General features: G+C 59.4%; 59 protein-coding genes, 1 pseudogene and 1 riboswitch (1 of these 61 cut by a window edge). Of the genes and pseudogenes, 32 read left to right on the top strand and 28 right to left on the bottom strand.

Annotated elements, in window-relative coordinates; all coding sequences use genetic code 11:
- From BTE54_RS14830 to BTE54_RS14800, 7 genes are all read left to right on the top strand, one after another.
- Positions 1–168: the 3' portion of a D-alanyl-D-alanine carboxypeptidase family protein gene (locus tag BTE54_RS14830; protein ID WP_078052973.1), read on the top strand. 1,005 nt of this gene lie to the left of the window's left edge; only the last 168 of its 1,173 coding nucleotides appear in the window; its start codon lies off the left edge, out of view; its stop codon occupies positions 166–168.
- 137 nt (positions 169–305) lie between these two features.
- Positions 306–980 (top strand): dTMP kinase, encoded by a 675-nt coding sequence (tmk, locus tag BTE54_RS14825; protein WP_065655460.1) that lies wholly within the window; start codon positions 306–308, stop codon positions 978–980.
- Positions 973–1,998 (top strand): DNA polymerase III subunit delta', encoded by a 1,026-nt coding sequence (locus tag BTE54_RS14820; RefSeq protein WP_078052972.1) that lies wholly within the window; start codon positions 973–975, stop codon positions 1,996–1,998. The genes tmk and BTE54_RS14820 overlap by 8 nt, the downstream gene beginning before the upstream one ends.
- A 303-nt stretch (positions 1,999–2,301) precedes the next feature.
- A complete protein-coding gene (gene metG / locus BTE54_RS14815) occupies positions 2,302–3,852 on the top strand; it encodes a methionine--tRNA ligase (RefSeq protein ID WP_078052971.1) in 1,551 nt (516 codons plus the stop codon).
- Between the two features lie 11 nt (positions 3,853–3,863).
- On the top strand, positions 3,864–4,646 hold the full coding sequence (locus BTE54_RS14810; RefSeq protein ID WP_078052970.1) for a TatD family hydrolase: 783 nt from the start codon (positions 3,864–3,866) through the stop codon (positions 4,644–4,646).
- A 2-nt stretch (positions 4,647–4,648) separates the two neighbouring features.
- Positions 4,649–5,473, top strand: coding sequence for an MBL fold metallo-hydrolase (locus BTE54_RS14805; RefSeq protein ID WP_078052969.1), 825 nt, complete (start codon positions 4,649–4,651; stop codon positions 5,471–5,473).
- 21 nt (positions 5,474–5,494) lie between these two features.
- Positions 5,495–7,276, top strand: a complete 1,782-nt coding sequence (locus tag BTE54_RS14800) for a chloride channel protein (RefSeq protein WP_078052968.1) — start codon at positions 5,495–5,497, stop codon at positions 7,274–7,276.
- A gap of 2 nt (positions 7,277–7,278) precedes the next feature.
- On the opposite strand, the gene BTE54_RS25425 is transcribed toward BTE54_RS14800, so the two are convergent.
- Positions 7,279–7,413 (bottom strand): hypothetical protein, encoded by a 135-nt coding sequence (locus BTE54_RS25425; protein ID WP_262927925.1) that lies wholly within the window; start codon positions 7,411–7,413, stop codon positions 7,279–7,281.
- 275 nt (positions 7,414–7,688) lie between these two features.
- Here BTE54_RS25425 and BTE54_RS14795 point away from each other — a divergent pair, with 275 nt between their 5' ends.
- The 6 genes from BTE54_RS14795 to BTE54_RS14770 all read left to right on the top strand — a co-directional run bounded on the left by BTE54_RS14795 (position 7,689) and on the right by BTE54_RS14770 (position 12,157).
- Positions 7,689–8,042 carry a metalloregulator ArsR/SmtB family transcription factor gene (locus BTE54_RS14795; RefSeq protein WP_078052967.1) on the top strand — a complete coding sequence of 118 codons (354 nt, stop codon included), beginning with the start codon at positions 7,689–7,691 and terminating at the stop codon, positions 8,040–8,042.
- Between the two features lie 83 nt (positions 8,043–8,125).
- Positions 8,126–8,653, top strand: a complete 528-nt coding sequence (locus BTE54_RS14790; RefSeq protein WP_078052966.1) for an arsenate reductase ArsC — start codon at positions 8,126–8,128, stop codon at positions 8,651–8,653.
- Positions 8,653–9,711, top strand: a complete 1,059-nt coding sequence (gene arsB, locus BTE54_RS14785) for an ACR3 family arsenite efflux transporter (protein ID WP_078052965.1) — start codon at positions 8,653–8,655, stop codon at positions 9,709–9,711. The genes BTE54_RS14790 and arsB overlap by 1 nt, the downstream gene beginning before the upstream one ends.
- Positions 9,712–9,713: 2 nt before the next feature.
- Positions 9,714–10,136 carry an arsenate reductase (glutaredoxin) gene (gene arsC, locus BTE54_RS14780; protein ID WP_065655422.1) on the top strand — a complete coding sequence of 141 codons (423 nt, stop codon included), beginning with the start codon at positions 9,714–9,716 and terminating at the stop codon, positions 10,134–10,136.
- A complete protein-coding gene (gene arsH / locus BTE54_RS14775; RefSeq protein WP_245316616.1) occupies positions 10,111–10,839 on the top strand; it encodes an arsenical resistance protein ArsH in 729 nt (242 codons plus the stop codon). The genes arsC and arsH overlap by 26 nt, the downstream gene beginning before the upstream one ends.
- A 568-nt stretch (positions 10,840–11,407) precedes the next feature.
- Positions 11,408–12,157: a DUF1062 domain-containing protein gene (locus BTE54_RS14770; RefSeq protein ID WP_198939150.1), complete on the top strand. Its 750-nt coding sequence runs from the start codon at positions 11,408–11,410 to the stop codon at positions 12,155–12,157.
- Between the two features lie 72 nt (positions 12,158–12,229).
- Here the strand turns inward: BTE54_RS14770 and BTE54_RS14765 are convergent.
- Both BTE54_RS14765 and BTE54_RS14760 read right to left on the bottom strand, forming a co-directional pair.
- Positions 12,230–12,441, bottom strand: a pseudogene (locus BTE54_RS14765) (2,4-dihydroxyhept-2-ene-1,7-dioic acid aldolase); the annotation flags it as partial.
- 28 nt (positions 12,442–12,469) lie between these two features.
- Positions 12,470–13,681: an MFS transporter gene (locus tag BTE54_RS14760; protein WP_078052962.1), complete on the bottom strand. Its 1,212-nt coding sequence runs from the start codon at positions 13,679–13,681 to the stop codon at positions 12,470–12,472.
- Between the two features lie 245 nt (positions 13,682–13,926).
- On the opposite strand from BTE54_RS14760, the gene BTE54_RS14755 reads away from it, so the two are divergent.
- Positions 13,927–14,583, top strand: coding sequence for a peroxiredoxin (locus BTE54_RS14755; protein ID WP_035217366.1), 657 nt, complete (start codon positions 13,927–13,929; stop codon positions 14,581–14,583).
- 54 nt (positions 14,584–14,637) lie between these two features.
- Here BTE54_RS14755 and BTE54_RS14750 read toward each other — a convergent pair whose 3' ends face one another.
- Positions 14,638–15,090 carry a DUF5680 domain-containing protein gene (locus BTE54_RS14750; RefSeq protein ID WP_078053100.1) on the bottom strand — a complete coding sequence of 151 codons (453 nt, stop codon included), beginning with the start codon at positions 15,088–15,090 and terminating at the stop codon, positions 14,638–14,640.
- Positions 15,091–15,257: 167 nt separating this feature from the next.
- Here BTE54_RS14750 and BTE54_RS14745 point away from each other — a divergent pair, with 167 nt between their 5' ends.
- The 3 genes from BTE54_RS14745 to fghA are packed head-to-tail and all read left to right on the top strand — an operon-like array spanning position 15,258 to position 17,260.
- A complete protein-coding gene (locus BTE54_RS14745) occupies positions 15,258–15,713 on the top strand; it encodes a YaiI/YqxD family protein (RefSeq protein WP_078052961.1) in 456 nt (151 codons plus the stop codon).
- A 25-nt stretch (positions 15,714–15,738) separates the two neighbouring features.
- The gene (locus BTE54_RS14740; protein WP_078053099.1) at positions 15,739–16,398 is read left to right on the top strand and encodes a DUF1345 domain-containing protein; all 660 of its coding nucleotides are present in this window, start codon (positions 15,739–15,741) and stop codon (positions 16,396–16,398) included.
- A gap of 28 nt (positions 16,399–16,426) precedes the next feature.
- Positions 16,427–17,260, top strand: coding sequence for an S-formylglutathione hydrolase (fghA, locus tag BTE54_RS14735; protein WP_078052960.1), 834 nt, complete (start codon positions 16,427–16,429; stop codon positions 17,258–17,260).
- A 60-nt stretch (positions 17,261–17,320) separates the two neighbouring features.
- Here fghA and BTE54_RS14730 read toward each other — a convergent pair whose 3' ends face one another.
- The 6 genes from BTE54_RS14730 to crcB all read right to left on the bottom strand — a co-directional run bounded on the left by BTE54_RS14730 (position 17,321) and on the right by crcB (position 21,440).
- Positions 17,321–17,710 (bottom strand): RidA family protein, encoded by a 390-nt coding sequence (locus tag BTE54_RS14730; RefSeq protein WP_078052959.1) that lies wholly within the window; start codon positions 17,708–17,710, stop codon positions 17,321–17,323.
- 248 nt (positions 17,711–17,958) lie between these two features.
- Positions 17,959–18,447, bottom strand: coding sequence for a hypothetical protein (locus BTE54_RS14725; protein WP_065655413.1), 489 nt, complete (start codon positions 18,445–18,447; stop codon positions 17,959–17,961).
- A 60-nt stretch (positions 18,448–18,507) separates the two neighbouring features.
- Positions 18,508–19,302 (bottom strand): ATP12 family chaperone protein, encoded by a 795-nt coding sequence (locus BTE54_RS14720; protein WP_059752907.1) that lies wholly within the window; start codon positions 19,300–19,302, stop codon positions 18,508–18,510.
- A gap of 29 nt (positions 19,303–19,331) precedes the next feature.
- A complete protein-coding gene (locus BTE54_RS14715) occupies positions 19,332–20,000 on the bottom strand; it encodes an HAD family hydrolase (protein ID WP_065655411.1) in 669 nt (222 codons plus the stop codon).
- A 6-nt stretch (positions 20,001–20,006) separates the two neighbouring features.
- Positions 20,007–20,996, bottom strand: a complete 990-nt coding sequence (locus BTE54_RS14710) for an RluA family pseudouridine synthase (protein WP_078052958.1) — start codon at positions 20,994–20,996, stop codon at positions 20,007–20,009.
- Between the two features lie 66 nt (positions 20,997–21,062).
- A complete protein-coding gene (gene crcB / locus BTE54_RS14705; RefSeq protein WP_065655410.1) occupies positions 21,063–21,440 on the bottom strand; it encodes a fluoride efflux transporter CrcB in 378 nt (125 codons plus the stop codon).
- Positions 21,441–21,643: 203 nt separating this feature from the next.
- Here crcB and BTE54_RS14700 point away from each other — a divergent pair, with 203 nt between their 5' ends.
- Positions 21,644–21,946 (top strand): hypothetical protein, encoded by a 303-nt coding sequence (locus BTE54_RS14700; protein WP_065655458.1) that lies wholly within the window; start codon positions 21,644–21,646, stop codon positions 21,944–21,946.
- Between the two features lie 236 nt (positions 21,947–22,182).
- Here the strand turns inward: BTE54_RS14700 and BTE54_RS14695 are convergent, their stop codons facing one another.
- Both BTE54_RS14695 and BTE54_RS14690 read right to left on the bottom strand, forming a co-directional pair.
- On the bottom strand, positions 22,183–23,154 hold the full coding sequence (locus BTE54_RS14695; RefSeq protein ID WP_078052957.1) for a copper chaperone PCu(A)C: 972 nt from the start codon (positions 23,152–23,154) through the stop codon (positions 22,183–22,185).
- Positions 23,155–23,241: 87 nt separating this feature from the next.
- Positions 23,242–23,622 carry a hypothetical protein gene (locus tag BTE54_RS14690; protein WP_078053098.1) on the bottom strand — a complete coding sequence of 127 codons (381 nt, stop codon included), beginning with the start codon at positions 23,620–23,622 and terminating at the stop codon, positions 23,242–23,244.
- Positions 23,623–23,795: 173 nt separating this feature from the next.
- On the opposite strand from BTE54_RS14690, the gene BTE54_RS14685 reads away from it, so the two are divergent.
- The 6 genes from BTE54_RS14685 to BTE54_RS14660 all read left to right on the top strand — a co-directional run bounded on the left by BTE54_RS14685 (position 23,796) and on the right by BTE54_RS14660 (position 30,474).
- Positions 23,796–23,981, top strand: a complete 186-nt coding sequence (locus BTE54_RS14685) for a DUF3008 family protein (protein ID WP_065655407.1) — start codon at positions 23,796–23,798, stop codon at positions 23,979–23,981.
- 124 nt (positions 23,982–24,105) lie between these two features.
- Positions 24,106–24,193: riboswitch (glycine riboswitch) on the top strand.
- 149 nt (positions 24,194–24,342) lie between these two features.
- Complete coding sequence (gcvT, locus tag BTE54_RS14680) at positions 24,343–25,482, top strand: glycine cleavage system aminomethyltransferase GcvT (protein ID WP_078052956.1); 1,140 nt, start codon at positions 24,343–24,345, stop codon at positions 25,480–25,482.
- 28 nt (positions 25,483–25,510) lie between these two features.
- Positions 25,511–25,873 (top strand): glycine cleavage system protein GcvH, encoded by a 363-nt coding sequence (gene gcvH, locus BTE54_RS14675; protein WP_065655405.1) that lies wholly within the window; start codon positions 25,511–25,513, stop codon positions 25,871–25,873.
- Positions 25,873–28,737 (top strand): aminomethyl-transferring glycine dehydrogenase, encoded by a 2,865-nt coding sequence (gcvP, locus tag BTE54_RS14670; RefSeq protein WP_065655404.1) that lies wholly within the window; start codon positions 25,873–25,875, stop codon positions 28,735–28,737. Before gcvH ends, gcvP begins: the two co-directional genes overlap by 1 nt.
- Before the next feature lie 217 nt (positions 28,738–28,954).
- Complete coding sequence (locus BTE54_RS14665; protein ID WP_078052955.1) at positions 28,955–29,512, top strand: fasciclin domain-containing protein; 558 nt, start codon at positions 28,955–28,957, stop codon at positions 29,510–29,512.
- A 158-nt stretch (positions 29,513–29,670) separates the two neighbouring features.
- On the top strand, positions 29,671–30,474 hold the full coding sequence (locus tag BTE54_RS14660) for an endonuclease/exonuclease/phosphatase family protein (protein WP_065655402.1): 804 nt from the start codon (positions 29,671–29,673) through the stop codon (positions 30,472–30,474).
- Positions 30,475–30,513: 39 nt separating this feature from the next.
- On the opposite strand, the gene BTE54_RS14655 is transcribed toward BTE54_RS14660, so the two are convergent.
- Positions 30,514–31,017 (bottom strand): hypothetical protein, encoded by a 504-nt coding sequence (locus tag BTE54_RS14655; RefSeq protein ID WP_078052954.1) that lies wholly within the window; start codon positions 31,015–31,017, stop codon positions 30,514–30,516.
- A 194-nt stretch (positions 31,018–31,211) separates the two neighbouring features.
- Between BTE54_RS14655 and BTE54_RS14650 the strand changes: the two genes are divergently transcribed.
- On the top strand, positions 31,212–32,498 hold the full coding sequence (locus BTE54_RS14650) for an MFS transporter (RefSeq protein WP_065655400.1): 1,287 nt from the start codon (positions 31,212–31,214) through the stop codon (positions 32,496–32,498).
- A gap of 58 nt (positions 32,499–32,556) precedes the next feature.
- Here BTE54_RS14650 and BTE54_RS14645 read toward each other — a convergent pair whose 3' ends face one another.
- From BTE54_RS14645 to cysG, 5 genes are all read right to left on the bottom strand, one after another.
- A complete protein-coding gene (locus tag BTE54_RS14645) occupies positions 32,557–33,369 on the bottom strand; it encodes a ferredoxin--NADP reductase (protein ID WP_035264028.1) in 813 nt (270 codons plus the stop codon).
- A gap of 146 nt (positions 33,370–33,515) precedes the next feature.
- Complete coding sequence (locus BTE54_RS14640) at positions 33,516–34,022, bottom strand: DUF934 domain-containing protein (protein WP_078052953.1); 507 nt, start codon at positions 34,020–34,022, stop codon at positions 33,516–33,518.
- Positions 34,023–34,032: 10 nt separating this feature from the next.
- The gene (locus tag BTE54_RS14635; protein ID WP_003521340.1) at positions 34,033–35,703 is read right to left on the bottom strand and encodes a nitrite/sulfite reductase; all 1,671 of its coding nucleotides are present in this window, start codon (positions 35,701–35,703) and stop codon (positions 34,033–34,035) included.
- An 8-nt stretch (positions 35,704–35,711) separates the two neighbouring features.
- Positions 35,712–36,026 (bottom strand): DUF2849 domain-containing protein, encoded by a 315-nt coding sequence (locus BTE54_RS14630; RefSeq protein WP_003521341.1) that lies wholly within the window; start codon positions 36,024–36,026, stop codon positions 35,712–35,714.
- A complete protein-coding gene (cysG, locus tag BTE54_RS14625) occupies positions 36,019–37,482 on the bottom strand; it encodes a siroheme synthase CysG (protein WP_078052952.1) in 1,464 nt (487 codons plus the stop codon). Before cysG ends, BTE54_RS14630 begins: the two co-directional genes overlap by 8 nt.
- Positions 37,483–37,745: 263 nt before the next feature.
- On the opposite strand from cysG, the gene BTE54_RS14615 reads away from it, so the two are divergent.
- Together BTE54_RS14615 and mazG are read left to right on the top strand one after the other, a co-directional pair.
- On the top strand, positions 37,746–38,333 hold the full coding sequence (locus tag BTE54_RS14615) for a nucleoside deaminase (RefSeq protein ID WP_078052951.1): 588 nt from the start codon (positions 37,746–37,748) through the stop codon (positions 38,331–38,333).
- Between the two features lie 77 nt (positions 38,334–38,410).
- On the top strand, positions 38,411–39,256 hold the full coding sequence (gene mazG, locus BTE54_RS14610) for a nucleoside triphosphate pyrophosphohydrolase (protein WP_035264017.1): 846 nt from the start codon (positions 38,411–38,413) through the stop codon (positions 39,254–39,256).
- Positions 39,257–39,415: 159 nt separating this feature from the next.
- Here the strand turns inward: mazG and hflX are convergent, their stop codons facing one another.
- The 8 genes from hflX to dusB all read right to left on the bottom strand — a co-directional run bounded on the left by hflX (position 39,416) and on the right by dusB (position 50,172).
- Positions 39,416–40,852, bottom strand: a complete 1,437-nt coding sequence (hflX, locus tag BTE54_RS14605; RefSeq protein ID WP_198939149.1) for a GTPase HflX — start codon at positions 40,850–40,852, stop codon at positions 39,416–39,418.
- Between the two features lie 92 nt (positions 40,853–40,944).
- The gene (hfq, locus tag BTE54_RS14600) at positions 40,945–41,187 is read right to left on the bottom strand and encodes an RNA chaperone Hfq (protein WP_003496145.1); all 243 of its coding nucleotides are present in this window, start codon (positions 41,185–41,187) and stop codon (positions 40,945–40,947) included.
- A 184-nt stretch (positions 41,188–41,371) separates the two neighbouring features.
- Positions 41,372–42,748, bottom strand: coding sequence for a Trk system potassium transporter TrkA (trkA, locus tag BTE54_RS14595; protein WP_078052950.1), 1,377 nt, complete (start codon positions 42,746–42,748; stop codon positions 41,372–41,374).
- 48 nt (positions 42,749–42,796) lie between these two features.
- Positions 42,797–44,161, bottom strand: coding sequence for a sigma-54 dependent transcriptional regulator (locus BTE54_RS14590; protein ID WP_003521348.1), 1,365 nt, complete (start codon positions 44,159–44,161; stop codon positions 42,797–42,799).
- On the bottom strand, positions 44,151–46,412 hold the full coding sequence (locus BTE54_RS14585; RefSeq protein ID WP_078052949.1) for a PAS domain-containing sensor histidine kinase: 2,262 nt from the start codon (positions 46,410–46,412) through the stop codon (positions 44,151–44,153). The genes BTE54_RS14590 and BTE54_RS14585 overlap by 11 nt, the downstream gene beginning before the upstream one ends.
- 150 nt (positions 46,413–46,562) lie before the next feature.
- A complete protein-coding gene (gene ntrC, locus BTE54_RS14580) occupies positions 46,563–48,014 on the bottom strand; it encodes a nitrogen regulation protein NR(I) (RefSeq protein ID WP_035217434.1) in 1,452 nt (483 codons plus the stop codon).
- Positions 48,011–49,159 (bottom strand): nitrogen regulation protein NR(II), encoded by a 1,149-nt coding sequence (locus tag BTE54_RS14575; protein ID WP_035264009.1) that lies wholly within the window; start codon positions 49,157–49,159, stop codon positions 48,011–48,013. The genes ntrC and BTE54_RS14575 overlap by 4 nt, the downstream gene beginning before the upstream one ends.
- The gene (dusB, locus tag BTE54_RS14570; RefSeq protein ID WP_078052948.1) at positions 49,156–50,172 is read right to left on the bottom strand and encodes a tRNA dihydrouridine synthase DusB; all 1,017 of its coding nucleotides are present in this window, start codon (positions 50,170–50,172) and stop codon (positions 49,156–49,158) included. Before dusB ends, BTE54_RS14575 begins: the two co-directional genes overlap by 4 nt.
- A gap of 276 nt (positions 50,173–50,448) precedes the next feature.
- On the opposite strand from dusB, the gene BTE54_RS14565 reads away from it, so the two are divergent.
- Positions 50,449–51,636 carry a bifunctional 2-C-methyl-D-erythritol 4-phosphate cytidylyltransferase/2-C-methyl-D-erythritol 2,4-cyclodiphosphate synthase gene (locus BTE54_RS14565; RefSeq protein ID WP_078052947.1) on the top strand — a complete coding sequence of 396 codons (1,188 nt, stop codon included), beginning with the start codon at positions 50,449–50,451 and terminating at the stop codon, positions 51,634–51,636.
- Positions 51,633–52,142 (top strand): CinA family protein, encoded by a 510-nt coding sequence (locus BTE54_RS14560; protein WP_078052946.1) that lies wholly within the window; start codon positions 51,633–51,635, stop codon positions 52,140–52,142. The genes BTE54_RS14565 and BTE54_RS14560 overlap by 4 nt, the downstream gene beginning before the upstream one ends.
- On the opposite strand, the gene BTE54_RS14555 is transcribed toward BTE54_RS14560, so the two are convergent.
- Positions 52,124–52,579, bottom strand: coding sequence for a type II toxin-antitoxin system RatA family toxin (locus BTE54_RS14555; protein WP_065655387.1), 456 nt, complete (start codon positions 52,577–52,579; stop codon positions 52,124–52,126). The genes BTE54_RS14560 and BTE54_RS14555 overlap by 19 nt on opposite strands.
- Before the next feature lie 9 nt (positions 52,580–52,588).
- Complete coding sequence (locus BTE54_RS14550) at positions 52,589–53,158, bottom strand: AAA family ATPase (RefSeq protein WP_078052945.1); 570 nt, start codon at positions 53,156–53,158, stop codon at positions 52,589–52,591.
- 239 nt (positions 53,159–53,397) lie between these two features.
- Here BTE54_RS14550 and BTE54_RS25110 point away from each other — a divergent pair, with 239 nt between their 5' ends.
- The 3 genes from BTE54_RS25110 (at position 53,398) to BTE54_RS14535 (ending at position 55,461) form a co-directional block, all read left to right on the top strand.
- Positions 53,398–53,574: a hypothetical protein gene (locus BTE54_RS25110; protein ID WP_003496171.1), complete on the top strand. Its 177-nt coding sequence runs from the start codon at positions 53,398–53,400 to the stop codon at positions 53,572–53,574.
- A gap of 128 nt (positions 53,575–53,702) precedes the next feature.
- Positions 53,703–54,437 (top strand): AraC family transcriptional regulator, encoded by a 735-nt coding sequence (locus BTE54_RS14540; protein WP_078052943.1) that lies wholly within the window; start codon positions 53,703–53,705, stop codon positions 54,435–54,437.
- A 94-nt stretch (positions 54,438–54,531) separates the two neighbouring features.
- Entirely contained in the window at positions 54,532–55,461 is a 930-nt protein-coding gene (locus BTE54_RS14535) for a DMT family transporter (RefSeq protein ID WP_078052942.1), read from the top strand.
- Positions 55,462–55,669 lie beyond the last annotated feature (208 nt).

The raw sequence follows: 55,669 nt of genomic DNA, 5'->3' as shown, positions 1-55,669 counted from the left end.
CTGAATGCGCCGCTGGACGTCGGGGCAAATGCCGGAACGCTTAAGATTTTTTCGGGCGAGCGCCTGTTGCGGGAAGTACCGCTTTATACGAAGGCGGCAGTCGGCAAGGGGTCGCTCACCCAGAATGCGACAGGTGCGCTTAAGGAACTGCTGCTGTTCTGGCTCTGAAAGCCTGTTGCACGGGCGGCCCTGTTCCTATGCTTTTGTTCAGCCACCGGATTTTCTGAAAAGCGCTTCACACTTTTCCGTTCGATGCTGTAAACAGGCATTTCAACATTGACGTGAATTCCTCGCAGGACGTGACATTGGCCGAAAAGACCGGATTGTTCATCAGCTTCGAAGGCGGCGAAGGCGCCGGCAAGTCGACGCAGATTCGCACGCTTGCCGAGGCGCTTCGCGGCCGTGGTTTCGAGGTGGTCGTGACGCGTGAGCCGGGCGGCTCGCCGGGCGCGGAGGCCGTTCGGCATGTTCTTCTCTCGGGTGCAGCCGAATCCTTTGGTGTGCGCATGGAAGCGATCCTGTTTGCGGCGGCACGCAACGACCATGTCGAGGAGGTCATTCGCCCGGCGCTTGCGCGCGGTGAGATCGTGCTCTGCGACCGGTTCCTCGATTCGTCCCGCGTCTATCAGGGCACGACCGGCAATCTGGAGCCGGATTTCATAGAGACGTTGCAACGCATCGCGATTGACGGTGTCGTGCCGGAACTGACGTTGATTTTCGATATTGCCGCCGAAAAGGGGCTCGCCCGCGCCAGAAAGCGCGCGGATGAAGGCGCTGCGCCGGACCGGTTCGAAAAAGAGGAAATCGAGACCCACGAGAAGCGGCGTGAGGCCTATCTCGACATCGCGCTCGCCGAGCCGCGTCGTTGCCGGATCGTCAACGCCGATCAGCCGGAAGAAAAAGTGGCGGAGGATGTCATGTCCTTTGTCGAACCCTTGCTCGAACAGTTGAAAACAGCAGCGGGCGCAGCGCATGAGTGAGGTCCAGGGCGTCCTCGACGGTGCGATTGCGCCGCAGCAGAACACGAAGCTTTTCGGGCATGAGGAAGCGGAAGCCTTCCTCGCGCAGTCTTATCGTTCTGGCAAGGGTCACCATGCCATTCTGATCGAAGGGCCGGAGGGGATTGGCAAGGCGACGCTTGCCTTCCGTTTCGCCAATCACGTGCTCAACCATCCCGATCCCTCGCTGGCGCCGGATTTTCTCACCGATCCCGATCCGCAATCTCTCGTCAGCCGGCAGATCACGGCCGGGGCCTCGCATAATCTGCTGCATCTGACCCGTCCGGTGGATGAAAAGACCGGCCGTGTGAAATCCGCCATCACCGTGGACGAGGTGCGGCGGGCAGGGCACTTCTTTTCGCAGACCTCCGGCACCGGCAACTGGCGTATCGTCATCATCGATCCCGCCGACGATCTCAATCGCAGCGCCGCGAATGCGATCCTCAAAATACTGGAGGAGCCGCCGAAACGGGCGATGTTCCTCGTTCTCTCCCATGCGCCGGGAAAATTGCTGCCGACCATCCGTTCGCGCTGCATGCCGTTGAGGCTCCTGCCGCTTTCCGATGCGGCCATGGTGCAGTCCCTCGATCATCTCGGCATCAGCCCGGAAGGCGAAAAACGCGACGCCCTGCTCGCCGCCTCCAAGGGCAGCGTGGCGCAGGCGTTGAAGCTGATGAATTACGGCGGCTCCGACATTGTCGAGGCCTTTGCGCAGGTCATGGCTTCCGAAGGGCCCGGCGTGCGCAAGCAGATGCACAAGCTTGCCGAGGTTCTGGCACAGAAGGACGGCGACATCGTTCTCGGCTTCTTCATGGAGCATGTGACGGAAGAGCTCATGAAGCGCGCACGGGCGGCGGCGATGGCGGGCGATATAGCGGCGGCGGAAAAACATGCACGGCTTTCCTCGGCGCTCTCGGAGCGCATCACCGTGGCGCAGGCCTATAATCTCGATAAGAAGCAGATGGTGCTTTCCATTCTGGAAGATATTCGCGGCGTGTGAAGGCAAGGGATCGTACGGAATGTACGATTCGACGGTGGATGAATTCTCCTCCGTCATGCCGGACTGGATCCGGCATCCAGCCACGGCGCGTCCGTGCCGTGAAGAGAGTCTTTTGCGATCAAGGACTTGATCGCCCTGGACCCCGGATCCAGTCCGGGGTGACGGAATGCGGAGCCAAGCGCTCGCCAAATCCGCTTTGTCTGCAAGCGGTCGTACAAAACTTACGCTCTGCCTTTCGCTGCTGCGAACAATGGTTTAAGAGCGGTCTATCCAAAAAACAGCCTGTAAAGTCGATAGACCGTCATGACAGACAAGACACCATTCTACATCACCACCGCGATCTCCTATCCTAACGGCAAGCCGCATATCGGCCATGCCTATGAGTTGATTGCGACGGACGCCATGGCACGCTTTCAGCGCCTGGATGGAATGGATGTGTTCTTCCTGACCGGCACCGACGAACATGGCCAGAAGATGCAGCAGACGGCGCGGGCGGAGGGTATTTCGCCGGAAGAACTGGCTGCGCGCAATTCCGACCAGTTCCGCGTAATGGGCAAGTTGCTCAACGCCTCGAACGACGATTTCATCCGCACCACGGAAGAGCGTCACCACGAGACCTCGCGCAATATCTGGAACCTGATGGCCGACAGCGGCGACATCTACAAGGACAGCTATGCCGGCTGGTATTCCGTGCGCGACGAGGCCTATTACGCCGAGGACGAGACGGAAGTGCGCGCTGACGGCGTTCGTTATGGGCCGCAGGGCACGCCGGTCGAGTGGGTGGAGGAGGAAAGCTACTTCTTCAAGCTCTCCGAATATGAGGACAAGCTGCTCAAGCTCTACGAGGAGAACCCGGAGTTCATCGGCCCGGCAGAACGTCGCAACGAAATCATCTCCTTCGTCAAATCCGGCCTCAAGGACCTGTCGATTTCCCGCACCACCTTCGACTGGGGCATCAAGGTTCCGAACGATCCGAAACACGTCATGTATGTCTGGGTCGATGCGCTGACCAACTACATAACCGCGACTGGTTACATCGAGGATAAAAACGGCCCGCGCGCCAAATATTGGCCGGCCGACGTGCATATCATCGGCAAGGACATCATCCGCTTCCACGCGGTCTATTGGCCGGCTTTCCTGATGAGCGCGAAGCTGCCGTTGCCCAAGCGGGTCTATGCGCATGGCTTCCTGCTCAACAAGGGCGAGAAGATGTCGAAGTCGCTCGGCAACGTCGTCGATCCGGCCAATCTGGTGAACCATTTCGGTCTCGATCAGGTCCGTTATTTCTTCCTGCGCGAAGTCTCCTTCGGCCAGGACGGCAGCTATAGCGAAGAGGGCATCGCCAACCGCATCAATGCCGATCTTGCCAACGGTATCGGCAATCTCGCCAGCCGTTCGCTGTCGATGATCGTCAAGAATTGCGACGGTCAGATCCCGACGCCCGGTGAGTTCACCGAAGAAGACAAGGCGATGTTGGCTTCCGCCGATGGGCTGCTTGAGATTTGCCGCGAGGAAATGGGCAAGCAGCTCATCCACCGCGCGCTTGCGGCCATCATCGCCGTCGTCTCGGAGACCGACCGCTATTTTGCCTCTCAGGAGCCGTGGGCGCTGAAGAAGACCGATCCCGAGCGCATGGGCACCGTGCTTTACGTTACGGCGGAAGTGGTGCGCCAGATCGGCATTCTCCTGCAGCCTTTCATGCCGAAATCCTGCGAGAAGCTGCTGGATCTCGTTGCGGCACCTGCCGACAAACGTGATTTTGCAGCACTCGGCGAAGCGGGTCGTCTGGTTCCGGGCACGCCGTTGGAAGCACCGAAGCCGGTCTTCCCGCGTTACGTCGCACCGGAAGCGTGAAGGCGAGACCCATGCTGATCGATACACATTGCCATCTGGATTTTCCCGATTTCGAGGCTGAGCGCGACGATATCATTGCCCGCGCCCATGCTTCTGGTGTGAGCCAGATGGTGACGATCTCGACCCGGGTGCGCCGGCTGCCCGAACTCTTGAAGATCACGGAAAAATATCCGTCGGTCTTCTGTTCGGTCGGCACGCATCCGAACAATGCCGATGAGGAACTGGATATTTCTGCCGATGAGCTCGTGCGGCTGGCGGAGAGCCATGACAAGATCGTGGCGATCGGCGAGGCGGGTCTGGATTATTTCTACGATACTCAGAAGCCGGAAGACCAGAAGACCGGCCTCATTCGCCACATCGAGGCAGCAAGACGAACGAAGCTGCCGCTTGTCATCCACAGCCGAAGCGCCGATGACGATATGGCCGCGATTTTGCGCGCCGAAAGCGACAAGGGACCATTCCCCTTCATTCTCCACTGCTTTTCCGCTGGTCCCGAGCTGGCGAAAACCGGTGTCGAGCTTGGCGGATATGTGTCCTTTTCCGGCATTCTGACCTTCCCTAAATCGCAGGACATCCGCGATATCGCCGCCTCCGTGCCGCTGGACCGGCTGCTGGTGGAAACGGATGCGCCCTATCTTGCGCCGAAGCGCTGGCGGGGAAAGCGCAACGAGCCGTCCTACGTGGTCAATACCGCTGAGGTTCTGGCCGATGTGCATGGCATTTCCTATGAGCGCATGGCCGAAATCACCACCGAAAACGCCTTCCGCTGCTTTTCCAAGATGACAAGGGTATAGGTGTGGCAATCTACCGTCGTCGCTTCACGGTTCTCGGTTGCGCGTCGTCGCCCGGCGTGCCGCGCATCAACGGCGACTGGGGCGCCTGCGACCCCGAAAACCCGAAGAACCGGCGCACGCGAACGGCCTTCATGGTGGAGCAGATCGGCCCGGATGGCGGCAGGACGACTGTTGTCATCGACACCGGTCCGGATTTTCGCGAACAGATGATCGCGGCCAAGGTGGAGGCGGTGGATGCTGTGCTTTACACCCATGCCCATGCCGACCATCTGCACGGTATCGACGATCTGCGCATCTATTTCGCCCTTCAGCAAAACCGCATTCCGATCTATGCCGATCCCATTACCATGGCGCGGATAAAGGACGGTTTCGCCTATTGCCTGGAGACCCCGCCGGGCAGCAGCTATCCGCCCATCGTCGAACCGCGGATCATCGCCGATATCGACGCGGCCTTGATCATCGATGGGGCAGGCGGGCCGATCCCGTTCAACGTGCACATGCAGCAGCATGGCGATGTGCATTCGCTGGGCTTCCGCATTGGTGACGTCGCCTATTGCACCGATGTCAGCGATTTTCCGGCAGAAAGCCTGCCGAAGCTTGCCGGTCTCGATGTCCTCGTCATCGACGCGCTGCAGCACCGGTATCACCCCAGCCATCTTTCACTGGAACAGGCGCTTGGCTGGATCGAGAGATTCGCACCCAAAAGGGCGATCTTGACCCACATGCATATTCCGCTCGATTATGAGACGGTGATGCGGGAAACGCCTGATCATGTCGAACCGGCCTATGATCAAATGCGTTTCGAGATCGAGATCGACGCAGCCTGACGCCGCCTGAAAAGGAACAGCATGTCGACCAAGCCTTTCCGTGCACCCAGTATGGCGAGCTTCTTCGACAATCTGCGCGCCAGTCGCCTGCGGGCGATGTTCCGGCGCGGCGAACTGGGACTGGTGCTCCTTGCCGTCTTCATCGGCATTGCGGCGGGCCTTCTGGTTGCGCTGATCGGCGCCTTGAGCACGGCGTTGCATCTGCTGGTTTTCGGCGTCGAGCGGCTGAGCAGCAGCGATCTTTCCGGACGGATCGTGCTTGTCGGCCCGATTATCGGCGGCATCGTGCTCGGGCTGATCATCTTCATCCTTTCGAAGACCCGCAAGAAACCCATGGTCGACCCCATCGAGGCGAATGCGCTGCATGGCGGCCGGCTGTCGCTGACGGACAGCATCATCGTCTGCGTGCAGAATATCGTCTCCAACGGTTTTGGCGCGTCCGTTGGGCTGGAGGCCGGTTACACACAGATCGCCAGCGGCGTCGCCTCGAAGATCGGCATCAAGCTGAAGCTGCGGCGAGGGGACATGCGTATCCTTGTCGGCTGCGGCGCTGCGGGCGCGATTGCTGCTGCCTTCAATGCGCCTCTGACCGGGGCGTTCTACGCCATCGAACTCATCATCGGCACCTATACAGTGGTGACGCTTGCGCCGCTCATCGTCTCGGCACTGGTGGCGACGACGGTCATAGGGATTATCGGCGGCCATGGTATCTCGATCGATATTGTCGATGCCAGCCGTGTAACACCGGCGGATTATGTGCCCGCCATCTTTCTCGGCGTCGTATGTGCGGCCATCGGCATCGTGCTGATGCAGGCGGTGTCCTTCATCGAAGAAACCGCACGCAAAAGCGCCATTCCGGGCTGGCTGCGTCCTGCCATCGGCGGCGTGGCGGTGGGCGGGCTCGCGCTGATTTCACCGCAGGTGCTGTCGAGCGGCCATGGTGCGCTGCATCTCAATATCGATGCCGAACTGACGATATACGGGGTGGCCGGGCTGTTCCTGCTGAAAGCGGCGGCGAGCGCCATTTCCATCGGCTCGAATTTCCGCGGCGGCCTGTTTTTCGCGTCGCTGTTCATGGGCTCGCTGCTCGGCAAGATTTTCGCGCTCTGCGCACCCTATATCGGCTATGGCTCGACAGCGCCTATCGTCTATGCCGTGATCGGCATGAGCGCCTTTGCCGCCGCCATTATCGGCGGTCCGCTGACGATGACGTTTCTGGCGCTGGAACTGACAGGCGACTTCCAGATCACGGCGCTGGTGCTTGCCGCCGTCATCACCACCTCGCTCGTGGTGCGCACTACCTTCGGTTACTCCTTCGCCACCTGGCGTTTTCACCTGCGGGGCGAGAGCATTCGCAGCGCCCATGATATTGGCTGGATCCGCGACCTGACGGTCGGCAGGATGATGCGCGCCGATATCCGCAAGGCCAATGTCAGCATGGGCCTCCCGGCCTTCAAGGAGAAGTTCCCGCTCGGTTCGACGCAACGGGTAATCATGACCCATGATGACGGGCGTTATGCGGGCATCGTCCTCGTGCCGGAAATTTACGCGGACCCGATGGATCGCGACCCCAGCAAGATCAGCCTCGAAACCTATCTGCAATACAAGAACGATGTGCTGCTGCCGACCATGAATGCCCGCCAGGCGGCGGCAGCCTTCGATGCGGCGGAGAGCGAAGCGCTGGTTGTCGTTAATGACAAGATCGAAAATCGCCCTGTCGGATTGCTCACCGAAAGCCATACGCTGAGGCGCTATAGCGAAGAACTGGACCTGAGACGCCGGGAGGCGTCTGGTGAGTTTTGAAATTACATTAGATTATCTGTGCCAATCTCGACGCCGAGCGCGCCGCCACCTGGATTGCCGCATTGATTGACGGTGTTTTCTCGCGCCTGGCGGTCGATCCCGATTTCCGGCCCCTGAAAGAGGCCGAGATGATGCATCTGATCATCGGCCGTTTCCTTTCGGCACGGCAATTCCAATGCAGCGGATGAAACCGGACGGTGTCCGACGCCGGCAACAGCTGGGGCATAGGCCCGTACCGAATAGTCCCCAAAAACCGGACTGCGGTCTCGAGAACGGTCGTCTCACGGCTTTACGACGCGAAGCTGGTTTAAGCGCTTGCAGGGGCAGGGCGAGGGGAATTCCTTCGCCCGGCCTGTCGACCATGACGATATCCGTCACTTGACACGCTCGTTATATCCATTATTCTAGATATATGGATAACAGTAGTGCAATAACCGCGCTTGGCGCGCTCGCCCAATCTACCCGCCTGGAGACCTTCCGGCTTCTCGTGCGCCACGAGCCGGATGGCATTCCGGCCGGTGAGCTCGCGCGTCTTGTCGACGTTCCCCAGAACACGATGTCGGCGCATCTCGCCACGCTTTCCCGGGCCGGTCTGGTCAAAAGTGAGCGGCAGAGCCGGTCTATCATCTATCGCGCCGATCTTGACGGGTTGCGCCTGCTGACCCTGTTTTTGCTGAAGGATTGCTGCGGTGGTTCGACCGAGCTTTGCGCGCCTTTGATTGCCGAGCTGACACCCTGCTGCAGCCCGCAGGTAAAGCCGTCATGAGCGCCGCCGGGCTGGTGTCCACCACTTCTTCTGCTTCGATCGCCGGGCTTGCGAGACCACCGATCTAACCACGGAACGAAACCATGACCGACAAGATCTATAACGTGCTCTTTTTGTGCACGGGCAATTCCGCTCGCTCCATTCTTGCCGAATCCATTCTCGCCAAGGAAGGTGAGGGGAGGTTCAATGCCTATTCGGCCGGCAGCCAGCCGAAGGGAGAGGTAAATCCTCACGCCCTGAAGGAACTCGCGGTACTGGGGTATCCCACCAGCGGCTTCACCTCGAAAAGCTGGGACGTGTTTGCCGGGCCGGATGCGCCCCGGATGGATTTCATCTTCACTGTGTGCGACAGCGCCGCCGGCGAAGCCTGTCCGGTCTGGATCGGCCATCCGATGACGGCCCATTGGGGGATAGAGGATCCCGCCGCTGCGGTCGGCTCGGAGATCGAGGTTCAGCGCGCTTTCGCGCAGGCTGCGCGTTTCCTCAAGAACAGGATTGCGGCTTTCGTCAGCCTGCCCCTGCAATCCATCGATCGAATGGCGCTGGAAACGCAGCTTCGGCAGATCGGTGCATTGGATGGAACCACCAATCCTGAAGGAAAGTCGGCCTGATGTCTGCCTTCGAACGATATCTGACCGTCTGGGTGTTTCTGTGCATCGTCGCCGGTGTCGCGCTCGGTCATTTGATGCCCGGCGTCTTTCAGCTCATCGCTGCGGCCGAGATCGCCAAAGTGAATATTCCGGTCGCGATCCTGATCTGGCTGATGATCATTCCGATGCTGCTCAAGATCGATTTCCGCTCTCTTTCGCAGGTCGGCATGTTCTGGCGCGGCATCGGCGTGACGTTGTTCATCAACTGGGCCGTCAAGCCGTTCTCGATGGCGCTGCTAGGCTGGTTTTTCATCGGCTGGCTGTTCCGCCCTTATCTTCCGGCTGGTGAGATCGATTCCTATGTTGCCGGGTTGATCATCCTTGCCGCTGCTCCATGCACCGCCATGGTCTTCGTCTGGAGCAACCTTACACGAGGCGAGCCGCTGTTTACGCTGTCGCAGGTCGCGCTCAACGATGCGATCATGGTCGTGGCCTTTGCTCCCGTGGTCGGCCTGCTGCTCGGCCTTTCCGCCATTACCGTGCCCTGGGATACGCTTGTTCTCTCCGTTGCGCTCTATATTGTCGTTCCGGTCATCCTTGCGCAGCTGATCAGGCATCGGCTCATGACTGACGGAACCTCACGGATGCTGGATTGCGTTCTCGCAAAGCTGCAGCCGGTTTCTCTGACGGCGCTGCTCGCGACACTCATTCTTCTCTTCGCCTTCCAGGGCGAGCAAATCATCGCCCAGCCGGCCATCATCGGCCTGCTCGCCATTCCCATCCTCATCCAGGTCTATCTGAATTCGGGGCTTGCCTACCTCCTGAACCGCATGACGGGTGAGCGCCATTGCGTCGCCGGGCCTTCCGCACTCATTGGCGCCAGCAACTTCTTCGAGCTCGCGGTCGCGGCCGCCATCAGCCTGTTCGGCTTTCAGTCAGGTGCGGCGCTGGCAACCGTTGTCGGCGTCCTCATCGAAGTTCCGGTCATGCTTTCGGTCGTCTGGATCGTGAACCGCTCGAAGGGCTGGTATGAGGCCGCACCCGCCGTTTCCCGAACGATAATGACCGAAAGGCAGTGACCATGGACATCACCATCTATCACAACCCGTCCTGCGGGACGTCGCGCAACACGCTGGCGCTGATCCGCGCGGCAGGGATCGAGCCGACCGTGATCGAATATCTGCGGGAACCGCCGACACGCGAGAATCTCGCAAGAATGATTGCGGATGCTGGCCTGACGGTGCGCGAGGCCATGCGCGAGAAGGGGACACCTTATGCCCAGCTCGGTCTCGACAATCCGGACCTGAATGACGACCAGTTGCTCGATGCGATGATGCAAACGCCGATCCTCATCAATCGCCCCTTTGTCGTAACACCGCTCGGCACCAGGCTCGCCCGTCCTTCAGAGGTCGTGCTGGATATTCTGCCGGACGCTTTCAAAGGGCCATTCTTCAAGGAGGATGGCGAGCAGGTTCTCGATAATGAAGGAAAGCGCATTGTCTGACAGGTTTCCCGCGTTGCAGGCGCATCACCTGCACAGCATTGACCCGGCGGCTCTGCGTCCGGCGTTTTCGACCCATAAACCACGCATCCTGATCCTTTATGGCTCGCTGCGCGAGGTGTCCTATAGCCGTCTGCTGGCGTTCGAGGCTGGGCGGCTGCTCGAACGGCTCGGTTGCGAGGTTCGAGTATTCGATCCGAAGGGCCTGCCTTTACCCGATGAAGCGCCAGCCAGCCATGCCAAGGTGCAGGAACTGCGTGAACTTTCAGAATGGTCGGAAGGACAGGTCTGGGTAAGCCCGGAACGTCATGGCGCAATGACCGGCATCATGAAGTCGCAGATCGACTGGATTCCTCTTGCAATCGGTTCTTTACGGCCGACACAGGGCAAGACGCTCGCCGTCATGGAAGTGTCCGGCGGCAGCCAGTCCTTCAACGCCGTGAACCAGATGCGAATTCTCGGCCGATGGATGCGGATGATCACCATTCCCAACCAGTCCTCGGTGGCAAGGGCGTATCAGGAGTTCGACGCGGAAGGCCGGATGAAGCCGTCATCCTATTATGACCGTGTCGTGGATGTCTGTGAGGAACTGGTAAAATTCACGCTGCTGACGCGTGACGCTTCCAGATATCTCACAGATAGATATAGCGAACGCAAAGAGTTGGCAGATGAACTTGAGAAACGTGTTTCGCTAAAATCAATCTGACAGGGTGAGTTCAGTTCAACGCTTCGTGCTTTTCAATTCCGGAACCATATGATCAGTTCGATTGTGGTGGGAAAAGATATTCACGGGCTTTCGAGGTGTTGAAACGGCCATGGCTTGATCGCGCGGCGACATTGAATCCGGAATTACATCATCGAATAAGTTCCATAATCTATCTTATGCGATTATGTTTCTAGATTGAAACCGTCCCCCTTAAGGATGTTTGCCTGGCGTATAGTCACCGGTATCTTCCGTTTCCGACAGCCGCTAACAGGCGCAAAATCCGTCCGTCGACGTCGTTCGAACCGGGAAGAATGGGCGGGTCACCTGACGTTGCATAAAAGTCGCATCGTAACGGCTTTCGGCCTTTTCGCTGCACTTGATGACTCTGCTTCGGAACGATCGTTTGTTATTGTCGCCACCGAAGAGCATTGGCGCATCGAGGTAGACTTTGCCTAAGTAAATACCGGTCTCAATCCAGTTTCACCCGTATTGCGGATAGCCGCAGGCTGTCTGCGTATGATCATGTTCATCGGGTGGTGGCAAGAGACCGGTCTGGCATTGTTACAATGTGCCCTGCACAGCGCCGCTGTCTCAGCTCTTCACCACCCCAGAACACCGCCATGCCGTTCCCGTAAGGGTTTGCTCCTGCACCATCTCGGTGGACTTCCAAATGGAAGACCAAGAGACTATGTGCAATTTACTTCGGGTCCAATGGACCATTACACCACGAACGGCGCCCCAGCCCTGGCTTGCATGCAGCGGATGCGGTGGCCTGAGGGCATTTCAGGCCAGCGGCAAGATCCGGCTCAATGCCAATGGCCGCAAGCTGGATGCGTGGCTTATCTATAGATGCCTGATGTGCGACAAGAGCTGGAACAGGCCGATTTTCGAGCGGGAGAATGTCCGGGACATCAGCCCTGCCGTCCTCGAAGCGTTGCAGTCCAACGATCCGCAATGGATAAGGGCGGAGGCATTCAACCTCGAAGCCTTGAGACGTAAATCCCAGCGCGTCGACGAGTTTCCGGAATTCGATATCGCGAAACAGATACGGGATGACACTCCCGACTGGGCCATGGCGGAGATCGATCTCATGGTTCCGCTTCAGGCCGGTATACGCCTTGATCGTCTGCTGGCGTCTGAACTCGGGCTTTCGCGGTCGATGCTGCAGAAGCTTCAGGATGACGGTTCTCTTCGGGCGCAGTCCGAACGTTCCGATCTTTTGCGGCGGCGGGTTAAAAACGGCACCCGGATTGTGATCGCGCGCTGCGGCGGCTTCGATCCGGTGCATTTGTGGAAACCCGTCACGGCGGATTTCTAACGGCATGGCAAGGGCCTGAAGGTTCAGGCCCTCGCTTGCGGCGTCGTTAAACCGAAGAACCCCTGCTCCGCCTCAGGCGAGCGCCTCCTTCACCGCGGCGAGACCGCGGCGCAGGAACGGATCGGAATGGATGTAGAAGAATTGCACGCCACGCTTCCGCCAGTGCGGCATTTCTTCCAATGTCGCGAGCGTCCCCACGATTTTTCCGGCTGCGCGTATCTTGTCGACAGCAATGGCGACCTTCTGCATCACCACCTCCGGCGCGGCTCGCCGAATGGCGGCGCGGAACGTCGTCGTATTTTCGGTAGAGGCTCAGGCGGCGGCGCGCTTTCGACGGGATACCCAGATCAACACCGGCAATGCGGTAAAAGAGAGTGCTGCGCCCGCCAGGAAGGTGCCGAAGGAACCATGGAGGTCCCACAGCAAGCCAGCGATGACATTGCCGACCAGCACCGCCAGACCCGTCATCAGATTGAAGACGCCGAAGGCCGTTCCCTTGAGATGCGGCGGCGCCGTTTCCGCAATCAGGGCTGCGAGCAGCCCCTGCGACAGGCCCATATGCAGCCCCCATAGAAGAATGCCGAACAGGAACAGCGGAATGGAATTGGCAAAAGCGAGCGTCAGATAGGAGGCCACCAGCACGACCATGCTCGCCGCGATAATCCCTGAGCGGCCGATCCTGTCCGAAAGCCGGCCGGCGGGATAGGCTGTCAGGCCATAGACGGCATGCATGATGACCATCGTGATCGGTATCCATGCCGGCCGGAAGCCTGCCTCTTCGGATTTCAGCAACAGGAATGCTTCGCTGAAACGGGCGAAGGTCAGGAGCGACGCCGCGATGATGACGATCCAGACCGCCCGATTGAGTTTCGCAAAATCGGCGAGCCGGAATGGCTTTTCGGCTTTCGGTCTTGCGGGCGCATCCGGTTCCGTCACACCGGCGATGAGAATGAACACCGCAAGGAAAGCGGGAATGACCGCGATCCAGAAAATGGCGAGTACATTTTCGCTGAGCGCGAACATCAGCCCGATGGCCGCCAGCGGCCCGAGGAAGCCGCCGACCGTATCGAGCGACTTTCTAAGCCCGAATGCGGCGCCACGAATTTCAGGCGGCGTCACATCGGCAATAAGGGCATCGCGCGGCGTTCCGCGAATGCCCTTTCCGACCCGGTCCACCGCCTTGGCGGCGACGATCCAGCCAAGCGAGGTGGCAAAGGGAAAAGCGAGTTTCGAGATTGCGCCGAGACCGTATCCAAGCACGGCGAGCATTTTCCGCCGCCTCGTCCAGTCCGCGATAATCCCGGAAAACAGCTTGGTCGTGGTGGCGATGGCAACCGACATTCCCTCGATGAAACCGACAGTGACCGCGGAAGCGCCGAGACCGGAAACGAGATAATAGGGCAGCAGCGTCTGCACCATTTCCGAAGAAATATCCATCAGAAGGCTAACGATGCCGAGCACCCAGACCGTCGCTGGAATGCGTGCCCGAACCGTCGCTGAAACAGGCGCAGAAGAAGTCGTCATGATGGCCCCCCGATCGTCTCTGGAATAATCATGTCCTCCTGAAACAATCAACCGGGCCGATATCGCGCAACCGCGACAAACAGGGGAAATCAGGGCCATCAAATCTCTGTGGGGCTGAAGCAAATACCGCCGAAGCCCGATGAAAGGGCTGGCCATTTCATGCAAAAACTCTAAGCTCCAGCGCCGGACACGGATTGCCGAGAACCATCAGTTTTCAGTTCAAATCATTAGGGAGAAAACATCAGATGAGCCTGCGTATCAACGACATAGCACCAGACTTCACCGCCGAGACCACCCATGGTCCGGTGAGCTTTCACGACTGGATCGGCGACGGCTGGGCGGTCCTGTTTTCGCATCCGAAGAACTTCACCCCCGTCTGCACGACGGAACTCGGCGCGATGGGTGGCCTGCAGCCGGAATTCGAAAAGCGTGGCGTCAAGATCATCGGTATTTCGGTCGATCCGGTCGAAAGCCATGAAAAATGGAAGAACGATATTCGCACCGCGACCGGTTTCAACGTCGATTATCCGCTGATCGGCGACAAGGACCTGAAGGTAGCAAAGCTTTACGACATGCTGCCGGCCGGCGCTGGCGACAGTTCCGAAGGCCGCACGCCTGCCGATAACGCCACCGTGCGCTCCGTCTTCGTCATCGGTCCCGACAAGAAGATCAAGCTGGTCCTCACCTACCCCATGACCACCGGACGCAACTTCGAGGAAATTCTTCGCGCGATCGATTCCATCCAGCTCACCTCCAAACATCAGGTGGCGACACCGGCCAACTGGAAGCAGGGTGAAGATGTCATCATCACCGCCGCCGTTTCCAATGAAGATGCGATTGCCCGTTTCGGCTCCTACGACACGGTTCTTCCCTATCTGCGCAAGACCAAGCAGCCCGGCTGATTTGAAGCCTATGATGGGGCGGTGAAACATCATCGTCCCATCCCGCCGCATCTCTCATGGCTTTATGATCCCGCCGTGATAATCAAGCCGGTACGTCTCGACATGGCCTCGGTAAATGCGCTCGATCCCGGTGAAGGACCGGAATTCACCTTCATTCGTATCGACATAGACCAGATTTTCCACCGGGTTGGTGAAGCCGCCAAGGAACCGGCCCTGACGATAGAGCGTGGAAAGCGACCGCTGAATGACCATGCCAGCCGTGGGGCCGTCGATCATGTCGGGCCGAAGGATGCGACCGTAATAACTCATCGCCCACACCGCCGTTCCCTGATGCCAGACAACCTCCTGGCCGATGAAATCGGCTCCCCCGAAATAGCTGTCGATATAGTGCAAGTCGCCGCTCTGATACCCGAGATCGTGCGATCCCTTGCGGGTGGGCGTCGCGGATTTGCTGCCGCCGCCGACATAGGTGGCGGACTTCGCCTGCACGATGAACTCTTCCAGCATGGGAAACCTTTCGGGATAAGAACATAAAGGGAACATATGCGATTTTCAGGGTGGTCGCAAGTGCCGCCCCTACCCGGCATCGACCCCGCATTTCAGCAATGATAGGCTTGGTAATCGCGGCATTTACGCTTAGAAGCGTGACAGGAATTATCTCAAAAAGAGTACTCATGCCGCAAAACCCGCAAATCTATGTCGATGCCGATGCCTGCCCCGTGAAGCCGGAGATTCTCAAGGTGGCGGAGCGGCATGGGCTGGAAGTGACCTTCGTTGCCAATTCCGGTCTGCGCCCGTCGCGCGATCCCATGGTGAAAAACGTCATCGTATCGGCCGGTTTCGACGCGGCGGACGACTGGATCGCCGATCATGCGGCCGAAAACGACATTGTCATCACCGCCGATGTGCCGCTGGCCGGCCGCTGCGTCGCCAAGGGTGCGCTGGTGACCGGGCCGACGGGCCGCGTTTTTGACCAGGCGAATATCGGGATGGCGACGGCGATGCGCGATCTTGGCGCGCATCTGCGCGAAACCGGTGAAAGCAAGGGATATAATGCGGCTTTTTCACCGCGTGACCGCTCCGCCTTTCTGGAGACGCTTGACCGTTTCTGCCGCCGTGTCAAAAAATGACGGCGCCAACGGAAAGGTGCCGCTCATGACCCCGGCCAATATGAAAAGCAACAGCTATCGCCGCCATCAACCTTTCGTCGTTGCCTTTTTGGTCGGTGCCGTGAGCCTTGGCCTGGCGCTGGTTTTTGCGCCGCCGCTGGCGATCGAGATCGCGGCCGTTCTGTTCTTCCTGACCTATCTCACCCTGATTGCCTTTCGCCTGTCGGGCCTGACGGCGCAGCACCTTAAGGCCCATGCCGATAGCGACGATCTGCCTGCGGTCGCTATCATCGCCGTTACGCTGCTAGCCGTTGCCGTCGCGGTGGTATCGCTGTTTCAGGCTCTCAACCATACGGGCGAGACTATCTGGACGCTGCTCATCGCCTTCGCGTCGGTTATCTTCGGCTGGCTGACCATCCACACCATGACCGCCCTGCATTACGCCCATCTTTACTGGCGGCCCGCCATGGTGGACGGCAAACGCCAGCATCGCGGCGGCATGGATTTTCCGGGCACGAAGGAACCCTGCGGTTACGACTTTCTTTATTTCGCCGTGGTGATCGGCATGACGGCGCAGACGTCGGATGTGGGGATAACCACGACCGCCATGCGCAAGGTCACGCTGCTGCACTCCATCGTTTCTTTCTTCTTCAATACGGTTCTTGTGGCGGCGGCGGTCAATGCAGCCGTTTCGCTTGCAGGCTGAACCGCAAAATTTCACAAGGAATGGCTTCATGAACATTATTTCGCAGAATACGGCCTTTGGCGGCATGCAGGGCGTATTTTCGCACACATCGGAAACCCTGAAATCTGAGATGAGCTTTGCGGTTTATGTGCCGCCGAAGGCGATCCATGAGCCCTGCCCTGTCCTGTGGTATCTTTCCGGCCTCACCTGCACCCATGCCAATGTCATGGAAAAGGGCGAATATCGCCGGATGGCCTCGGAACTCGGGCTGATCGTCGTCTGCCCGGATACCAGCCCGCGCGGCAATGACGTGCCAGATGAGCTGACCAACTGGCAGATGGGCAAGGGCGCCGGATTTTATCTCGATGCCACAGAAGAGCCCTGGTCCGAGCACTATCGGATGTACAGCTATGTGACGGAAGAACTGCCCGCACTCATCGGCCAGCATTTCCGTGCGGATATGAGCCGCCAGGGCATTTTTGGCCATTCGATGGGCGGCCATGGCGCTATGACCATTGCGCTCAAGAACCCCGAGCGTTTCAAGAGCTGCTCCGCCTTTGCGCCGATCGTGGCTCCCTCTTCGGCCGACTGGTCCGAGCCGGCGCTGGAAAAATACCTCGGTGCGGATAAGGCCGCATGGCGTCAATACGACGCCTGTGCGCTGGTCGAGGACGGCGCGCGTTTTCCCGAGTTCCTGATCGATCAGGGCAAGGCCGATAGTTTTCTCGAAAAGGGCCTGCGCCCCTGGCTGTTCGAAGAAGCGATCAGGGGCACGGATATCGGCCTGACGCTGCGCATGCATGAGCGCTACGATCACTCCTATTATTTCATTTCCACCTTCATGGATGACCATTTGAAGTGGCATGCGGAGCGGCTGGGATAAGGATGGAGAAGCAGGCTGGCGGCGCCCTGTAAGCGCCGCCGCTGCCGATTTAACCTGACATTACGGGATGCGGGCAATGACCTTGATCTCGAAATCGAAGCCGGCAAGCCAGTTGACGCCGACGGCCGTCCAGTTCGGGTAAGGCTTTTGGCTGAAAATCTCCTGCTTGACGGCCATGATCGTTCCGAACTGGTTTTGTGGGTCCGTGTGGAACGTCGTCACATCCACAATATCATCGAAGGTGCAGCCCGCCGCTGCAAGCGTGACCTTGAGGTTTTCAAAGGCCAGCCGGACCTGACGTTCAAAATCAGGTTCGGGCGTTCCATCGGCACGGCTGCCGACCTGGCCGGAAACGAAAAGAAGATCACCGGATCGGATAGCTGCGGAATAGCCATGCTCCTCGTAAAGCGCATGCCTGTTAGCGGGGAAAATTGCTTCGCGTGCGGTCATTATGCATCTCTCTTTTGGCTGAGTGGTCATGGATGCCGAGAAGCGTTGCTCTTTTTAAAAGAGGCTTCGGACGCCCATTTACATACGTTGCGTATGTCAGATAGTTACATACGCGCCGCATGTCAATTACATATACGTGACGTATGTTAATTTAAGAGCACCGAAGATGCGCCTGATTGAAGCTTGAAATATTTCGGAAGCTGAAATGCGGACGAATAGGCTTCGCGCTCTCGCCTTTTGCGTCCTGCTCATGGAAACAGAGCCGTCGCCAGCGTCGTCGGGCCGGGTCGGCTGAGCCTGAATTCACGGATCACGCGTTCGGCGACGCCATAGGCAAGTTCCTGCTCTATCGACTGATTGTCGAAGCTGACGACAGTGGCGGTGAATTTGGCCTCTGCGATCACCTCTCCCGTCGCGACGGCTGCGGCGCGGACGATGACCTTGGCTGACGCCCTTTCCCCGAACAGGAACGGGCCGCGTGTAACGGATGCGAGACGGATGGTCAGTACCACGCGCGGCCGCGTTTCTCCACGCGCCGTCGTCTTGATCGCATTCTGCACCTGCGCATGAATTGACTGCATCAGCGCCGGAGCGACATCCGGGCGTGCGGCGACGAATGCGCCGCGCACATCGTACAGCAGCCGGTCAGTATGGGTCGCTTCCGGTTCCAGCCTGAAAGACATGAGCGTGAAACACGCCAGCACAAGAATGCCAAGGCGTTTCAACGAGGTGGTCATGATCAGCGGCTCCCCTAACGTGAGGTAACCGCATATTCGGCCATCAGGGTTAGAAAAGCGTTAAGACGCGCTCTTGAGCGACTCCAGAACATTGAGTGCCGCGCGCATATCGACAAGCCTGACGGCGCGGCGCTCAAGCGCCTCCTCGTCCTCGCCCCATTGCTCGGCGGTCCAGTCCTCGTCCAGATGGGCGAGCGCCCAGGCTTCCTCCAGCGTCAACTCCCCTTCCGCCAGCGCCAGCGCCAAAATGGCGGAGCCGGTCAGCGATGTCATGGTGTGGAGAGCGGCAAGCGCAATCGGCGTATCGTATTTCTTCAGCGTTACCGCAAAGGCCGCGATGGCTTCGCGCGGCTGGTCCTGATGCATCACGCCTTCGACGAGAATGAAGCGCGCTCCCAGCACATTGGCCGCCCAGTCCAGAACCGGATCCCAATGGTCCGTCTGCCGCGCAACCAGCGCTTCCGGATCGCCGGCGCGATAGCAGAGGAGATCGGAAGAGGAAAAACGAAGTATGTCCTCAAAAACAGCCTGGGTATCATTGGCGACGCCATCAATGGCCGTGTTCACATGCCGAGAAACCGGCATTACCACCGGATTCACCACTTCTTTCTGGGCGTCCCATTCATCGCGAAGCAGTTCCGCCAGCGCGCGCGTCGGGACGGTCAGCGGCTTCTTGGCGGGGGTGCGCAGCGGCTTGCCATCGAGAAGGATGGTAAAACCGCCCTCCTCCGCCTCGCCGACGGTGACATCTTTATAGAACCGCTTCGGCAGAGGTTTCTGCATCTGGATCTGCGCGCGCAGGATCGGGTCGGGATGGCTCAGGCCCTCCGAAAGGTCGTTCAGGAGATCACGCATGGCACGTCCTCGTCAGTCGGATAGAAAGGTTATTCAAGAATATCGGCCGGAACATAGGCCGGAATTTCGCGCGGGTGGCTGACGACCGCATCGGCGCCTGCCTTCCAGAGATCGTCGACCGAGGCATAACCCCAGGCAACGCCGATTGCTTTCGCGCCGGCGGCCTTGGCCATCTGCATGTCGTAGATCGCATCGCCGATAACGACAGTATCGGCCGGAACCATGCCGGTTTCATGGCAGCATTCCATCACCATGGCCGGATGCGGCTTGGAGGGACAATCATCCGCCGTGCGCGAAACGATGAAGTGATCGGCAAGGCCGTGGGTCTGCAGGATATGGGTAAGACCGCGCCGGCCCTTGCCTGTCACCGCGCCGATCAGCACATCGTCGCGTTTCGAAAGCGTATCGATCAGCGTGGCGATACCGTCGAAAAGCGGTACGGTCATTTCCGGCCGCTCCCGCAGGGGATGATAGAGTTCCCTGTAACGTTCCGTCATCGCCTTCGCTTCATCATCCACATGCGCCTTGCCCAGCATGCGGGCGATGGCGATATCCAGCGTCAGGCCAATGATCGCCTTGGTTTCGGAGATATCGGGGCGCGGTTTGCCGAAATCAGCGAAAGTATCGGACATGACGGCATGGATCAGGCCGGCGCTATCCACCAGCGTTCCGTCACAATCGAAAAGAACCAGTTTCATGGGCTGTCAGTCTTCCCTGTCGCCATCGGCCACGTCGAGACCGAGCAGGTTCCAGGTCTGGACCATATGCGGCGGAAGGGGCGCGCTGACCCGAAGCCGGCCGCCATTCGGATGCGGAATGTCGATATGGCGTGCGTGGAGGTGCAGGCGCTTCTGGATGCCGCCCGGGAAATCCCAGTTCGGATCGTCGATGTAATATTTCGGATCGCCGATGATCGGGTGGCCCATATGCAGCGCGTGCACGCGAAGCTGATGCGTGCGGCCGGTATAGGGTTCCATTTCCAGCCAGGCGAGGTTCTGCGCGGCGGTATCGATGACGCGGTAATAGGAAACGGCGTGATCGGCCCCCTCCTCGCCGTGCTTGGCGATACGCATGCGATCGCCATCCATGGTCTGTTCCTTGACCAGCCAGGTGGAAATCTTGTCCTGATGCTTGCGCGGCACGCCTTTGACCAGCGCCCAATAGGTCTTCTTGGTATCGCGTTCGCGGAAGGCGGCAGTCAGCTTCTGTGCAGCACCGCGGGTGCGGGCAACCACAAGCACGCCCGACGTATCGCGGTCGAGGCGGTGCACCAGACGCGGCTTTTCGCCCTTCTGATTGGTCCAGGCTTCCAGCAGCCCGTCAATATGGCGGGTGACACCGGAGCCGCCCTGCACGGCAATGCCGGCCGGCTTGTTGAAAACGAAGACCTTGTCGTCCTCATGCAGGAGCATGCGCGCCAGAAGCTCGCCATCTTCGGAGTGTTTGAGGTCTTTCGATCCGATCGGGCCGCTCTTGACCTTGAGATCGGAATCGACCGGCGGTATGCGCACCATCTGTCCCGGCTGCACGCGTGCATCCGTCTTCACCCGGCCGCCATCCACACGCACCTGGCCGGAGCGCAGAAGCTTCTGCAACTGCCCGAAACCAAGTCCCGGATAATGAATCTTGAACCAGCGATCGAGGCGCATACCGGCCTCGTCGGCCCCGACCTTGATATGCTCGATACCTGCCATGAAATTTCCAGTCTTTCTGTCCTGATCGCGCGCCCTATTCGTCGGCGCGCCGTTTGGACCAAGCCTTTAGAACAAACTGCGGCCCAAGGCCAGCCCGGCGAAAACCGCCGTGATGGAAACAGCGAGGCTTGCAAGCACGTAAACCGCCGATAGCCCGAGCGCGCCGCGTTCGAACAGCGCGACCGCATCGAGCGAGAAGGACGAGAATGTGGTGAACCCGCCGAGCACGCCGGTGACGAGAAACAGGCGCATTTCCATCGAGGCGTTCAGCCGGCGCGCCACAAGCTCGACCAGCAGACCGATCAGGAAAGATCCGACCACATTGACGGCAAGGGTTCCCCAGGGAAAATTCGGTCCGGCCAACCGCATGCTCCAGACCCCGACCAGATAACGGAACACGGAACCGATTGCGCCGCCTGCAGCGACAAGGGCGATATTGATCATGGGGAATGTGTCTCCGGAAGAAATCGTCGGACCGGACGGTCCAGGACATTTTTAGACCATGGGAACCGCTGGCGAAACCCCTTTGCCCGGCGCTTTGGGCTGTTAAAATACGATTAAATTGCAGCTGTGCGATTTAGCCTTCCAACAATGGGCAACTGTTAATCTACGGTTTTTCAGGGTCGGCGAAGATGGCCGGAGGTTCGATGACACAGGTTCTTTCCGTTTCCGCGAATACAGCGGCCTATGCGCTGGAGGCCATGAAGCCGCCGCAACGCGTGCCGCGCAAGAGCGAGGTTGAAGAGGCCATTCACGAACTGGCGCGCAAGGCCGAAAACGGGGATGACTTTCAGCTCAGGGGCCTGATGACGACGATCAAGCCGCCGGCCCTCACCCTCTATTTCCTGATAGCAAGCAGCCAGCGCCAGGAGCCACAGGCGACACTCGAGCAGGCCGTGGAGGCCTACGAGGAAAACAGCTTCACATCAAAATCTGAAAGTAATTTATAGATCAAGTGGATATATATATATTAATGTAATTTCTTCAGTTTTTCGCCATATAGGCGGAGCCTTCGCATTCAGCCTGGTGTCAGACTGATCTTCTAGAGATTTGCGACCGAGTTCAGGAAAATCACGTGGGCGAATGCCACCCGGCTTTTCCGCCACTGCGCTGAAGAACAAACACGACAGATGAAAATTTGCGGCTACCGGACCTGTCACGCGTTCCGGTAGCCGTTTTTTATCGGTCAATTATGCTGGTGGTCGCCGCCGCCCTTGGCTGCGCCTGCGGACAGCACGATCTCCACCTTGCCGGCCTTTTCGAAGATGAGCGTCACCGGCACCTTGTCGCCTTCGGCAAACGGCTTCTTCACATCGAAGAACATCATGTGCAGGCCGCCGGGCTTCAGCTCCACCGTCTGGCCGGCGGGAATGACGATGCCGTCATCCAGCTTGCGCATTTTCATGACGTCGTTGACCATGGCCATCTCGTGGATTTCTGCACGTCCGGCGGACGACGATTCAACGCCGATCAGCTTGTCGTCGCTATCGCCGGTATTCTTGATCGTCACGTATCCACCACCCACAGGCTGGCCCGGCAGCATGGCCTTGGTCGTTCCCTCGGACACTTCGAGGCTGCCGGCCTTCACGACATCCATATCCATGGCGGAATGATCATGGCCGCCGGCATGCGCAGCCTTTGCGGCAACGCGAATGGTGGGAGCGGGACTTTTCAGGGAATGTGGATCGACGCCGGCCGCTGCCACTTCGTCCCAGGCAACCTTGCCTTTGTCGCCGCAGAGCTGCGTTACCTTGAATGGCAGGTCCTGCCCCGCCTCAATACCGGAGATTTTTCCCTGCACGGAGAAGGTGTCGTAGAATTCATCCGGCAGGTTGCCGCCCTTCCAGCGGATTTCGACCGGTCCGTTTTTAATCTCCTTGCCGTGGTTCTTGTAGGCCTTCTGGTAGTCTCCCTTGATGACCTCCAGTTCCCAGCCAGCCTTGGGCTGGGGCTTTGCGGCAATGAAACCTTCCGGCAGTTTGATCTGAACTTCGGTGGTGGCGAGCCCGCCTTCGCAGCCATGCGGCACCTGGAGGGCGGCAACGACGGTGCTTTCCTGTTCGGCCGAACCGTCAACGAATGTGGCATGGGCGAAAGCCTGCACGGTCGAAACCGAGGCGACGAAAAGGCTGCATGTGATGATCTTGGTGGTTTTCATTTGCTTGTCCCTGCGGCTGCTATCCCTCTGGGTCCGCGCAGCCGCTCCGTGCCGCCAAAGGCGGCGATGATCCCGTAAAACGAAAAATCAGGCGAACAGGGACGGAGGGCCGCGCGCGGCGGGCTTCTGGATCGTCAGCACGGAGCGGAAGCTCCATTCCGCAGGGAGGCGGTTGTCGAGCCAGGCAAACTCAGTCTTCAGCCAGCCAGCCGTATCGGGCATCGGCAGAAGAATGGACGAGGCGAGCAGGCAGGCCTCGCAAAACAGGATGGCGTCGCCGGAATGGGCGGGGCCTTCCCTGGTATGGGAAGCATTGACGCCGTTGCCATGGCCAAGGCAGATTTCCGCGAAGGTGCCGTCCGGCAGCCGGTAACTCTCATCCAGCGCAACGGCGGGTGCTGCGGCAAGCGCCGGCTTGTGGGCAAAACCGAGGGACAACATCAGGGTCGCGCAGAAAATGCGAAGCATTTTCTCCATCCCCATCAATCGTCGTGTTCGATTTGCATCCATGTTCTAGGCGATATCCCTGTTTCTCTCCGATTTCAAAGGGGAATTTTGCCGCAGGCCAGACCGTCGCAAGGGAACAATAGATGCCAGGCGGCATTTTCCTGCCACAACCATCGTTCCAAGGGAGGCCCGACATGCCAGCCAAATCGAAGGCCCAGCAGAAAGCGGCGGGCGCCGCACTGGCGGCCAAACGCGGAGAAACGAAGAAATCCAGTTTAAAAGGTGCTTCAAAAAGCATGGAGAAGTCCATGACAGAAAAGGAACTTGAGGATTTCGCATCGACCAAACGCAAGGGCCTGCCTGAGAAAAAATCCGACTGAAGAAAGCCGCCTAGGCCATTTGTCGCCGCGGATCGCTGCGCCGATGGCGCAGATGGAGCAAGAATCTGTTCAGATGCGTCATTTGGTCCTTGCCAATAACGGGTCTTCGAAGATAATGAGCGTCGCATCATCGTTGGGAGAAACCGCTTCAATGCGGTGCCGAAGGAGCAACCGCCCCGGAAACTCTCAGGCAAAAGGACCAGCGGTGACGACGGAACTCTGGAGAGAAGCCACCTTTCATAAGGACGGCTCGCCGAAGGGATAACAATCTCAGGCGACAAGGACAGAGGGGGCTCTTGAACCGGTGCTTTGCGCCATGACCTGAGCCCGCGCGATCATTCGCGCAACCCTGGAGGCGTCCTTGGACGATACCGCCGCGCTGAAAACCACGCCGCTCCACTCCCTGCACATATCGCTTGGCGCCCGCATGGTGCCGTTTGCCGGTTACGACATGCCCGTGCAATATCCGGCCGGCGTTCTGAAGGAGCATCTCCAGACCCGCACCTCCGCCGGCCTCTTCGACGTGTCCCATATGGGCCAAGTGATCCTGAAGGCGAAGTCCGGCAAGAATGAAGATGCCGCACGCGCGCTCGAAAAGCTGGTGCCGGTTGACATTCTCGGCCTCAAGGAAGGCCGCCAGCGCTACGGTTTCTTCACCGACGAAAATGGTGGCATTCTGGATGATCTGATGATCACCAATCGCGGCGATCATCTTTTTGTCGTCGTCAACGCCGCCTGTAAGGATGCCGATGTCGCCCATATGAAGGCGCATCTTTCCGATGCCTGCGAGATAACTCTTCTCGATGACCGGGCGCTTATCGCGCTTCAGGGTCCGCGCGCTGAGGCCGTTCTGGCTGAACTCTGGGCCGGCGTCTCGGAAATGAAATTCATGGATGTGCAGGAAGTGCCGCTGCATGACGTGCCGTGCATCGTCTCGCGCTCCGGTTATTCCGGTGAAGACGGCTTTGAGATTTCCGTACCGGCCGACAAGGCCGAAGAGATTGCCAAGGCGCTGCTCGAACATCCCGATTGCGATCCGATCGGGCTTGGTGCGCGCGACAGCCTGCGTCTGGAAGCCGGCCTTTGTCTTTATGGCAACGATATCGACACTACGACCTCCCCCATCGAAGCCTCGCTCGAATGGGCGATCCAGAAGGCGCGCCGCGCCGGTGGCGACCGTGAAGGCGGTTTTCCGGGTGCGAAGCGCATTCTCGGCGAACTCAAGGACGGTACCTCGCGCCGTCGCGTCGGCCTGAAGCCGGAGGGCAAGGCGCCGGTGCGCGGCCATTCGAAGCTTTTTGCGGATGCCGAAGGCAAAACGGAAATCGGTGAAGTCACCTCGGGCGGTTTCGGTCCTTCGGTCGAAGGCCCCGTGGCGATGGGTTACGTGCCTGTTTCTTACGCTGCTCCCGGCACGGCGATCTTCGCGGAAGTGCGCGGCAAATATCTGCCCCTCACCGTCGCCGCCCTGCCCTTCATCAAGCCCACCTATAAACGATAATCTTCATCCCATCTCCGGAGAGAATACGATGCTGAAATTTACCGCAGAACACGAATGGCTGAAGTTCGAAGGCGATATCGCCACCGTTGGCATCACCAGCCACGCCGCTGAACAGCTTGGCGATCTCGTTTTCGTCGAATTGCCGGAAGTGGGCGCCACCTTCTCCAAGGATGGCGACGCGGCAACCGTTGAATCCGTCAAGGCGGCTTCCGATGTCTATTGTCCGCTGGATGGCGAAGTGGTCGAAATCAACCAGGCCATCGTCGATGATCCCTCGCTCGTCAATTCCGACCCGCAGGGCGCCGGCTGGTTCTTCAAGCTGAAACTCTCCAATCCGGCCGATGCCGAGACGCTGCTCGATGAAGCAGCCTACAAGGAGCTTATCGCGTAATGACGACGCCCACCGAATTCCATTTCACCGACTATCAGCCCTATGATTTCGCCAACCGGCGTCACATCGGGCCGTCGCCGTCGGAAATGGCCGAGATGCTGAAGGTCGTTGGCTATAAGAGCCTCGATGCCCTGATCGACGCCACCGTTCCCTCCTCCATCCGCCAGAAAGTGCCGCTGACCTGGGGTGCGGCGCTGACCGAACGCGAGGCGCTGGATCGTCTTCGTGAGACGGCCAACAAGAACCAGGTTCTGACCTCGCTGATCGGCCAGGGTTATTACGGCACCATCACGCCGCCGGTCATCCAGCGCAATATTCTGGAAAACCCGGCCTGGTACACGGCCTATACGCCCTATCAGCCGGAAATCAGCCAGGGCCGCCTTGAGGCGCTGCTGAACTACCAGACCATGGTCTGCGATCTGACCGGCCTCGATGTTGCCAACGCATCGCTGCTCGATGAAGCGACGGCGGCTGCCGAAGCCATGGCGATGTGCCAGCGCGTTGCGAAATCCAAGGCGACCGCCTTCTTCGTTGACGCCAATTGCCATCCGCAGACCATTGCGCTGATCGAGACCCGCGCGGCCCCGCTCGGCTGGAAGGTGATTGTCGGCAACCCCTTTACTGATCTCGACCCGGTCGATGTGTTCGGTGCGATCTTCCAGTATCCGGGCACCCACGGCCATGTCAGCGATTTCTCCGGCCTGATTTCCCGCCTGCACCAGACGGGCGCGATTGCCGCCGTCGCCGCCGATCTTCTGGCGCTGACGCTTCTGAAGTCGCCCGGTGAAATGGGCGCTGACATCGCCATCGGCACCTCGCAGCGCTTCGGCGTTCCGGTTGGTTACGGCGGTCCGCATGCGGCTTACATGGCCGTCAAGGATGCGCATAAGCGCTCCATGCCCGGCCGTCTGGTCGGCGTTTCGGTCGATGCGCGCGGCAACCGCGCCTATCGCCTGTCGCTGCAGACACGCGAACAGCATATCCGCCGCGAAAAGGCCACGTCGAACATCTGCACGGCGCAGGTGCTGCTGGCCGTCATGGCCTCCATGTATGGCGTCTTCCATGGCCCGCAGGGCATTAAGGCGATCGCCCAGCAGACCCACCAGAAGGCCGTTCTGATGGCCAAGGGGCTGGAAAAGCTCGGCTACACCATCGAGCCGGAAACCTTCTTCGACACCATCACCGTTGAAGTCGGCCACATGCAGGGCGTCATCCTGCGCTCGGCCGTTGCGGAAGGCGTGAACCTTCGCAAGGTGGGCGCGACCAAAATCGGCATGAGCCTTGACGAGCGCACGCGCCCGGCGACGCTTGAGGCGGTCTGGCGCGCATTCGGCGGCAATTTCTCGATCTCGGATTTCGAGCCGGAATATCGTCTGCCGAAGGAACTGCTGCGCACCAGCCAGTATATGACGCATCCGATCTTCCACATGAACCGTGCCGAAAGCGAGATGACCCGTTACATCCGCCGCCTTTCGGACCGCGATCTGGCGCTCGACCGCTCGATGATCCCGCTCGGCTCCTGCACCATGAAACTGAATGCGACAGCGGAAATGCTGCCGATCACCTGGCCGGAATTTTCCGACATCCATCCCTTCGTGCCGGCCAATCAGGCGCTCGGCTACAAGGAGATGATCGACGATCTCTCGGAAAAACTGTGCTCGGTGACCGGCTACGATGCCTTCTCCATGCAGCCGAACTCCGGCGCGCAAGGGGAATATGCAGGGCTTCTGACCATCCGCAACTATCACCTCGCCAATGGCGGCACACACCGTGACGTCTGCCTCATTCCGACATCGGCGCATGGCACCAATCCTGCCTCGGCGCAGATGGTCGGCATGAAAGTGGTGCCCGTCAAAGTGCGGGACAATGGTGACATCGATATCGATGATTTCCGTGCAAAAGCAGAGCAGTATCAAGAAAACCTCTCGTGCTGCATGATCACGTACCCGTCCACCCACGGCGTGTTCGAGGAGACGGTTCGCGAGATTTGCGAAATCACCCATAAGCATGGTGGACAGGTCTATCTGGACGGTGCCAACATGAACGCCATGGTCGGTCTCGCCCGCCCCGGCGATATCGGTTCGGACGTTTCGCATCTCAACCTGCACAAGACCTTCTGCATTCCGCATGGCGGCGGTGGCCCCGGCATGGGACCGATCGGTGTCAAGGCGCATCTTGCTCCCTATCTGCCCGGCCATCCGGCGACGGACGGTCGTGAGGGTGCGGTGTCTGCTGCCCCGTTCGGCTCGCCGTCGATCCTGCCGATTTCGTGGAGCTATTGCCTGATGATGGGCGGCGAAGGGCTGACGCAGGCGACCAAGGTGGCGATCCTCAACGCCAACTATATCGCCGAGCGGCTGAAGGGTGCGTACGACGTGCTCTACAAGTCCGAAACCGGCCGCGTGGCGCATGAGTGCATTATAGATACCCGCCCGCTGGCAGATAGCTGCGGCGTGACGGTGGACGATGTCGCAAAGCGCCTCATCGACTGCGGTTTCCACGCGCCGACCATGAGCTGGCCGGTTGCCGGCACGCTGATGATCGAGCCGACGGAATCCGAAACCAAGGCGGAAATCGACCGTTTCTGCGATGCCATGCTGGCGATCCGCGAGGAAGCCCGCGACATCGAGGAAGGCCGTGCGGACAAGACCAACAACCCGCTGAAGAACGCACCGCACACGGTGGAAGACCTCGTTGGTGAATGGGATCGTCCCTATAGCCGCGAAAAGGGCTGCTTCCCGCCCGGCGCGTTCCGCATCGACAAATACTGGTCGCCGGTCAACCGCATCGACAATGTCTATGGCGACCGCAACCTCATCTGCACCTGCCCGCCGATGGAGGCTTATGCCGAAGCGGCTGAGTAAACTTCGTTTCTCTCAAGACAAAAGCCCGGATCGCCCCGGGCTTTTTTATGTCGACACATAGATAATCATTCTTGAAATCAATTATTTATCATTTTTCCTGGCTCGCCTCGAAACTTCGAGGAGCCGGCTTCCGTCTCTTGTGTCGCTACGGATAACCGATAGCGGCCACCGGAAGAAGTACCTTTCGGGGTTTGGAAGTCACCAAGGAGGAATAACGATGTACAACGTTTCTGTTCGCGTCCTGACGCTGGCCGCAGCTCTTTCCATCGGCACGGTTTCCGCTTATGCCGCGAACCCCAAAGTTGGCGGCGCCGCAATGTTCGAGGACAAGAACATCGTTGAAAATGCGATGAACTCGAAAGACCATACAACGCTTGTCGCAGCGGTCAAGGCTGCCGGGCTTGTCGAAACACTTCAGGGAAAGGGCCCGTTCACGGTGTTCGCACCAACCAACGAGGCTTTTGCGGCCCTTCCGAAGGGTGCGGTCGATGATCTTCTGAAGCCCGAGAACAAGGAGAAGCTGGTCAAGGTGCTGACCTGCCATGTGGTTGCCGCCAATGCACTGTCACCTGCCATCGAAAAAATGATCAAGGACGACAAAGGTGAGCATGACGTGAAGACCGTCGGCGGCTGCGTTCTCAAGGCCAAGGAAAGCATGGGAAAAATCACGTTGACGGACGAGAATGGTACGGTTGCCCACGTCACCATCGCCGACGTCAAACAATCCAATGGCGTCATTCATGTCATCGACAAGGTGTTGCTGCCGAAGATGTAATATAACGAAATGGCAGGCGACTGGCCCATGCAGAGGCCCGGAGCGATCCGGGCCTTTTCCTTTACGACAGCAACGTTTCGCGGCCCCGCCACACACGATTGCTCGCCACACATTCCATGCTAGAACGGATGCCGCAAACAAGCGGCGATGGAGCGGGAATGCGTGTGATTTGCCTGAATGGTTGGGGCGGAAAGCTTCATGACGAGATTGTTCCCTATATCTCCTCATCCGATCCCGATATTCTTTGCCTGCAGGAGGTGGTGCACACGCCGACTGCCTTTGAGGACTGGCTGAGCTACCGCGATCACGGCATCGACCTGCCGCAAAGGGCAAACTTCTTCCACGAAATCGCCGAGGCCTTGCCGGATCACCTGGCGATCTTCTGTCCGGCGGCGCAGGGTGATCTCTGGCACGGCGAGATTAGATATCCTTCCCAATGGGGGCTGGCGACCTTTGTGCGCAAATCCATGGCCGTCGTTGCGCAGGCGCAAGGGTTCGTGCACGGCACTTTTTCCGCGGACGGATATGGAGATCATCCACGGTCGCGCACGGGCCACGCCGTCAGGGTTTTCGACTTCACCACCGGTCAGCCGGCCGTCATCGCCCATATGCACGGATTGCGCGACCTCAGCGGCAAACACGATATCCCCGCCCGTCTGGCGCAGGCAAAACGCCTCTTACAACTTGTCAAAAACATTGCTGAGGATGGCGACCGGATCATCGTCTGCGGTGATTTTAATGTCCTGCCTGACAGCGAGACCTTCGCTGTGCTGAAGGAACTGGAACTCACCGAACTCGTCACGACACGCGGCTTTACGGACACCCGGACCTCACATTATGCCAAAGCGAACCGTTATGCGGATTACATGCTGGTCAATCCAGCCGTGCAGATCGATCGTTTCGATGTGGTGAGGCAGCCGGAAGTTTCGGACCATTGCCCCCTGCTGCTCGAATTCCACTAGAAACCCGAGCCGCCCATCCGTCATTGTCTCACCGCTGACTTAGCGAACGAGCCGGATATCGCTCGTCACCACCGTCTTGCCGGTCCTGCCGTCCTTATCGGTGGTGCGCAGCCGCAGGCCGTTGGCTCCAATCTTTTCAATGGTCATGGCAGCAATGCGGTCGCCGTTGATATCGCGGTTCCATCGCACCGTCAGGTTTATGGCGTTTCCCTGTCTTGTGCCGGAAAGCGCGGATGGGCGGCCGGAAGGCCCGGTATAGGCGCCACTGTAGCGTCCGCCTTTCTCCGACAGATCGGCAGCGATTGCCCGCCTTACCACGAGAAGGCCGCGGCAAGTGCCGGACATGTTGAGCGACGATGCCCCCGCATTGGAGTTCAGTGTGCAAGTCACATTGATCGGCGGCGTGCCTATCCGGGTAATCACGGTTCCCTTGCCTGCCCATGTGCCTTTCAGCGATGAGAGAAATGCGCGTTCGTCCGCATGTGCGGGCTGCGTGCCGAGCAATCCGGCCGAAAATAAAACTGCAAAAACCTTGATCTTCATGGCGCGTATCCGTTTTTCCACGAAGACTAACTCACCAGTACCGTTAAACGTTCCTCCAGCCCATTTTGCAGCGACCAAAAACATCTAGGATTTATCCTCATGTCGTGCCAATGCAACCAAATGCGGGCACAGATGTTTTTCGCCAGCCTCAATTAATTCCCATTCCCTCTTGCATATTTTTCGGAGCATATTTCATGACGACAATCGGCGTTTCGGCACCACCCGGCGGACTTCCTTCCGGTGGCTTGCCGCGTAGCGGTGGTATCTCAGACCGCACGCTTTTTGCCCTTGCAGCGCTGAATTTTTTTCTTGCCGATGCCCGTGACGGCCTCGGGCCGTTTCTGGATGCATTTCTGGCGACACAGGGCTGGTCTTCGCTTTCGTTGGGCATGATCGCCACGGTCGGCGGCCTCGTCGGTCTGCTTGCCACACCGCTCTGCGGCGCGCTGGTGGATGGCACGACGTGGAAACGAACGCTGATTGCCATCCCCGTTGTTCTCGTGACCGTCGGGGCGTTGATAACGCTGATCTTTCCGGATGTTTGGATCGTCTGGACCGGCCAGATCATAACGGCGGTGGTTGGCGCAGTGGTCGGTCCCGCGCTTGCCGGCCTCACACTCGGCCTTGTCGGCGAGCGACTGTTCTCCCACCAGATTTCGCGCAATGAGTTCTGGAACCACGGTGGTAATTTTGCGTCGCTTTTCGCGACTTATGTGGTTGTAACGTTCTTCGGCATGAACGGGATCATCGGTCTCATGCTGCTGACCGCTGCAGGCGCCCTGCTCGCTACGGCGGCCATCGATCCCGATAGGATTGATCACAAGGTTGCGCGTGGCCTTGCCGAAGACAAGGGAGAGCCGGGGCCGTCCGGGATCAGGGTGCTGCTGCACGAACGCGGGCTGATCTTTCTCGCCATCATTCTGCTCGTCTTCCACTTCGGCAACGCGCCGATGGGCAGGTTGATCGCGCAAGATTTCGCCATCGAACTGCAGACGCCCTTCCGCACCACCGCCATCATTACCGGCGTCGCGCAATTCGCGATGATCTTTGTCGCCGCAATGGCCCCATGGCTGATACGCCGTTTCGGTCTCTCGACCGTTTTCATCATCGCGCTGATCGCGTTGCCGATACGCGGTCTCCTCGCCTCGGCCTTTTCGGATTTCTGGGTGATTTTCCCGGTGCAGTTTCTCGATGGCGTTGGCGCGGGCCTGCTCGGCATCGTCACCCCGGTTGCTGTGGAGAGGATTTTGAAAGGCACCGGTCGTTTTAATGTCGGCCTTGCCAGCGTCATGATGGTTCAGGGTATCGGCGCATCGTTCAGCAATGTCGTCGCAGGCTGGCTGGTGACGAAGGGCGGTTATTCGCTGTCGCATCTCGTCGGCGGCGGCATTGCCGCTATCGCCATCGGGCTTTTTCTTCTCTATCGCAACGAAATAGCCCCGAAACAGGATGACGACGCCGCCTCTCAACACCGGCACTGAAGGCGCAAACAAAAAGGAGGCCTGACGGCCTCCTGAAATCTCGTAGCTTTTTATGGGATCAACCGACGAAAGCGCGCTCGATCACGAATTCGGCGGGCTTGTTGTTGGCGCCTTCGTTCAGGCCGGCTTTTTCCAGAAGCTCCTTGGTGTCCTTCAGCATTGCCGAGGAGCCGCAGATCATGCCGCGATCGATTTCGGGATCGAGCGCCGGGACGCCGAGATCCGCAAACAGCTTGCCGTTCTCGATCAGCGTGGTGATGCGGCCCTTGAAGGGGTAATCTTCGCGGGTGACGGTCGCATAGTGCTTCAGCTTGTCGCCGACGATCTCGTTCAGGAATTCGTGGTTACGGATTTCCTCGACCAGATCGAAGCCGTATTTCAGCTCTGCAACATCACGGCAGGTATGGGTGAGGATGACCTCTTCAAACTTCTCATAGGTCTCCGGGTCACGGATCAGGCTCGCGAAAGGCGCGATGCCGGTGCCGGTGGAGAACATGTAAAGCCGTCTGCCGGGCGTCAGCGCATCCAGAACCAGCGTGCCTGTCGGCTTCTTGCGCATCAGAACGGTATCGCCGGGCTTGATTGCCTGGAGATGCGACGTCAGCGGACCGTTCGGAACCTTGATCGAGAAGAATTCCAGTTCCTCGTCCCAGGCAGGGCTGGCGATGGAATAGGCGCGATAGATCGGCTTGTCGCCGACCATCAGGCCGATCATGGCGAATTCGCCGGAACGGAAACGGAAGCCGGCCGGGCGCGTCATACGGAAACGGAACAGGTGGTCGGTATAGTGTTCCACCGATAAAACCGTCTCGGCGTAAACACCGTCAGGTATCTTGATCGCGAAATCTTCCGTCTTGGCTGGCGCGTTCATTTCAGGTTCCGTCCATTCTTATTCGATGCGACATTCTCCGACCGGGCAATTATACCATTTTTGCTCCGGTTTGAAGGCATGAGAATGTCAATACTGCCATGTGCGTAGGAAATATGTATCAAAAACTCATATTTCCACGCAACGTGTCATAGAGACGCACGACGACGCCAGCTATAGGCCTCACCGCCGCTCGCCGGCTTCGCCGTCGGCTGGTAATAAACCGGAATTTCCGGCAGGCGATTTTCGGACAGGCGGCGGATGGCCGTGCCATTCGTCACCGCAAAGCTGGTGAAGCCGGTGCGAAGCATCAGCGGCACCTGATCGATCAGGACGTCGCCAACCGCCCTCACCTCGCCCGCAAAACCGAGACGGCTGCGCAGCAGCGAAGCGTGGCTGAAACCGCGACCGTCATTGAAGGCCGGGAAGCTTATGGCGACAAGATCGATACGGTCGAGATAGGGTCCGAGCCGCGTCACATCGTCGGCGGGCGTGATCAGAACGCCGAGGCCGATATCGTTGCTTTCGGCGGCACGAACCAGAAAATCGGCGAGCGGCAGCACGGGCTTCTGCTCCGCCGTCGCTTTCACTTCTTCCGTTTCGATCAGCCAGGGATCGTTTTCCACGAAGCCGTCGCGGTTCCAGATTTTCGTCATGGCATTCTCCTCAGGCGGCTTCTGCAGCGGAACCGTAGAGCGCATCCTTGAACGGTTGCGGTCCAACGCGGCGATAGGCTTCGAGGAAAATTTCTTCCTTCGAAAGGCGAAGCCCGAGATAGGTGTCGACGATGGTTTCGATGGCGTCGGTGACTTTTTCCGGCTCGAAGCCACGGCCGATGATTTCACCGATCGAGGTGTTCTCATCGCCCGATCCGCCAAGCGTGATCTGGTAAAGTTCCGCGCCCTTCTTCTCCACACCCAGCAGGCCGATATGGCCGACATGGTGGTGGCCGCAGGCATTGATGCAGCCGGAAATCTTGATCTTCAGCTCACCGATTTCCGCCTGACGTTCCGGCGAACCAAACCGGGTGGAAATTTCCTGCGCCACCGGAATGGAGCGCGCATTGGCGAGCGCGCAATAGTCCAGCCCGGGACAGGCAATGATATCGGTGATCAGCCCGGCATTGGCGGTCGCAAGGCCCGCACCCACCAGCGCGCGATAAACCGGCTCGAGATCGGCCAGGGCCACATGCGGCAGGATGATGTTCTGCTCATGGCTGATACGGATTTCGTCGAAGGCATATTCCGCGGCGATATCGGCGACGAGTTCCATCTGCTCATCGGTCGCATCGCCCGGAATGCCGCCGATCGGCTTCAGCGAGATCGTCACCATGCCGTAATCGGGATGCTTGTGCGGTGCGACGTTCTGCTCGACAAAACGGGCAAAACCTTCATCGGCCCGCTTCCAGCGCGCCAGGCTTTCCCAGCCTTCCGGCCGGTCCTTCAGCGCCGGCGGCGCGAAATAAGCGGTGATTGCCGCAATATCGGCATCCGGAAGCTTCAACTCGGTGTTCTTGAGTTCAGCGAATTCGACCTCGACCTGGCGGGCCAGTTCTTCCGCACCGGTTTCGTGCACGAGGATCTTGATTCGCGCCTTGTATTTATTGTCGCGGCGGCCGTGCAGGTTATAAACGCGCATGATTGCCGTCGTATAGGAAAGCAAGTCCTCTTCCGGCAGGAAGTCGCGGATTTTCTTGGCGATCATCGGCGTGCGGCCCTGCCCGCCGCCGACATAGACGGCGAAACCGATCTCACCCTTGTCGTTCTTTTTCAGGTGCAGGCCGATATCGTGCACCTGAATGGCGGCACGGTCGCGCTCGGCGCCGGTGACGGCGATCTTGAACTTGCGCGGCAGGAAGGAGAATTCCGGGTGAACGGAAGACCACTGGCGCAGGATTTCCGCATAGGGACGCGGATCGGCGACCTCATCGGCGGCCGCACCGGCGAAATGATCGGCGGTGACGTTGCGAATGCAGTTGCCGGACGTCTGGAGCGCGTGCATTTCCACGCTCGCAAGTTCGGACAGGATATCCGGCGTATCGGAAAGGCGCGGCCAGTTGTACTGGATGTTCTGGCGGGTGGTGAAGTGGCCATAACCCCGGTCATATTTGCGGGCAATATGAGCCAGCATCCGCATCTGCTTCGAATTCAGCGTGCCGTAAGGAATGGCGACGCGCAGCATATAAGCGTGCAGCTGAAGATAGACGCCGTTCATCAGGCGCAGCGGCTTGAACGCATCCTCGGCCAGTTCGCCGGAAAGGCGGCGCTCGACCTGATCGCGAAACTGCGCCACGCGGCCTTCAACAAATGCGTGATCGAACTCGTCGTAACGGTACATATTATTCCTCAGACTGCGATGAATGCTGCATCGGCCGGCTTGAAGCCGGTGGCATAGTGCACGGTGGGGCCGGCGGCGCGAATGCGTTCGCGAAGACGCGTCGGCCAAAGCTTGCCGTTCTCTTCGATGACATCGATGACGGCCACATCGACGACCTTGTTGGCGGAGAAATCCCGCTTGCCGATTTCCTCGAACGAGGCGACGGCCTCCGCATGGCGGGCAACGATTGCGCCCTGCAGGTTCTCCGTCCACTCCCCGTTGGCATCGAGCCAGACGGCGATGCCATCGCTCAGGCGGTTGGCGGTCAAAACCTTGTCAGCCATTTACATACTCCCGTTTGAAATCCGCCGGCCGCACTGACAATGCAAGCGCCTCGGACCTGTCAAAATTGGCGCCCGCCACCGCATCGCCGATGATCACCATGACCGGTCCGGTCAGTTCATCGCGATGTTCGAGTTCGGGCAGATCGTTCAGTGTGCCATGCAGCAGGCGGCGATCCGCGCGGCTGGCGTTTTCGATGACGGCAACCGTGGTTTCCACACCCAATCCCGCGTCGATCAGCCGCTTCGCGACCGAAGCAGCAACACTGCGGCCCATATAGACGGCAATGGTGGCGCCGGAAACCGCAAGCCTTGCCCAATCGGGCAGGACATCGCCAGCCAGATCGTGGCCGGTGGTGAAAATCAGCGATGAAGCGACACCGCGCAGCGTCAGCGGCAATTCGAAATCCGCAGCGGCGGCGAAGGCCGACGTGATGCCGGGCACGATCTCATAGGCAATACCGGCTTCGCGCAGCGCCGCCATTTCTTCGCCTGCCCGGCCATAGACCAGCGGATCGCCGGATTTGAGGCGCACGACGCGCTTGCCATCTTTGCCGAGGCGCACCAGCAGGCGGTTGATCTCATCCTGCGACTTGCTGTGGCAACCCTTGCGCTTGCCGACGGAGAGGCGCTCCGCATCGCGGCGGCCCATATCGACAATCGCCTGCGGCACAAGCGCGTCGTAAACGATCACATCGGCTTCCATCAGCACGCGCTGCGCGCGCAGCGTCAGCAGATCTTCAGCGCCCGGTCCTGCGCCGACGAGCCAGATACGTCCTTCGCTGCGTTCGGGCGATTGCAGCAGGCGGTCGACGGCCTGACGGGCGGAGAGCGTATCGCCAACGGCGACGGCATCCGCCACCGCACCTGAAAAGAACCGTCGCCAGAAATTGCGCCGCAAGGCGCCCTTCGGCACGTTCTCCTCGGCCGCATCACGATACTGCACGGCGAGGCGCGCAAGCTTTCCAAGCGACGGCGACAGCATCTGGTCGATGCGGGCGCGGATCATCTGGGCAAGAACCGGCCCTGCCCCTTCCGTGCCGATAGCCACAGCGACGGGTGCGCGGGCGACGAGCGCGGGGGTAAAGAAATCGCAGAATTCCGGCTGATCCACCGCATTGGCGGGGATTTTCGCGGCGCGCGCGAGGGTGACGATCTCACGGTCCAGCGCCTCATCGCCGGTAGCGGCGAAAACCAGCGTGGCGCCTTCGATCAATTCGCCGGCGAAAGCCAAAGCTCGATGATCAATGCCATTTTCGCTGATATAACGGGCAAAATCGGCTTCCGGCTTGTCGGCATAGGCAATGATATGCGCGTTGGTGTTGGCGAGAAGCCTTACCTTCGCGAAGGCTTCATCGCCATTTCCGAAAACAGCGACCTGCCGTCCCTCAACCCGGAAGAAAGCGGGGAAGGTTGAAAGGCGGTCGCCAGCAGCGGAAAAATCATGTTCGTTGTGCATTAGACATATATCCCGCATTGCGATGCAAGATTGAAGAAACAGAAATTCAAGCCTTTCCGGCACCTGGATTTTTATTTCTCGAAGACCCCGGTTTTGGAGGAAAACAAACCGGCGATGCTTTTCCGCACCTGCGCAAGCCCTGAGAATCCCCTTGCAATCCCTTGACAAAGCGGGTCCTCGCGCCGAACAAGGAGCGACCATCGACTGTCGATTTCCCCATGCGAAGACCGCTTTTCCTTAAAGCGGCACGAAGGACCAGACCCTTGACCAGCTCCACCCTCGCCGCCCGCCTTCTCGATGTCATCGAACACGATATCCTGCCCTTGACGGCGCGGGGCGTCAGCCTTGGCAACAAGGTTTTCGGTGCGGCGATACTGCGCAAGTCGGACCTGTCGCTGGTGGTTGCCGAGACCAATAACGAGCTGGAAAATCCGCTCTGGCATGGCGAAGTGCATACGCTGAAGCGGTTTTACGAGCTGGGCGAAAAGCCGAACACGAAGGAGCTGATTTTTCTCTCTACCCACGAACCATGCACCATGTGCATGTCCGCCATCACCTGGGCGGGCTTCGATAATTTCTACTCCTTCTTCAGCCACGAGGATTCCCGCGACGCTTTCGCGATCCCTCACGACCTGAAAATCCTCAAGGAAGTTTTCGGGCTGGAACCGGGCGGGTATCGCCGCAACAATGCCTTCTGGAATTCGTATTTCATTGCTGATCTGGTGGAGGGTGAAGACGATCCGCTGAAGACCACGTTGAAGGCGCAGACGGCCCGCATCAAGGCCGCCTATGACGATCTTTCCACCAGCTACCAGTCGTCCAAGAGCGGCAACGACATTCCATTGAAATAAAGCATTTTCGGAGGACGTGCGTGGCGGTTTTCCGTCCGGGCGATGCGCAGAAACAAAGAACGAAGGTTTGAGACACTATGGAAGCCTCGAAGGATATTTCTCGCCTGATCGAGATCATGGAAGCCCTGCGGCAGCCGGAAACCGGTTGTCCATGGGATGTCGTTCAGACCTTCGAGACGATCAAGCCCTATACCATTGAAGAGGCTTATGAAGTCGCCGACGCCATTGAGCGCAAGGATATGGACGATCTTTGCGAGGAGCTGGGCGACCTTCTGCTGCAAGTGGTTTTCCATGCCCGCATTGCCGAAGAGATGGGCGAATTCGCCTTTGGCGACGTGGTGCATGCCGTGACCTCGAAGATGATCCGCCGTCATCCCCATGTCTTCGCCGTATCCGACGCCGACACGCCGGACGGCGTCAAACTGCAATGGGATCGCATCAAGGCGGAAGAAAAACGCGAGCGTGCAGAGCGACGCGCGCGACGTGGTATCACCGAGGATTTTAAGGCCGGCTTTCTGGGCGGCGTACAGCGCAGCCAGCCGGCGCTGACCGAAGCCCTGAAGCTGCAGGAACAGGCAGCGCGTGCCGGTTTCGACTGGTCGAACCCCGCTCCGATTCTCGACAAGATCGAGGAGGAAATCGCCGAACTGCGTGAGGCGCTGGCGGAAGGAAAACCGGAGAAGGTCTCGGACGAGCTCGGCGATCTCATTTTTGCCCTCGTCAACATCGGCCGGCATGTCAAAGCCGATCCGGAAGATGCGCTGCGCGGTACGAACACGAAATTCCGCAGGCGTTTCAATCACATCGAAACGTCGCTCACTCAAAATGGCGAAACGCTGGAAGAAGCGAGCCTCGAGAGAATGGAAGATCTCTGGCAGGCGGCGAAACGCATCGAACGTTCGCTTGATACGGTTTCGTCCTAGCCCACCGTCACCCCGGATTTAGTCCGGGGTCCAGTGCGATCAAGTCCTTGATCGCAAAAGACTCGTTTTTCACGACGCAGACGCGTCGTGGCTGGATTCCGGCTCAAGGCCGGAATGACGGGGAGAGGTTTTCGCGCCTTATAATCGTCCCAGGAACGCTTAGCGCTCCCAGTCCTCGCGTTCGCGGACAGTCGCTTTACCAAGCTTCCGTTCCAGTTCGGCCGCTTGCGCTTCCGAAAGGCGCACATCAAGCGCAACCGATCCATCCTCATGGTCTTCACGACCGTCGACAATGGAATTGCTATAGACCCACGAGATCAGCGGCAATTGTTCGATAGAGAGCACAACGGTCGTTTCCGTCAGAACACCGGAAAGACGCTTTGAAATCTCGTCCATCAGGGCATCGACGCCCTCACCCGTGATGGCCGAAACGGCGCGGATATCCGAACGACCTTCGGCGCGCTGCATAATGGCGTCATGCGCTTCCGGCTCGAGACGGTCGACCTTGTTCCAGACCTCGATGATGCGCTTTTCCGCTTCCTTCTCGTCGATGCCGAGGTCACCAAGAATACGCAGCACATCCGCAGACTGGGCGGCATTGTCCGGATCGGACATATCGCGGACATGCAGAACGAGATCGGCTTCCAGCACCTCTTCCAGAGTGGCGCGGAAAGCGGCGACCAGATGCGTCGGAAGGTCGGAAATGAAACCGACCGTATCGGACAGGATGACGGTGCGACCATGCGGCAATTTCATGCGGCGCAAGGTCGGGTCGAGCGTGGCGAACAGCATATCCTCCGCCAGAACGCCGGCGCCGGTGATGCGGTTGAACAGCGTGGATTTGCCGGCATTGGTGTAACCGACCAGCGCGACGATCGGATGCGGCACCTTACGACGCTTGGCGCGGTGAAGCTGGCGCGTGCGCACCACCTGCTCCAGTTCGCGCTCCAGCTTGACGATGCGTTCCTGCAAAAGCCGGCGGTCGGCTTCGATCTGGGTTTCACCCGGGCCGCCCATGAAGCCCGCACCGCCGCGCTGGCGTTCAAGGTGGGTCCAGCTTCGGACGAGGCGGCCCTTCTGGTAGTTCAGATGCGCAAGATCGACCTGCAGCGTGCCTTCCTTGGTGGAGGCGCGGCGACCGAAGATTTCAAGGATCAGGCCCGTGCGGTCGATGACCTTGCAATTCCATTGCTTTTCGAGATTGCGCTGCTGCACCGGGGTCAGCGGATGATCGACGATAACCAGGCCGGAATCGGTCTCGTCGAGAAGATGACCGATTTCTTCGATCTTGCCGGTTCCAAACAGCGTGGCGGGGCGCGGCTGGTTCACCGAAACGATGAGACCCTGCGTCACTTCCAGATCGATGGCGAGCGCCAGTCCCTTTGCTTCCTCAAGCTTGGCTTCGACTGAACGGCCGGGGGCAGCCGGGCCAGCAGCCGCATCGCGCGTTTCGCGCTGCTTGAGGACCGGCACGAGGACGACCGCACGCATGTCGTCGCGGCGCTTTTCCTGCTCCGGAATAATCGATTCATTCGAGGTGTCGCGCGTTGAAATGGGTTCAGCCTTGTCCAGAAAGAGGATTGCGGCCGACCGCATCCGCGCGGGCGGCCATGGGAATTAACCTGACGGCACGGGAAATGTTCCCGGTCCGGTTCAGTCTATGTCGAATATCCGTCGAGGAAGCCCGATCAGGCAGCGCCTTCTTCGCTTTCGAACATCTGCATCGGCTGGCCGGGCATGATGGTGGAGATCGCATGCTTGTAAACAAGCTGCGAATGACCGTCACGGCGCAGAAGCACGCAGAAATTGTCGAAGGAGGTGACAACGCCCGTCAGCTTGACGCCGTTGATCAGAAAAATCGTGAGCGAAATCTTTTGCTTACGAACGGTATTGAGGAAGAGATCCTGAAGGTTTTGAGAACGTTCCGCCATGGCGCCGCTTCTTTCTTTTTTGCCGGCAGGGATACCGGAAAATAATCAATCAATAATAAGCCGGCCGAGTCTTGTCCCCCGCTTGGCCGACCTCAAACTCTGGTATCAAATCGTGTTCCGTTCCGCAACGGTCAAAACAGCCGAATGAGTACGAGTATTGACCCACATTTTCAATTCGGGACAGTCAAAAATATTGTATCGAAACACGGAAAAGTTGTTCCACGTCGCGCACGGCATCGGCGGATGCAAACAGCACGACCCGGTCCTTCGCCTTGATTTTCGTGCTGCCATCCGGGCGGATCACCACGCCGTCGCGATAGATCGCCCCGATGCGCACGCCGTCGGGCATGTCGATGTCGCGGAAGGATTGGCCGACCAGCGGCGACGTCTCCAGCGCTTCCGCCTCGATCACCTCCGCCGAGCCGCGCTGGACGGCATAGACTGAGCGGATGCGGCCCTTGCGCACATGCTGAAGCACGCGGGAGATCGTCACGGCCCGAGGGTTGATATAGGCATCGAGCCCCAGAGAGCGGGCGACGTCGTGGAACGACGTACTGTTCAAAAGCGCCAGATTCGATTTGCAGCCGAGCTGCTTGGCAATCACCGCCGCCAGAATATTGGTCTGATCGTTATTGGTGAGCGTCACGATAAGATCGGCATCCTGAATATCGGCCTGCATCAGGATTTTCTGGTCGAGCGCCGAGCCGTGCATGACGATGGTGTGGCTTAACTGTTCGGATGCGGCAACCGCCCTGTCTCGGTCCGCCTCGATGATCTTCACCCGCGTTTTCGGCTGCATTTCCTCGATCTTGCGGGCGACGAAGTGGCCGATATTGCCGGCGCCGGCAATCACGATGCGCTGCGCTTCCTGCTCCTCATGGCCGAAAAGGCTTAAGGTGCGACGAGCGTGCTGGCGCTGGCAGATGACATAGGCAAGGTCGCCCACCCGCAACTGTTCCGAAGAATGCGCCACCTTGAGGACACCATCCCGATACACCCCCACCACCGTGGCGATGAGGTCTGGAAAGAGGCTGGAAAGCTGCTGCAGCGGCGTGTTGATGACCGGGCAATCCTCCATGCATTCGATGGCCAGCATGTAGATCGTGTCGTCGGCGAAACGCACCACATCCGTTGCGCCCGGAAAGGCGATGCGCCGGAGCACCATCTTGCCGACTTCGACTTCAGGCGAAATCGTCACGTCTATGGACATGTTCTCGCGGCTGAAGAGATCGGCATATTCCGGCTTCAGATAGCTCTGGTCGCGGATGCGGGCGATCTTGGTCGGCACACTGAACAGGGCATGCGCCACCTCGCAGGCGACGATATTGATCTCGTCATGCAAGGTCACGGCGATGATCATGTCGGCCTGGTCAGCGCCGGCCTTGGCCAGCATGTCGGGATGCGCGCCATGGCCGACATAACCGCGCACATCCAGCGTCTCGGTAATGGCGGTGATGAGCGGCGCGGCGGTATCGATCACCGATACTTCATTATCTTCCCGCGACAATTGTTCGGCGATGCCGTAACCCACCTGCCCTGCGCCGCAAATGATGACTTTCATGCTGTCTCTCTGACGGAATAATCGGTTACGGCGAAGCGCCTTCTTTCCTTATACGCCGAGAGATTTCAGTTTGCGATGCAGTGCAGACCGTTCCATGCCGACAAATTCCGCCGTTCGCGAAATATTGCCGCCGAAACGGTTGATCTGCGCCATCAGATAGTCGCGCTCGAACATTTCGCGGGCTTCGCGCAGCGGCAGGGTCATGATGTGCTGATCGCCCTGCGCCGAAATCTTCGGCAGCATGTCGCCAATATCCGACGGCAGCATGTCGGCCGAGATCGGCGCTTCGCCGCCCTCGGGACGGGCGAGAATCATCAACCGCTCGATATTGTTGCGCAGCTGGCGGATATTGCCCGGCCAGTCATGTGTCTGGAGAACGGCCATGGCGTCGTCGCCGATCTTGCGCGGACGGATGCCGGCCTGCTCGGAAATCTGGCGCATGAACATATCGACGAGGAAAGGAATATCCTCGCGCCGCTCGGAAAGCGCCGGCACCTTAACCGGCACCACGGCGAGGCGATGATAGAGATCTTCGCGGAACTGGCCTTCGGCAATCAGGCTTTCGAGGTGATGGGCGGTCGAGGAAATGATGCGCACATCCACCTTCACCCGCTTCCCGCCGCCAACGCGCTCGAACTGCTGATCGACCAGCACGCGCAGGATCTTGTTCTGCGTCTCGCGCGGCATTTCGCCGACTTCATCGAGATAAAGCACGCCGCGATGGGCTTCTTCCAGAGCACCCACCTTGCGCGGTTGTCCGGGAAGGCCCTCCGTGCCGAAAAGCGCGATTTCCATGCGGTCCGGCGTGATCGTCGCGGCATTGAGCGCCACGAAGGGTCCGCTCGCACGCGAGGACTTCTTGTGCACCATGCGCGCCACAAGTTCCTTGCCTGAACCGGAGGGGCCGAGGATCATGATGCGACTGTTGGTGGGTGCAACCCGGTCGATGGTCTGGCGAAGCTGCGACACCGCAAGCGATGCGCCGACGAGTTCAACCGCGTCACCGGTACGCTTCTTGAGTTCCTGAACCTCGCGCTTCAGCTTGGAGTTTTCCAACGCCCGCTCAGCGATCAGAATGAGGCGGTCAGCCTTGAACGGCTTCTCGATAAAGTCGAAAGCGCCGCGCTTGATGGCGTTGACAGCGGTTTCGATATTGCCGTGACCGGAAATCATGACCACCGGGATTTCGGGATGGCGGCTCTTGATCTCATCCAGCAGCGCCAGACCGTCGAGCTTCGAACCCTGCATCCAGATATCGAGAAAGATCAGACGCGGCACGCGCTCCGAAATGGCGGCCAGCGCGCTGTCGCTGTCGAACGCCATGCGGGTCTCGTGGCCCTCGTCGGAAAGAATGCCCGCTACGATTTCGCGAATGTCCGCCTCGTCATCCACGACCAGAATATCAGACGCCATATGCTGCTTCCTTGTTATTTTCGCCGCCGACCGCCTCGATATAGGGCAGCAGCACTCTGATCATGGCGCCGTGGCCGTGATCGAACTCCGGCGGGGCATCGTGGAGTTCCAGATACCCGCCATGCTCTTCGATGATTTTCTTGACGATGGCGAGGCCGAGGCCCGTGCCCTTGTCCCGCATCGTCATATAAGGTTCGAGAATGCGGTGACGGTTCTCGACGGGAAGGCCGCGGCCATTGTCGATGATGTCAGCCACGAAACGCGAATTGGCTTCGTCGAAAGCGGCGCGCACCAGAATTTTACCCGGCCGTTTTTCGCCTTCCACCGCCTCGATGGCTTCCGTCGCATTCTTGATGAGATTGCCGAAGGCCTGACCCAGCATGCGGGCATCGAACATGCCCTCCAGCGGAATCTCGCCCAGCTCCGTCGCAAACTTGGTATCGGCGGCGCTGATCTCGCGCAGGAACGCCGCATCCTTAAGGATCGCCCGCAGGTCCGACTTTTCCTTCGTCGGCTTAGGCATGCGCGCAAAGGCGGAGAATTCGTCCACCATCCGGCCGATATCGCCGACCTGCCGGACGATGGTGTCCGTACACTGGTCGAAGACGGCGCGGTCGCTCTCGTCGATCTGCTTGCCGAAACGACGCTTTATACGCTCGGCGGAAAGCTGGATCGGCGTCAGCGGGTTCTTGATTTCATGCGCAATGCGGCGCGCCACATCCGACCACGCCGTCGAACGCTGGGCGATGACGAGGTCGGTGATGTCGTCGAGGGTGATGACGTAGCTGTCACGGCTGTCGCGAGCGTCCTCGCGGGTCACCTGCACATTCAGCGTTCGTTCCTTGCCCCGCCGCATGATGTTGATCTGCTTGCGGAAATTGCCGCGTGACCAGGTATTGGCCTCGTTGACCACCTGTTCGATTTCGGGCGCAATTTCCGACAGTTGCGCGCCGATAAGCTGCTCGGATGTCTGCGCCAGGAATTCTTCGCCCGACGGATTGACGATGGTGATCCTGCGGTTCTCATCGACACCGATGACGGCGGCGGTAACGCCAGACAGCACGGCCTCGATGAAGCGGCGGCGATCATCAATATCGTCCTTGGCCTCGATGATCTGTTCCTGCTGGCTGCGCAGTTCGGAGACCATCTTGTTGAAGGTGCGCGACAGTCGCCCGACGTCGCCATCGACGGCGCGGACGGGAACCAGCACATGCATGTTGCCGGTGGCAACACTGTCTGCCGCACTGATGAGCAGACGGATAGGCCGCACGATACGGTCGGCCACCGCAATCGCCGTCCAGATGGCAGCGAGAAGCACGATCAGTGCGAAACCGAGATAGAGGATCGCAAAGGCGATCTGCAGCGGCGCGCGGCCTGCCTCCATCGCCTTGTATTCGGCGCGGTTCTCTTCCATCAGCCGCATCGCGCTCATCACCTTGGGATCGACGGCGCGCACCGTGTAAAGGAAGGTGCCGCTGATGCCTTCGAGCTTGATAATGGCACCGACGAGGTTGGTGATACCGGGTGGTATCAGCGTCGGCTGGCCGGCGGCCGCCTTTTCAAGCGCGTCATGCGGTATGGCGGGAAGCGGTTTTTCGGTCTTGATGTCGGCCTGAGCGACGGCGTCGCCGTCCTCCTGCACCAGAAACGCGCCGAGAAGGCCGCGCCCCTTGGCCTGACGGGTCATCAGATCGACGAAGCCAGTGCGATCCAGATAAAAGAGCGCACGGTTGCGGTCGAGGTCGGTTGCCATCGACAGGGTCTGCCCCTGAAGATAACCGGCATTCTCCATCATATAGGCCTGGGCGATATTGCTCGATGAATCGACGATCGACTGCGTGCGCAGCGAAAACCAGCGGTCTAGACCGACATTCAGCGTCAGACTGGCGAAGATGGCGACGAGCACGGCGGGCGTAATCGCCACGATGGAGAAAAGCACGACGATGCGGACATGCAGACGCGCAGCCGCCCTTCCCTTTTTACGCGCTTTCAGCAGGCGGTTGATTTCGCGCCCGATGAGGAAGATCAGGCCGATCACGAAGATCGAATTGATGACGACGGAGGCGATGACGACGTTCGATGTCGGCGCGATTGGCGTGACACCCAGAAGCACGAACAGGGTGAGGATGGCGCAAACGAGAGCGACGCCGGCGAGCACCAGCCCCGGCAAAGCGAAAGACATCCTGCGATCGGCAACCACCATGCCCGCTGCTTCATCGGCAACGGCGTTTTCGGCGGCGGGTTTCCGCATGCACTACTCCCAATCGCTGGCCAGCCAGCACCACATTTATGAAGTCAGGTAAGACGCGCCTCAGATCGGCGAATCTCTTTCCTTCCTAGTGTTTTTCAAGCAACACAATGTGGCGAAAGTGCAACGACAAATGCGACCTTGTCAACATTCTCAGCTTGGGCGGGAGCTGCGATAAACGGAAACGCCAAGCTCGCGGATTTTCTTGCGCAGCGTATTGCGGTTCAGGCCGAGAAGATCGGCGGCCTTGATCTGGTTGCCGCGTGTCGCAGTCAAAGCCGCGAGAATCAGTGGATATTCGAGTTCGCGCAGAACGCGGTCGTAAAGGCCGGGCGGCGGCAGGCCATCGCCGAAACTGGCGAAATAATCCCGCATATTTTCTTCCACCGCCTGCGAAATCGTGAGCGACCCCGTGCGGACCGCCATCTTGTCGAGCGGGCTGTCGGGAACATCCGATTGCAATTCCTGCTCGATGATCTCGCGGGTGATGACTTCCTGCGGGTAAAGCGCCATCAGGCGGCGAATCAGGTTTTCCAGCTCGCGCACGTTGCCCGGCCAGGCATAGGCCTTCATGACCTCCAGCGCCTCGCTCTCGAAACGCTTGCCTTCCAGACCTTCCTTTTCGCCCTGCTGGATGAAGTGGCGCACCAGATCGGGAATATCCTCGGCGCGGTCCCGCAGCGGCGGTAGCCGCAGCGGAACGACGTTCAGGCGATAATAGAGGTCTTCGCGGAAAAGGCCCTGATTGATCGACTGCTTCAGGTCCTTGTTGGTCGCAGCAACGATGCGGACATCCGTGCGGATCGGCGTACGGCCGCCCACCGTCGTATATTCGCCCTGCTGCAATACGCGCAGCAGCCGTGTCTGGGCGTCCATCGGCATGTCACCGATTTCATCGAGGAACAGCGTGCCGCCCTCGGCCTGTTCGAAACGGCCGGTGGAGCGGTTCTGCGCGCCGGTGAAGGCGCCCTTCTCATGGCCGAAGAGTTCGGATTCGATCAGGTCGCGCGGGATTGCGGCCATGTTGATGGCGACGAAGGGACCGTTGCGGCGCTTGCCGTAATCATGCAGAGCGCGCGCCACCAGCTCCTTGCCGGTGCCGGATTCACCGGTGATCATCAGCGTCAGGTCGGTCTGCATCAGGCGGGCGAGCACGCGGTAGATTTCCTGCATCGCCGCCGAACGGCCGACGAGCGGCATGCCGTCCTGCATGTCGTCATCGAGCTTCGCCGGCTTGCGCTTCGGTTCCGACAGGGCGCGGCCGATGATGGCGATCAGTTCCGTCAGGTCGAAGGGCTTCGGCAGATAGTCGTAAGCGCCTTTTTCCGAGGCCTTGATGGCCGTCATGAAGGTGTTCTGCGCACTCATGACCAGAACCGGCAGGTCCGGGCGGGCCTTTTTGATGCGCGGCAGCAGGTCGAAGGCGTTTTCATCCGGCATGACGACATCGGTTACGACAAGATCGCCCTCACCCGCCGAAACCCAGCGCCAGAGCGTGGCGGCATTGGAGGTGATGCGCACGTCGTAACCGGCGCGGCTCAGCGCCTGGTTCAGCACCGTGCGGATTGCGGCATCATCATCGGCGACGAGGATCGTAGCTGTCATTGGTCATTTCCTGTCGTGTTCGGCAAAGAGCGGTCGTCGAGCGCCACTTCCGGCGAGACGGGCATCAATACGCGGAAAGTCGTGCGGTGGTTCTGGCTGTCGCATTCCACAATGCCGCCATGCGCGCCGATCAGCTTGGCGACAAGCGCCAGCCCGAGGCCCGAACCATTCGTCTTGGTGGTGATGAAGGGATCGAAAAGATGCGGCAAAAGATCGGCCGGAACGCCTGGGCCATTGTCATGAACGCAGAATTCGAGCGGCAGCGAGATGCGCTCGCGGCTGCCGGCGACCGAAAGCCGCATGCCGGGGCGATAGGCGGTGGTAAGGATGATCTCGCCGTCCGGCTGGTTGCCCACGGCTTCCGCCGCATTCTTCACCAGATTGAGAAAGACCTGCACCAGCTGGTCGCGATTGGCATAAACAGGCGGCAACGAGGGGTCGTAGTTTTCCGAAATCTTGATATTGCGGGCAAAACCGGCCTTGGCGATGGCCTTCACATGATCGAGCACGGAATGGATGTTGACCGGCACGCGATCCACCGGCCGCTCGTCGGAAAACACCTCCATACGGTCGACCAGCGAGACGATGCGGTCGGTCTCGTCGCAGATCAGCCGCGTCAGCGCCCGGTCTTCATCGGCAACCGACGTCTCCAGCAACTGGGCAGCGCCGCGAATGCCGGACAGCGGGTTCTTGATCTCATGGGCAAGCATGGAGGCAAGGCCGGTAACGGAGCGCGCTGCCGCCCGGTGGGTCAATTGCCGATCGATCTTGTCGGCCATCGACCTTTCCTGGAAGACGACGACCACCGATCCCGGTTCGCTGACAACGGGCGCGACATAAAGATCGACCAGCTTGTCCTGACCAAGACGCGGCGAACTCAGATCGACGCGATATTCGTTGACCGGCGCGCGGCGCTCCCGCACCTGATCGATCAGTGCGAGCAACGGGCTGCCGAAGGGAATGAAGGTGGAAACGCGGTAGCGCGCGAGATGGGAGGCGCTCGCCCCGAAAAAGGCTTCGGCTTCCCAGTTGGCGAAGGCGATGAAACCTTCGGCATCCACCAGAATAACCGGGTTCTGCACCGCGTTCAGAACCGCCATGGCAAGCGGGTTTGCATCTGCCGGGCTGTGTTTGTCAGCGCTCATGCGGCCTTCCTTGCGGCGTCTTCGCCCGCATTTTCGCTAAGGGCGGAGCGCAGCAGATCCGCCACTTCCGCCGTGTCACGCGATGTCATGATTTCAGCCTTGTCAGTCGTGGCGATCTCTGGCGCGAAACGGTCGAGATACCAGCCGAGGTGTTTGCGAGCATGCCGGAGACCGGCTTCCCTTCCATAAAATTCCAGCATCATCTCGTAATGTTCGATGGCGATGGCGGGAATATCGCTGCGGTGCGGCGCTGAATGTCCGGCAAGCACCGCCGGCAGCCATGGCTGCCCCTGCGCGCCGCGACCGACCATGACGGCATCCGCACCCGAACGGCGCAGGATTTCGCGCGCATCTCCGGCCGTTTCAACGTCGCCATTGGCGATCAGCGGCACGGAAATCACCTCACGCACGGCGCGGATGGCATCCCAGTCCGCCCGTCCCTCGTAAAACTGCATGCGAGTGCGACCGTGAATGGTGATGAGTTGAACGCCCGCGGCTTCGGCACGGCGGGCGATCTCCGGCGCATTGATGGTGTTCTCGTCCCAGCCGAGCCGCATCTTCAGCGTCACAGGCACGTTGACTGCATTGACCGTTGCCTCAATGAGCGAGAGTGCATGATCCGGATCGCGCATCAAAGCCGAGCCAGAATAACCACCCGTCACCTTCTTGGCTGGACAGCCCATATTGATGTCGATGATGCCAGCGCCATTGTCGGCCGCGATCTTGGCTGCCTCGGCCATGAAATGCGCCTCGCGTCCTGCGAGCTGCACCATATGCGGAACCATGCCGGCATTTTTCAGCCGCGCCCAGGATTCGCCTCGGTTGGCGACGAGCTCACGGCTTGCCACCATTTCCGTAACGACAAGGCCCGCGCCATAACGCCAGGCAAGCTGCCGGAACGGCAGATCCGTCACGCCCGACATGGGCGCCAGCACGGCACGATTACGGATCGTGACTGAGCCGATGCTGAACGGTTCTGACAACTCCGGAAGATGCAATTGATGATCTTTCATGCAGAAGGGTTATTTGCATTATTTTTAGACAGTGTTTGTGCAGTTGCCAAGCACTTTTAGAGGGTTGCACCTTTTATTTGCTGGGCGACTGCCTGCCTGTTTTGCTGTCGGCAGCAATTTGTGCAGGTTCAAAGGCGCAATGACGCTCGATCCTGCGACATGCAGGGGCGAATGCGCGTCTTATCGGGCTGGCCATCCGGGTTTTGAAACGCTAGAGCAGGACTGTCAACCGCTAAGGGTTGCGCGCAAAGCATAAGACCAATGCAGGAAAGTACCATGAAACTCGGTATCGTCATCGTCGCCGCCGGACGCGGAGAAAGAGCGGGCTCTCCCGAGGAAGGGCCGAAACAATATCGCCCTATCGGAGGCAGGGCCGTGATCGAGCATACATTGTCGACCTTCCTCGACTGGAATCATGCCTCCCCCATCGTGATCGTCAGCCATGCAGACGATGCGGAACTACTGTCGCCGATCATCCAGCGGCTTGATGCCGGCGAGCGGATCGTTACCGTCACGGGCGGCGCAACACGCCAGCAATCGGTGCTTGCCGGGCTGGAAGCGCTCTCTTCGGAAGAGCTGACGCATGTGATGATCCATGATGCCGTGCGGCCTTTCGTTCCCGTGGACATGCTGGAACAGATCGTCGCCCTGCACCGGGCCGGCGCCAGCGGCGTTCTGCCTGCCCTCTCCGTCACCGACACGCTGAAGCGCGGCTCGGATGGTCGCGTCGTGGAAACGGTTTCCCGGCAGGGGCTTTATGCCGCGCAGACACCGCAGAGTTTCGGCTACGGCGATATTCTCGCCGCGCACCGCGCCGCTGCCGCCTCCGGAAAGTCCGATTTTACCGATGATGCTTCGATTGCCGAATGGGCGGGACTGACGGTGACTCTGACCGAAGGTTCGGTCGACAATGTAAAACTCACTCTCAAGCGGGATATCGCCATGGCCGATGAAAAGCTCTCCCACGGATTGCCGGACGTGCGCACCGGCAATGGTTACGACGTGCATCAGCTGGAAGCCGGCGACGGCGTGACGTTGTGCGGCGTCTTCATCGAACACGACCAGAGATTGAAAGGTCATTCGGATGCCGATGTGGCTTTGCATGCGCTGACGGATGCGCTGCTCGCCACCTGTGGCGCCGGCGATATCGGCGATCACTTCCCGCCTTCCGATCCGCAATGGAAGGGAGCGGCCTCGCGCATCTTCCTCGAACATGCGGCCAAAGTGGTTCGCGACAATGGCGGCACGATCATGAATGCCGATGTCTCGCTGATTGCGGAAGCGCCGCGTATTGGCCCGCATCGGCAAGCCATGCGCGAAGCACTGTCGGACATGCTGGGCATCGCGCTGGAGCGCTGCTCGGTCAAGGCGACGACCAATGAGACCATCGGTTTCGTCGGCCGCCGGGAAGGCATCGCTGCAATCGCCACCGCTACGGTCGTCTACAGGGGCAGACCTTTATGAGCCTTTTTCCCGCTGACATAGAAGAGCTGGCGCGGCGGATCATTGCCGATTTCACCGCGCATGGTTTCATGGTCTCGACCGCGGAAAGCTGCACGGGCGGCCTGATCGCCGGTGCCCTGACGGAGATTGCCGGCTCCTCCGCTGTCGTTGACCGTGGTTTTGTCACCTATACCAATGAAGCCAAGATGGACATGCTGGGCGTTGGCTCCGAGACGCTGGCGAATTTCGGCGCGGTATCCCGACAGACAGCGCTGCAGATGGCGCATGGTGCCCTCTTCCGTTCCCGCGCGGATTTCGCCGTGGCGGTAACTGGCATCGCTGGTCCGGGTGGCGGTTCCGCCGACAAGCCGGTGGGGCTGGTGCATCTGGCCGCCCATGCGCGCGGCGGTAAAATCCTGCATCGGGAAATGCGTTACGGCGAGATCGGCCGCACCGAAATCCGGCTTGCTACGGTGAGGACGGCGCTCCAGATGCTGATAGCCCTCAATCAGGCCGGGTCCGTATAAATTTTATCGGCACGCGTCTCGAAGGCTTCCGCGAACATGCGAAAGGCCCGGTCGAACATCGACCCCATGACCGCGCCGAGCAGACGGTTCTTGAATTCATAATCGATGAAAAAATGAATGGCTGAGCCGCCCTCGTCGGCAGGCTCGAAACGCCAGCGATTGTCGAGATATTTAAACGGTCCGTCGATATATTTCACGTCGATGGCGCGCTCGGCCGGGTTCAGCAGCACCTGCGTGGTGAAGGTTTCGCGAATGGCCTTGTAACCCACCGTCATATCCGCCACCAGCAGCACCTTGCCATCGCGCTCCTTGCGCGAACGGACGGTGAGCGCCTCGCAAAGGGGCAGAAACTGCGGATATTTCTCCACATCGGCGACGAGGTCGTACATGCGGTCGGGCGAGTGTTTGACGTGGCGATGCGTTTCGAACTGTGGCATGAGCGGCAGTTAATCCTCGATACGCAGAAGATCAAGAAGGCGGCGAAACTGTTTTCGGCTTTTCAGCTGGAATACCGGCACATCAGGACCATAAAGCGCGAAATTCTGCTCGAAAATCGAGGCATGGCGGCGTTCGAAATTCCAGATATAGCGCAGGAAATCGATGTCTATCCTTTCGGGACACCCCTCCGCCATTTCCGGGCGGGCCTTGCCATAACCCTTGATCGCCCGGCTGACGGCGCCCCACAGGCAGAGCCAGCGCGGCATGCGCACCCACAAAACGATGTGGGATCGCGGCAGCCGTATATCGAACGACGACGGATTGCTGCCGTCCATCAGCCAGCGTTCCTCGGTAATGATGGTGGCTATCCTCTGTCGCTGCTCCTCGCGCGGGCGCGCCTGCCAGCCGGGCAGCCAGAAAACATCGCGATCCATGGAGATGTAGCGAAGTCCGAAATTGCGCGCGAGCTTCTGCGAAAGCGTCGTCTTGCCGCCGCCGGAGCAGCCCACGACCATGATTCGCTGCGCCCCGGCGATGATCGCAGCCGCATCTTCCACCCTGTGAAGATAGTTTGGCATTTCAGAAACCTCATCTGACTGCTGGATTTTTCTGCCATCACCCCGCAGCGATATCTTCGCCGTGCATGACAGTTACGGAAAATTGACTATTGTAACCCCGTCGCAGGGATTGCTATTTATTTGCGACTAATATTACACCCATTGGATGCAACGGCGCTGGAAGCTCCCGATTTCACCCAGCGTATTCATCCTTGGGTTCAGACCCGACATATAACCGCTTTGAGCCACTGAGTGAGCCGATGGACGATTTTTCCAACATCATCAACCTTCTCGAATCCGCCAAGCAACTCGCATCGATGAACGGCATGCCGGTGCTTGCCTATCTGATCGACGTCGCGAAATGCGAGGCGAGAGAGAACAAGCCGGTTCTGCGCAAGCGCAAACGCGGCGAATCGACCGCCAAGGAAGACTGTTAATTGCCGGCGCGCAGAGCCGACCGATAATGCCGACTGGCCCAATCTTCAAGACGATGTCATAATCAAACAATGAAACTGGCCGCTTTTTCGAGGCGGCCATTTCTTTGCACAATGGAAACGACAGCGTCATGACAGCCGCATCCGCCGATATCAGAACCTATAGGGAAGAAAGACCGAAGGAACGGCATGGCTTCGTTCAGATCGTTCTTCCGGTTTCCGGGCGTCTGCTGATCGATGTGGCGGGACGGCAGGACGAATTGTCGGCCGGACGCGGCGTGTTCATCCATCGCGATGCGCCGCATACGCAGGAAGCGACGGCAAGCAACCACTCGCTGGTGGTCGATATCGATGAAGGCGCCCTTCCCGAGCAAACGCTCGAGAAATTCGCCCATTCGCCGTTTCTCGATATCGCGCAGGATACGCGCCAACTGATCGCCTATATGCGCGGTGTCATCGGAACAGAAGGGCGACGCGACGATATTGCCGGCCTGTGGGCGCCGCTCCTGATCGACAGCCTTGCCAATGAGAAAGCCGACATTCGCCAACGCCTGCGCAGGGTTGTTGCACTTATCAGGGCGGAACCGTTCTTCCCCTGGACCATCGAGATGCTCGCCTCCTGCGTGACGATCAGCGACAGCCGCCTGCATGCGCTGTTTCTCGAGGAATTCGGCCTTCCGCCTCACCGCTGGCTGGCCGGGCTGCGCTTGGACAAGGTCTGCGCATTGCTCAGCAATTCCACCCTGCCGATTGCAGAGATCGCCTTGCGGGCCGGTTTTTCCGACCAGACTGCACTGACGCGCGCCATGCGCAATGCAGTGGGTGAAACGCCCGCAGCCTACCGTCGGACCTACGGCATTCATTGAAACCACCGGCACATCCGGTCAGGAGTTTTTGTCAAGACAGCCGCAAAGGGCTGTGGCACATCGCAGGCAAATGTGAATGCGGATGTGACATGACATGAACAGAACAGGTCTCGGTGTTTTTTTCGGCATGCTGGCGGGTGCGCTTTGGGGTGGGATTTTTCTCGCTCCCAAACTCGTGCCGGATTTTTCCGCCCTGCAACTCTCGACGGCGCGTTATCTCACCTATGGGCTGATTTCCCTCATCATCATCGGGCCGCGCCTGAAACGCGTGTCGGCGCATTTTGGCGCGCGGGAGTGGATAGCACTCGGCTGGCTGAGCATGATCGGCAATATCGCCTATTATGTCTTCATATCGACGGCAGTGAAATTGAGCGGGGTCGCCTTCACCTCCATCATCATCGGTTTCCTGCCGGTCGCCGTCACCATCATCGGCAGCCGCGATCACGGGGCGGTGTCGCTGAAGCGGCTGTGGCCGTCGCTCGCCTTCGGCGCGATGGGGATTATCGGCATTTCCTGGCAGTCGCTGACGGAAAACGATGCGGGGCTCGATGTCTCTCGCGTCATCGGGCTGGCCTGTGCGCTCGGTGCGCTGGCGTCTTGGACAGCCTTTGCCGTCGGTAACGCCCGCTGGCTCTCCCGCCTTCACGATGTCAGCGCCGACGACTGGAACATGATGACCGGCGTGGTGACCGGCGGGCTTGCGCTGCTGCTTGCTATCCCGGCCTTTGGCTTTGGCGGCGAAAGCCATAGTTCGGGCGACTGGCTGCATTTTGTGGCTGTTGCAGCCGGGCTGGGTTTCACCGCTTCCATTCTCGGCAATGCCTTATGGAACCGCATGAGCCGCCTTCTGCCGCTCACCATGGTCGGGCAGATGATCCTGTTCGAAACGCTGTTTGCGCTGCTTTACGGTTTTCTCTGGGAAGGGCGTGGCCCGACACTGATTGAGGTCGTGGCAATATGTGCGGTGGTGCTGAGCGTCGTGCTGTGCATGCGGGCGCATCGGCCGGAGAGGGTTGTGGTGTGATCGGTTGAAGGCCGGGAACAGGCGGCGGAGCCATTTCACAAGCCTCGCCTCCTACTCACGTCATCCTCGGGCCCGAGGATCCAACCACGTATCGTACAATCGATAGTCTGCAGATGCTCGGGACAAGCCCACTACTGTCCGGTTTAAATTTGCGGCCATTGGAAGGCCATCTGGATTTGGTTTCTGGGTTTGTCTGGTGGCGGGTCGA

Source organism: Agrobacterium sp. YIC 4121, assembly GCF_002008205.1.
GTDB classification, from domain to species: domain Bacteria; phylum Pseudomonadota; class Alphaproteobacteria; order Rhizobiales; family Rhizobiaceae; genus Agrobacterium; species Agrobacterium leguminum.
This window is presented reverse-complemented; position numbering and strand designations above follow the sequence as displayed.

Coding starts and splice junctions, on each gene's coding strand:
- BTE54_RS14820 (WP_078052972.1), top strand. CDS start 973: ATGAGTGAGGTCCAGGGCGTCCTCGACGGTGCGATTGCGCCGCAGCAG.
- metG (WP_078052971.1), top strand. CDS start 2,302: ATGACAGACAAGACACCATTCTACATCACCACCGCGATCTCCTATCCT.
- BTE54_RS14810 (WP_078052970.1), top strand. CDS start 3,864: ATGCTGATCGATACACATTGCCATCTGGATTTTCCCGATTTCGAGGCT.
- BTE54_RS14800 (WP_078052968.1), top strand. CDS start 5,495: ATGTCGACCAAGCCTTTCCGTGCACCCAGTATGGCGAGCTTCTTCGAC.
- BTE54_RS25425 (WP_262927925.1), bottom strand. CDS start 7,413: ATGCATCATCTCGGCCTCTTTCAGGGGCCGGAAATCGGGATCGACCGC.
- BTE54_RS14795 (WP_078052967.1), top strand. CDS start 7,689: ATGGATAACAGTAGTGCAATAACCGCGCTTGGCGCGCTCGCCCAATCT.
- BTE54_RS14790 (WP_078052966.1), top strand. CDS start 8,126: ATGACCGACAAGATCTATAACGTGCTCTTTTTGTGCACGGGCAATTCC.
- arsB (WP_078052965.1), top strand. CDS start 8,653: ATGTCTGCCTTCGAACGATATCTGACCGTCTGGGTGTTTCTGTGCATC.
- arsC (WP_065655422.1), top strand. CDS start 9,714: ATGGACATCACCATCTATCACAACCCGTCCTGCGGGACGTCGCGCAAC.
- BTE54_RS14760 (WP_078052962.1), bottom strand. CDS start 13,681: ATGACGACTTCTTCTGCGCCTGTTTCAGCGACGGTTCGGGCACGCATT.
- BTE54_RS14755 (WP_035217366.1), top strand. CDS start 13,927: ATGAGCCTGCGTATCAACGACATAGCACCAGACTTCACCGCCGAGACC.
- BTE54_RS14750 (WP_078053100.1), bottom strand. CDS start 15,090: ATGCTGGAAGAGTTCATCGTGCAGGCGAAGTCCGCCACCTATGTCGGC.
- BTE54_RS14745 (WP_078052961.1), top strand. CDS start 15,258: ATGCCGCAAAACCCGCAAATCTATGTCGATGCCGATGCCTGCCCCGTG.
- BTE54_RS14740 (WP_078053099.1), top strand. CDS start 15,739: ATGACCCCGGCCAATATGAAAAGCAACAGCTATCGCCGCCATCAACCT.
- fghA (WP_078052960.1), top strand. CDS start 16,427: ATGAACATTATTTCGCAGAATACGGCCTTTGGCGGCATGCAGGGCGTA.
- BTE54_RS14730 (WP_078052959.1), bottom strand. CDS start 17,710: ATGACCGCACGCGAAGCAATTTTCCCCGCTAACAGGCATGCGCTTTAC.
- BTE54_RS14725 (WP_065655413.1), bottom strand. CDS start 18,447: ATGACCACCTCGTTGAAACGCCTTGGCATTCTTGTGCTGGCGTGTTTC.
- BTE54_RS14720 (WP_059752907.1), bottom strand. CDS start 19,302: ATGCGTGATCTCCTGAACGACCTTTCGGAGGGCCTGAGCCATCCCGAC.
- BTE54_RS14715 (WP_065655411.1), bottom strand. CDS start 20,000: ATGAAACTGGTTCTTTTCGATTGTGACGGAACGCTGGTGGATAGCGCC.
- BTE54_RS14710 (WP_078052958.1), bottom strand. CDS start 20,996: ATGGCAGGTATCGAGCATATCAAGGTCGGGGCCGACGAGGCCGGTATG.
- crcB (WP_065655410.1), bottom strand. CDS start 21,440: ATGATCAATATCGCCCTTGTCGCTGCAGGCGGCGCAATCGGTTCCGTG.
- BTE54_RS14700 (WP_065655458.1), top strand. CDS start 21,644: ATGACACAGGTTCTTTCCGTTTCCGCGAATACAGCGGCCTATGCGCTG.
- BTE54_RS14695 (WP_078052957.1), bottom strand. CDS start 23,154: ATGAAAACCACCAAGATCATCACATGCAGCCTTTTCGTCGCCTCGGTT.
- BTE54_RS14690 (WP_078053098.1), bottom strand. CDS start 23,622: ATGCTTCGCATTTTCTGCGCGACCCTGATGTTGTCCCTCGGTTTTGCC.
- BTE54_RS14685 (WP_065655407.1), top strand. CDS start 23,796: ATGCCAGCCAAATCGAAGGCCCAGCAGAAAGCGGCGGGCGCCGCACTG.
- gcvH (WP_065655405.1), top strand. CDS start 25,511: ATGCTGAAATTTACCGCAGAACACGAATGGCTGAAGTTCGAAGGCGAT.
- gcvP (WP_065655404.1), top strand. CDS start 25,873: ATGACGACGCCCACCGAATTCCATTTCACCGACTATCAGCCCTATGAT.
- BTE54_RS14665 (WP_078052955.1), top strand. CDS start 28,955: ATGTACAACGTTTCTGTTCGCGTCCTGACGCTGGCCGCAGCTCTTTCC.
- BTE54_RS14660 (WP_065655402.1), top strand. CDS start 29,671: ATGCGTGTGATTTGCCTGAATGGTTGGGGCGGAAAGCTTCATGACGAG.
- BTE54_RS14655 (WP_078052954.1), bottom strand. CDS start 31,017: ATGAAGATCAAGGTTTTTGCAGTTTTATTTTCGGCCGGATTGCTCGGC.
- BTE54_RS14650 (WP_065655400.1), top strand. CDS start 31,212: ATGACGACAATCGGCGTTTCGGCACCACCCGGCGGACTTCCTTCCGGT.
- BTE54_RS14645 (WP_035264028.1), bottom strand. CDS start 33,369: ATGAACGCGCCAGCCAAGACGGAAGATTTCGCGATCAAGATACCTGAC.
- BTE54_RS14640 (WP_078052953.1), bottom strand. CDS start 34,022: ATGACGAAAATCTGGAACCGCGACGGCTTCGTGGAAAACGATCCCTGG.
- BTE54_RS14635 (WP_003521340.1), bottom strand. CDS start 35,703: ATGTACCGTTACGACGAGTTCGATCACGCATTTGTTGAAGGCCGCGTG.
- BTE54_RS14630 (WP_003521341.1), bottom strand. CDS start 36,026: ATGGCTGACAAGGTTTTGACCGCCAACCGCCTGAGCGATGGCATCGCC.
- cysG (WP_078052952.1), bottom strand. CDS start 37,482: ATGCACAACGAACATGATTTTTCCGCTGCTGGCGACCGCCTTTCAACC.
- mazG (WP_035264017.1), top strand. CDS start 38,411: ATGGAAGCCTCGAAGGATATTTCTCGCCTGATCGAGATCATGGAAGCC.
- hflX (WP_198939149.1), bottom strand. CDS start 40,852: ATGCGGTCGGCCGCAATCCTCTTTCTGGACAAGGCTGAACCCATTTCA.
- hfq (WP_003496145.1), bottom strand. CDS start 41,187: ATGGCGGAACGTTCTCAAAACCTTCAGGATCTCTTCCTCAATACCGTT.
- trkA (WP_078052950.1), bottom strand. CDS start 42,748: ATGAAAGTCATCATTTGCGGCGCAGGGCAGGTGGGTTACGGCATCGCC.
- BTE54_RS14590 (WP_003521348.1), bottom strand. CDS start 44,161: ATGGCGTCTGATATTCTGGTCGTGGATGACGAGGCGGACATTCGCGAA.
- BTE54_RS14585 (WP_078052949.1), bottom strand. CDS start 46,412: ATGCGGAAACCCGCCGCCGAAAACGCCGTTGCCGATGAAGCAGCGGGC.
- ntrC (WP_035217434.1), bottom strand. CDS start 48,014: ATGACAGCTACGATCCTCGTCGCCGATGATGATGCCGCAATCCGCACG.
- BTE54_RS14575 (WP_035264009.1), bottom strand. CDS start 49,159: ATGAGCGCTGACAAACACAGCCCGGCAGATGCAAACCCGCTTGCCATG.
- dusB (WP_078052948.1), bottom strand. CDS start 50,172: ATGAAAGATCATCAATTGCATCTTCCGGAGTTGTCAGAACCGTTCAGC.
- BTE54_RS14565 (WP_078052947.1), top strand. CDS start 50,449: ATGAAACTCGGTATCGTCATCGTCGCCGCCGGACGCGGAGAAAGAGCG.
- BTE54_RS14560 (WP_078052946.1), top strand. CDS start 51,633: ATGAGCCTTTTTCCCGCTGACATAGAAGAGCTGGCGCGGCGGATCATT.
- BTE54_RS14555 (WP_065655387.1), bottom strand. CDS start 52,579: ATGCCACAGTTCGAAACGCATCGCCACGTCAAACACTCGCCCGACCGC.
- BTE54_RS14550 (WP_078052945.1), bottom strand. CDS start 53,158: ATGCCAAACTATCTTCACAGGGTGGAAGATGCGGCTGCGATCATCGCC.
- BTE54_RS25110 (WP_003496171.1), top strand. CDS start 53,398: ATGGACGATTTTTCCAACATCATCAACCTTCTCGAATCCGCCAAGCAA.
- BTE54_RS14540 (WP_078052943.1), top strand. CDS start 53,703: ATGACAGCCGCATCCGCCGATATCAGAACCTATAGGGAAGAAAGACCG.
- BTE54_RS14535 (WP_078052942.1), top strand. CDS start 54,532: ATGAACAGAACAGGTCTCGGTGTTTTTTTCGGCATGCTGGCGGGTGCG.